Raw genomic sequence first — 53,523 nt, 5'->3', positions numbered from 1 at the left:
CCAGGAGGTTCCCGAACGCCCGCACTCCCTCGTCGAGATCGATCCAGGCGACCGTGTAGGGGGGAGTGAACCCGGGCAGGAAGGCGCGGTGCACCGTGCTGAAGGTGTGGACCCGGCCGCGGCCGGACACCGTCTCGAAGGGGAGATTCGCGCCCCCGCAGAAAGGGCAGGAACTCTCCGGAAAGTGAACGAAACGCCCGCACGACGAGCAGCGCTGCAATGCGAGCTCGCCCCGCCGACAGGCCTCCCAGTAGGGCTCTGTGAGCGGGCTCGGCGCGGGGACGGGGCGTGTCGGGTCCATCGCTGGCCAAACTAGCGCACGCTTGGTTTGTGGACAAGGGGAGGGGCTCCCCGCCCCAGGTCGGCGCCCGGATGCGGACTTCGGCGGCCCGCCCGGCCGCCCGGCCGGTGCGCCGTCCGGGCCGAGCCGTCTACCCAAGCAAGCGCTAGGCTAGATATGGTGGCCGGGTGGCGATCGACCTTGCAGAGCTGGCGCACCCCCGGCACACGGCCGTCCTCGTGATGGAGATGCAGCGTGGCGTGGTGGGCGACCTGGCCAAATTCCCCGAGCTCTCCCGGATCTGCGCCGAGCGGGGCGTCGTGCCCAACACGGCGCGGACCCTGGACGCGGCCCGTTCCGCGGGGGTCCGCGTGCTCCAGTGCACCGCGGCCTTCCGCGCCGACCGGGCGGGCAGCCACACCGGCAACGCGCCCTTCATCAAGGGCCTGCTCCGCGACCCCGCCCACATGCTGGAGGGCACCGGGGCGATCGAGGTGCTGCCCGAGCTGTCCGATCCCGGCGACCTGGAGTCGCGGCGCTTCCACGGTTTCTCCCCGTTCACCGGGACGGCCGTCGACCAGACCCTGCGCTCCCTCGACGTGCGGACCGTCGTCGCGGTCGGGGTCTCGCTCAACCTCGGCATCCCCGGCCTGTGCCTGGAGGCCGTCAATCTCGGCTACCGGGTCGTGGTCGTCACCGACGCCGTGGCCGGCATCCCCGCCGAGTACGGCGACGCCGTCATGAAGAACACCATCAGCCTGCTCGCCGCCCGGGTCACGGCCGACGAGCTCGTCAAAGCCTGGAGCTGAACATGGACGGTCTCTCGCTGGAAGGGCGGACCGCCCTGGTGACGGGCGGCGCGGGCGGCATCGGCAGGGCGATCTGCGAGGACCTCGCCTCGCTCGGCGCGCATGTGATCGTCGCCGATCTCGACCTCGACGGTGCCACCGCCTTCGCCAAGGAGCTGCCCTCGGCCGTCGCGATCGGGGTCGACCTCGGCTCGGAGGAGTCGGTCGGCGCCCTCGCCGAGGCGGCGGGCGACATCGACATCCTCGTGCACAACGCCGGGGTCTCGATCGTCGAGACGTTCGTCGACAGCGACCCCGCCGACTGGGACCTCATGTGGCGGATCAACCTGCGGGCGCCGATGCAGCTCACCAAGGCCCTGCTGCCGGCGATGAGCGAGCGCGGCCACGGCCGCCTGGTGTTCATCTCCTCCGACGGCGCCCGGGCCGGCTCCGGCGGCGAGGGGGCCTACGGGGCCACCAAGTCGGGCCTGTTCGGCCTGGCCAAGTCGCTGGCCAGGGAGGCGGCCAGGAGCGGGGTGACGTCCAACGTGGTCTGCCCGGGCCCGACCGACACCCCGATGGTCCGCCAGGTCGCCGAGAAGCACCCCGGCCTGCTGGAGAAGCTCGCGAAGGGCATCCCGCTGCGCCGCATCGGGCGGCCCGCCGACATCGCCGCGCTCGTCGCCTTCCTGTGCACCGACCGCGCCGAGTACATCACCGGCCAGACCCTCTCGGTCTCCGGCGGCATCACCATGCAGTGACCGGCACCGCAGCGAGGGTCACCGGAGCGAGGGCAACCGGAGCCGTGGGAACGTCAGCCGATCGCCGCGTACGCCGCCTCGACCACCCGGAGTGCGCGCTGGTCGCCGGTGATGGGGTCGCCCATGCGGTTGGGCAGGTAGGCGACGGCCAGGCCGTGCTCGATGTCGCCGACGCCGATCGCGCCGCTGGCCCCGGTGTGCCCGAACGCCGTCTCCCGGGCCCGCCGCGGCAGGAAGAACATCGACGACGGCCGCATGTAGCCGAGGCCGAAGGAGCTCTTGACCAGCATGACCCGGTCGGGGCCCTCGACCCTGCGGCGGATCGCTCCTCGCAGGGTGTCCTCCTTCAGGATCCTTCCGCCGATGAGGGCGTCGTAGAAGGCGGCGAGGGCGCGCGCCGTCGTGACCATCCCGGCGGCGGGCCAGCCGCCGCGCAGCACGACCGGCTTGTTGTAGGAGGTTGCCGGGTTGTTGAGCGCCCGGTTGAACAGCGACTCCGGATCGAGGTAGGCCTCGCCGAGCCGCCTGAGCAGGTCGGCGGCGGCCTCGGTCGACCGGCTTCCGCCGCCGGGCACGCCCTGCCGGGTCGTGAGGCGGGCCGCGGACTCGATCTCGGCGTCGGTCGCGCCGATCCACAGATCGGGGGAGATCTCCGCGCGGACGAACGCGCCGACGGACCGTCCCGCGTGCCTGCGGACGATCTCCCCGGCCGTCCAGCCGAAGGTCAGGGCGTGGTAGCCGTGCGCGGTGCCGGGCTCCCACTCCGGGGACTGGTCCGCCAGCAGTTCCGCCATCGCCCCGGCGTCGGCGGCCTCCGCCGCTTCGACCCTGCGGGCGAACGCGGCGAGGCCGCTCTGGTGCGACAGCAGGTGCTCGCCGGTCGTGTGCCGCTTGCCGTGCCTGCCGTACCCCTCCCACCAGGTGTCCACCGGGGCGGCCAGATCGACGGTCCCGCGCTCGGCCAGCAGCAGGGCGGCCGTCGCGGTCACGGCCTTGGTGCAGGAGAAGGCGAGGCAGGGGGTCTCGCGCTCCCAGGCCCGTCCCGTCCGCACGTCGGCGGTGCCGCCCCACAGATCGACGACGGCCCGGCCCTCATGGAACACCGCGACGGCCGCACCCGTCTCCCGGTCCTCCGCGAAGGCCTTCTCGAAGACGTCCCGGACGCCCTGGAACGCGGGATCGCACTGCCCGTCCACCACCGTCATCGGCTTTCCTCCTGAAAGGGTTCACTTACATCATGGACGAGACCAACAACTGGGGTCGATGGGGGGCCGCCGACGAGCGCGGCGCCCTGAACCTGCTGACCCCCGAGGTGGTGATCGCCGCTGCGGGCTCCGTGCGCGAGGGACGCGTCCTGTCCCTCTCGCTCCCGATCAAGGGTTCCACGTCGAGCCCCGCGCCCACCACCGTCCCCCATCTCAAAGGCCGCCCCCTCCCTCAGCACTTCATGTCGGTGGACGGCGGCGACTACGCGGCGGGCACCCGGGCGATCGGCGCGGGCCTGAAGATGGCCGACGACGCCCTGATCGTCACCCCGCACGGCACGACCACCCACATGGACGCCCTCTGCCACATGTGGTCGGGCGACAGCCTCTACAACGGCCACCCCGCCGACCGGGTCCGCTCCTACGGCGCCACCCGCTGCGGCATCGACAAGGCGGGCCCGGTGGTCGCCAGGGGCGTCTTCTTCGACATCCCGAAGTTCCGCGGCGTCCCCCACCTGGCGGCCGGCGACCGCATCACGGCGGAGGACCTGGAGGACTGCGCCCTGGAGGTCCGCCCCGGCGACGTCGCGGTGGTCCGCACCGGCTGGCCGCTCGCCTGGTACGACTCCCCGGAGAAGTACTGGTCCGGGCAGCCGGGCCTGTCCGCGGACGCGGGCCGCTGGCTCGCCGAGCGCGACGTCTGCATGGTCGCCTCGGACAACGCCGCCATCAGCGGCCTCAACGCCCACCAGGGCGCCGACGAGTCCCTGGAGGACGACCTCCACATGCTCTTCCTGTGGCGCCACGGCGTCTACCTCGCCGAGATGCTCTGGCTGGAGGACCTCTCCGCATCCACCCGCACCGACTTCCTCTTCCTGGCCTCCCCCCTGGCCATCGACGGCGGCACCGGCAGCCCCATCAACCCCGTCGCCGTCCTCTGAGCGTCGTGGTCAGGCCGACCGATCCTGCTGCTGCGAGAGGTCGACCGGCGAGAACAGGGCGAGGGCCGGCTTCAACCGGCCTCTTCTCGCTCCGTTCTCTCCCGGCAGATGGGTCCAGGCCCGGTGCCGCCGGCCGGTGACCAGCACGTGGAAGTCCTGAATGAACCCACCCGGCTGGAGCCCCTCGTAGCCGTGGTGGACGACGTCCCAGTAGATCTGCTCGGAGACGACGAGCGCGAGAGCCGAGGCCGACCGGCTCAGGCTCCGCTTGAGCCGCGGGGAGTCCAGCATCCGGCAGGCGACGTCCAAGGACTCCCCGAAACAGCCCTTCTCGTCCTGGTGCACCTCGCCGGCGTGCACCACGACGCGCAGCCTGATGCTGCGGCGCGCCCGCTCCTCGGGGGACAGGCCCAGGTCATAGAGGTTCAGCTGCCGCACCAGCTCAGGGATGAACCTGGTGAGGAGAAGAGCCTTGGGGACATTCGGATGGATGAGCCCGAGAAGCCCGTCACCCCGGTCCTCGAAGGGCCAGCGGTCGCCATCGCCGATACCGGTGACGGCCAGAGCCTGCTCGGTCATCCGGTAGAGCTCCTGGCGGATCTCCTGCTTGACGGGGTTCGTCCGCAAGGGTCCGGTGGACTTCTCCACGTCGATGCCGATGATGCTGCGATGCACGGGGAGGTTCACCTGAGCCTCCTGAAACCCGATCACGATGCCTCCTGCGGGCTCGTTCGGAAGACCGGTCGGCATGAGAGCACGGAGGTCTCACCTTGAACCGCTGGACAGGCGTCACTTCGAAGCGGCAAAGTCGAGATGCACATACATGCCTCCTTGGGAGGTACTGGGGCCGTCCACCGGTTCCTCGCGAGTTCGAAGCTGTCCAGGCGGGACTCGTGAGAAAACGGGGGGCGGCCTTCGTGTTGCCGGCAGAGGCATTGCGTTCTGTGCTCGGCGTTATGTGGGTCTGCGATATGTCGGGTGCCATCTGTATGGCACTATCTGCAAGGTAGCAGATCGCCGTGATAGATTCGCGACTTGCGCTTTGCTGAATCTGGTCTGCGGAGTAGCGGCTTGCTGGGTACGCTTCCAGCGAGTGAGTCGTATGACGCGCTGGCGTTCGCTCGAGTGGCGGTTGAGGGCAAAGTGTCCGTTGCGTGGTCGGTGGTCTTTGGGGCCGGAGAGCTGGGATGGCAATGACGACGAATCTGGGGCCCATCGTGCAGCGGGCCATGCTTTCCGGAGAACTCCTCCGATTGCGTCGTCTAGCTGGTAAAACGCAAGAGGAGGTCGCCCGCCAGTTCGACTGGTCGACCTCGAAGATCCTTCGTATCGAAGGGGGTGCGGTCAGTGTGTCGACCCCCGATCTCCAGGCGCTGCTCCGCCTCTACGATGTGACGGACGCCACAGAATTGGAACGCCTCACTGGTCTGGCCAAGGGCACCAGGGAACGCGGGTGGTGGCAGAACTACCCCCTCGACAGCCCCGACTTCCGCGAGCTCCTGGGGTATGAGGCGGGTGCCTCCTATATCCGGCAGTTCGAGCCATCGATCATTCCCGGCCTCCTGCAGACCCCGGACTACGCGAGGATCATCGTCAGGGAGTTCGTCGGCGACCTCGGTGATGACCAGGTCGACGCCCTCGTCGATCTCCGGATCCGCCGTCAGGACTACCTGGCCGACCGCGACCCGCGGCCGTATCGCTTCTTCATCCTCGACGAGGCGGCGATCCGGCGGCAGGTGGGGGCCACGCTCCCGCATGGCCGGAGCATCATGCCCAGGCAGTTGCGGCAGATCGCCGAGCAGTCCGAGGACGAGAGCATGACCGTCGAGGTCATTCCGTTCGCCAAGGGCGCGCACTACGGCATGCGAGGCCCCATCGTGCTGATGGAGTTCGACGCCGATCTCGGTGAGGTTCTGTACCTGGAGAACCATCGTGGCCGTAGCCGCATCCTCACCGGCCGGGAGGAGGAGATCATCGAATATCGCGAGAGGTTCGAAGATCTTCGTACCTGGACCGCCAGTCCCGCCGATTCCCGTGATCTGATCTTGAAGGCCGCGGACGAGATGGAGAAGTGACCTTCCAGTAGGCAGATCCTTACATGGCCCTTACACTCATGACGGAAGGCCTGTATAGATCAATAGCGAGCTGCGGCAGGCCTCCAACGAGATTGCTCTGATCGAGGAGGCTCTGCGTGACGACGCCCTCGCGGCTCACTACCCCCTGGCGTAGGTCTTCTCACAGTGGCGCGCAAAACTGTGTGGAAATCGCCGCTGGTGCGGCCATCTACCTCCGTGACGGGAAGAACCCCGATGGAGCCGTTCTCCGCGTCGAACGGCACGTCTGGGTCTTGTTGCGTAGAGGGCTCTCCTAGCCGGGCGGCCGGGGGGACGGGGCCGGGGTCACGGAAACCGATCGCCGTGGTCACTTTTGGCGGGCGAGGCCGTTGGTCACGATGGGTGAATGGCCAGTGACTTTCAGCGGTTGAAGGTGGGGCGGGTTTTCGACGCCATGGATACGGATGGGGACGGGCGGCTGCGGGCGGCCGACTTCGAGGCGCTCGCCGAGCGGTGGTGCGCGCTGCGGAGGGCCGGGGACGGGGCGCGGCTGCGGGCGGTGATGCTCGGCTGGTGGACGGCGCTGGCCGACGACGCCGGATCGCCCGACGGGGTGACGATCGAGGACGTCCTGGCGACCGTCGATCTGCTGCCGGGCACTCCGGGGGCCGTCCTGGCGACGGCGGACGCCATGTTCGAGGCCCTCGACGAGGACTCCGACGGGCGGATCAGCGAGGGCGAGTACAACCGGCTGATCGAGGCGTGGAACGGGCGGCCCACGGACACCACCGAGGCGTTCGGCAGGCTCGACCTGAACGCCGACGGCCATCTGTCGCACGACGAGTTCGCCGTGTACTGGTACGAGTTCTGGGCGGGCGACAGCCCGTCGGCGCCGGGCAGCCATGTCTTCGGGCCGGTCACGGCCGGCCACTGAGGCCGGGGAATACGGGAGCCCCGCGGTGGGGGGCGGGCCGCGGGGCTCCCGGGCGGGGAGGGGAGGAAGCGTCAGGAGCCGGGGTAGGCGCCGCCGCCGAACTCGGCGTCGAGGGCGTCGTAGTCGGGGGTGTAGCCCTTCTTGGGGATCGCCGCCGTGAACGCGACGTGGCGGGGCTTCTTGTAGGAGGCGATCTCGCCGCGGACGTGCTCGATGATGGCGTCCTCGGAGACCTCGGCGTCGGGCTTGAGGACCACGACGGCCTTGACGGTCTGGCCGAAGCGGTCGTCGGGGACGCCGATGACCGCGGCGTCGGCGACCGACGGATGGGTCTTGAGCGCGCGCTCGACCTCGGCCGGGTAGATGTTCTCGTTCGCCGACTTGATCATGCGCAGCTTCGGGCCGATGAAGGTCAGGGTGCCGTCCGGCTCGCGGCGTCCCAGGTCACCGGTGTGGTGGTAGCCGCCGATCGCCTTCTGGGCGTTGAGCTCGGGGCGGTTGTGGTAGCCGCTGAACAGCGACCAGCCGCGCGCGCAGATCTCGCCGACCTCGCCGGGCGCGACCTCGACGCCGTTCGCGTCGAGGATCCGCACGGTGACCAGGGTGCTGGAGCGGCCCGCGTATCCCTGGCCGCCGATGCCGAGGCCCAGGAAGGTGAGCATGCCGCCGACCTCGGTCTGGCCGTAGCCGCCCATCTTCGACGCGCACCAGGGCGAGTCGTCGACGGTGATCATCGCGTCCCACTCGGGGGTGTGGGAGACGAAGCGCAGGGAGCTCAGGTCGTACTGGCCGCCCTCGTTCGCCGCGACGAGGCCGTCGATCATCGGGCCGAACAGGAACGCCTGCGTGCACTTCTCGGCCTCGATGAGCCGGCAGACCTCCTTCGGCTCGTAGGCGGGGGTGAAGACGTTCTTGCCGCCGAGCAGGAAGGTGGCCAGCACGAACATGTTCGTGCCGACGTGGAACATCGGGCCGCAGGCCAGGAAGGTGAAGCCGTTCTCCATCTGCCGCTGGTGCAGCAGGGCCTCGCTGTGCGCGATGAGTGCGCGGTGCGACAGGAGCGCGGCGCCCGGACGGCCGTCGAAGGCCGCGGTGTACAGCGCGAGGACGGGCAGGTCCTCGGTGACGGGCGCCGCGGGGGCCCCGTCGGCGCCGGCCGCCAGGAACTCCTCGTACTCGTCGCCGGACTTCAGCCAGGTGGCGGTGCCGGACCAGCCCTCGCGGGCCTCGGCGACGGCCTCGGACTCCTCCCAGACGACGGCCCTGGGGGTGAGGTCGTCCAGGACGTAGGCGAGCTCGTCGGCGCTCTGCCGCCAGTTCGCCGGGCACAGGATCGCGCCCAGCCGGCCGGACGCCAGCAGCAGTTCGAGGATCCGGAAGGAGTTCTGGCCGAGCCAGAGCACCCGGTCGCCCTTCTCCACGCCCGCCCCGGCCAGGGCGTTCGCGAGCCGGTCGACCCGCGCGTCGAGCTCCGGGTAGGTCAGGCGGACGTCCCCGTCGACGGCCGCGACGTCCAGCGGACGGCCACGGCGATGCTCGCCCAGCACGTCACCTAGCGTGAGCTGGTGTACCGACATCTTCAGCGCCTCCTTGCGCACAGCCGACTAGCGGAACGCGGGCATGACCTCTGCCGCGAAGAACTTCAGGGTCTTGCGCATCTCCTCGATGGGGAGCTGGCGGGTGGAGCCGAAGTCGCACAGCATCTCGGAGTAGCCCATCTCCTGGACCATCTTGATCTGGTTGATGACGCGTTCGGGGTCCCCGATGACCTCGAGCTGCTCCCAGCGGAAGTCGTTGCCGACGGAGCCGCCCTTGAGGTACTTGCCGTCGTAGTACTCGAAGCCCTTGGCGATGGCGCCGGTCTTGGAGTCGATGGGCGCGCTCTGGTCGTTGAAGATGCGCTTGCGGTCGAAGGACTCCTCGAACCGGGCCTGGTCGGCGCGGGCCTGCTCGATCGTGGGGGCGACGTAGACGGCGCGTGCGGCGATGAGCTCCACGGAGTCGGAGTCGACGCCGTGGGCGGCGGCGGTGGCGTGCCAGGTCTCGGCGGCCTTGGCGATCTTCCGGAAGGGGGTCCCGTGGTCGACCATGATCGGAAGTCCGCGGGCGGCGTAGATCTCGACGGTCTCGGGGGAGACGGCGGCGATGTGGATCGGCGGGTGCGGGGTCTGGAGGGGCTTGGGCGCCAGGGTGATGGGGTGGCCCGAGCCGTAGAACTTGCCCTGGAAATGGACGTCGTCGCCGGTCCAGAGCTCAATGATCATGTTCAGTGCTTCGTCGAACCGGTCGCGCGCCTCGCTCAGGGACATGCCGAAGGACTCGAACTCGATGGCCTGATAACCGCGGCCCACGCCCATCTGCACCCGTCCGTTGGACAGGATGTCGACCATCGCGGCCTCTTCGGCGACGCGGATCGGGTTGTGCAGGGGGAGGACCACGATGCCGGTGCCGAGCCTGAGCCGTTCCGTCCGGGCGGCCAGGTTCGCCAGCATCGTGAAGATGTTGTTGATCTGCCCGTAGTCGCGGAAGTGGTGCTCGGCCAGCCACACCCCGTCGAATCCCAGTTCCTCCAGGAGCTCTACGACCTCGATCTGGTAGTCGTACACGTCCTTCGCGCTCTGGCCAGGGAAACGGTGGAAGAGGTGAAATGTCGAGAACTTCATGGTGTCGCGTCGCTCCTATACCGTCGTATGTACCAAGCGCTCGCTTGGTAATGTAGCAGCTCCTTCCTGGGCGGGCGAGACATGCGTCCTGCTAGGGGCCCGAAACGGGCTCTAGGGGTGCTCGAGCCGGGTCTCGGGGGCCGTGACGGCTTCGGCGCGCGGGGGAGCGGTGCGGCCGAACTCGAGGGTGAGGAGCGCCGCGGCGACCCAGGCGAGGTCGGACCAGGAGCGGAAGACGACGCTGCGCGGCTGGTACGACGGGCGGAACTTGCGGTTGAACAGATAGAGGGACTCGACGGCGATGAGCGGGTCGAGCAGGTGCAGGACCCGGTAGCCGACCTGCTCGGCCGCGGTGCGGTCCTTGGTGTCGAGCAGCTCGCGGAAGGCCGCGAAGTTCAGCGAGACCTCGGGGACGCGGGCCTGGGCGACCAGGTCGGCGATGAGACGCTCGTGGACGCCGTTCGGGGCGTCGGGGTGGCGGCGCATCGCGTCCAGGGAGAGGCCCGAGCCGCAGGAGGCGTACCGCTGGAACGCCACCGCCCGGCCGCCGGCGTGGGCGACCGCGACGACGCAGCCCGGATGGCGCCCCGTCAGCAGCTCGTCGAGGTTCATCGAGAACCCGCGCTCGGCCGCTCCGCCCAGGGACAGCCGCGCGATCTCCCGCAGTTCGGCCCTCAGCGAGGGTGACAGTTCCCTCTCCGGCAGTACCTCCGTCGTCACCCCGGCGTTGACCGTCCGCTGGACGGCCTGCCGCACGTTCCGCATCGACCGGCCCGACAGCGTGAACTCCGGCGGCCGCAGCACGACCTCGTCGCCGATCCCGATCTGCTTCATCCCGGGCCAGTCGCAGGCCGCCGCCAGCACCGCGGGACGCCACCCGTTGCGCAGGCACATCGCCAGGAACGCCCCCATCGCCGACGCGTGGGACCGGGGGTCGCCGACCGGGTCGCCGCCCGCGACCGCGACCCCGAACAGCACCCGGTACCCGATGGCCGCCCGCCCTCCCGGAGCGAACACGTAGGTCTTGTCCTGCCGCAGAGCGAACGGCGCGAGCGTTCCCGAGCCCGGCTCGGCGACCAGCTCGGCCACCCGCGAACGCTCGGACTCGTCGCCGGGGACCGGCGCGGGAGAGGGGGCGAGCAGGAGCTGGACGGCCGCGATGAGCCCGATCCAGCCGAGCAGCCCGAGCGCGATCGGCAGCCAGGAGGCGCCCTCGACGTCCAGGCTGCCACCGAGCCCGGCCACCGCGTCGTGCGGCAGGGAGGTGACCGAAACCCGGGCGAACAGCAGGCACGCGGCGGCCGCGACGAGCACGACGGTGGCGACCGTCCGCAGGGCCGCCCGCACCCGGGAGGGATGCGGCCTGACCGGAAGCGACTCCAGGGTCCGCAGCAGCGCGAGGGCCGCGACGAGCAGCAGCGGCAGCCGCCACAGCGGGTCCTCGCCCGCGACCGCCGCCAGCACCCCGAGCCCGACCACCAGCAGCAATCCGTACGCGGCGGCCCGGCGGCCCAGCATCAGCCCGCGCGCCGCGATCAGGACGGCGAGCCCCAGCAGCAGCGCGTGCTCGGGCGCGAGCGGCCGCCCCGTGGCGACGAACGACAGCCGGTGCAGCCAGCCGGGAGCGTCGACGACGGGGACCGCGATGAGGATCGCCACACCGGCGACGGGCGCTGCGAGGGAGTTGCGGGGCCTGTCCATTATCTGATTTTGACCCCTCCGGTCCCGGATCTGCCAGGGCCGCTTCCGGACTTAAGCTGGAGGAATGATCAGACACGTCGTTATGTTCACCTACCGAGCCGACGCGACCGCCGCGCAGATCGAGGCGATCCCGCGGGGACTCTCCCGGCTGCCGGGGCTGATTCCGCAGATCAGGCGGTACGAGTACGGCGCGGGGATCAATCCGGGGAACAAGGACTTCGTGGTCGTCGCGGACTTCGACTCCAACGCCGATTTCGTGACCTACCGGGACCACCCGGACCACCAGGCGTTCATCGCCGAATGCATCACCCCGGCGGTCGCCGAAAGGGTGGCCGTACAGTACCTGATTTCGTGACCTGCTGTAACAAGCGCTTGCTATAGTGAAACGGTGACTACCTCGACGAACAGCGGCCGGGCGAAGCCTCCCGCGAAGGAGGGCACGACCGGTCGTCGGCGTGCCAAGGGAACCCCCGCGCTCGCCTCCGAACGCCGCGACCACCTGGTCAAGCTGGCGGCGGAACTGTTCGCGAGGAAGGGCTTCCAGGCCACCACCGTCCGTGAGATCGCGGACGAGGCGGGCATCCTGTCGGGCAGCCTCTACCACCACTTCGACTCCAAGGAGTCGATCGTGGACGAGATCCTGTCCAACTTCTTCACCGAGCTGATGGCGCAGAACCGGGCGGTGATCGACGAGGGCGGCACCCCGTACGAGATCATCGCCTCGCTGGTGCGGATCGCCTTCAACACGCTCGAACCGCACCGCGCCGCCATCACGGTGATGCAGAACGACTGGAACTACCTCAAGGGCCTGGAGCGCTTCGAGTACCTCACCAAGGCCGAGGACGAGGTCGAGAAGATGTGGATCACCGCGATCAAGGAAGGCCAGGTGACGGGCACGTTCCGCGAGGACATCGACCCGAAGCTGACCTACCGCATGATCCGCGACACCATCTGGGTGGCGGTCCGCTGGTTCCGCCCGGGCGGCCGGCTCAACGCCAAGGGCCTGTCCGACCACTACCTCAAGGTCATGTTCGACGGCATCGTCGTCCACTAGAGCACACGTTGCGAAGGCCCCCGGCGCATGCGCCGGGGGCCTTCGCGTGCTCCGCTATCCCGGGGTGAGGACCGCGGCGGAGCCGTAGCTGCCGCCGAAGCCCGTGACCAGGGCGGGGACGCCGGTGGCGCGGACCCGCCGGACGGCCTCGGCGGTGTTGTTGAGCCCGTGGACGTACCCCTCCGACAGCAGGCCGCCGTGCGGGTTCACGCGGTCCAGGGCGGCGCTCAGGCCGTCCTTGAGGTCCTCGCGGGCCAGCAGCCCGAAGTCCTCCAGCTGGCGTGGGACGAGCCAGCTGTAGGCGTCGTAGAGCAGCGCCGAGCCGATGTCGGCGGGCTTCATCCCGGCGGCCTCCCAGAGGCGGTCCGCGACGTAGTGGGCGAAGATCCGCGTGACGTCCTCGGCCTTGTCCATCGTCGAGCAGCCCGAACCGCCCCCGCGCACGACGGCGTGGATGCGCGGCGCCCCGGGACGCGGCCCGGTGACGACCAGGGCGCAGCCGGCGTCGGTCTCCTGGCAGCAGTCCGAACGCCGCAGAGGTGAGGCGATCATGGGTTCGGCGCGGTAGTCCTCGAGCGTCATCGGCTTGCGGACGAGGGCACGGGGATTGGCCGCGCCGTTGGCCCGCGACCGGATGACGACCTCCGCGAGGTGGTTTTCGGTCAGGCCCCTATCGTGCAGATACCGCTGCGCCGCGAGCGCGAACTGGTGGACCGGGCCGGCCATGCCGTAGGGGTGGGTGAACTGTTCCTCGGTGCCCTCGCCGAGCTTGAGCCCGAGGGTGTTCATGCGCCGGCCCGAGCGGCCGTTGAGGGCCCGGTAGACCAGCACGTTCTCCGCGAGGCCGCTCGCCACGAGCATCGCGGCGTCGGCCAGGATCGACGCGCACTGGGTGCCGCCGCCGTAGATCTCGTTGTGCCAGCCGATCTCGTCCATGCCGAGGGAACGCGCCAGGTAGAGCACCGGAGCGGAGTCGTTCAGGTGGTAGCTGAGGATCGCGTCGGGCCGGTCGATCCCGGCCTCGTCGAGCGCGGCGCGGGAGGCCGTCAGCGCGAGGTCGAGCGGCGTCACCCCCGACGCACGGGTGATTTCGGTCATGCCGATACCGGCGATCGCCGCACGGCCGGAGAAGCTCTGGCGGGTCATCGGCCGCACCGTACCCGGACGGGGGAGCGACGCGTCCCGCCGCCGCGTGCGACGTGCGCCGAACGGCCCGAGACGTGGACGCCGCCTGCGGCGGAAGGGGCGCGATCCTTCCCCCGCAGGCGACGGGCTCGGGCCCGGGAGAGTTCGACGATCACTTGGAAGAACAGTCCCGAGGGCATGTGAGGAAACTAACGCGAAACATCTTCCAACGCAAGCGCTTGCTTGGTCTTCTCCGGGATAACGGTTGGATATCGGCCACTTGACGTGATCTCACTCGGGGCTGTTCCATGCGTGGGAGCGCTCCCACAGGTGCTGGCAAGCACCGTCTTCACCCCACCCCCGTCCTGGGAGGAACATCCCCATGCAGTTCACCCGTCGATCCGCCGTGATCGCCGCGATTCTGGCCGGCGCCCTCGCCGCTACCACTGCCGCCTGCTCCGACGACAAGGAGGGCGACGGCGGCACCAAGGCGTCCGAGATCAAGCTGACCGTCGACAGCTTCGGCACGGTCGGCTTCCTCGACCTGCTCAAGCAGTACGAGACCAGCCACCCGGGCGTCAAGATCGAGCACCGCAACGAGAAGGAGCACGAGAAGGTCTACGTGCCCAAGCTCCTGCAGTACCTGGAGACCGGGTCGGGCGCCGGCGACATCGTGATGATCGAAGAGGGCATCATGCCGCGCATGCGGAGCCTGCCCGACAAGTTCCTCGACCTGAACCAGTACGGCGCCGCCGAGGTCAAGGGCAACTTCATCCCGTGGAAGTGGACCGCGGGCTCCAGCGCCGACGGCTCCAAGCAGATCGCCCTCGGCACCGACGTCGGCGGCATGGGCCTGTGCTACCGCACCGACCTGTTCGCCAAGGCCGGCCTGCCGACCGACCGCGCCGAGGTCTCCAAGCTCCTGCCGGACTGGAACGCCTTCATCGCCAAGGGCAAGGAGTTCCAGAGCAAGGTCAAGGGCACCAAGTGGGTGGACGGCCCCACCAGCCTGTTCAACACCCGCCTGGCGCAGGAGGCCGGAGCCGGCACGAGCTTCACCTACTTCGACGCCTCGCAGGCCTACATCGCCGACAAGAACCCGGCCGTCAAGACCGCGTTCGACTTCGTCGCCCAGCTCCACGCGGACGACCTGACCGCCAAGCTCAAGACCTTCGACAAGCCGTGGGAGGCCGCGTTCAAGCGCGACACCTTCGCCACCATGGCCTGCCCGTCGTGGATGCTCGGCGTCATCAAGGAGAAGGCCGGCGACGCCTACAAGGGCAAGTGGGACGTCGCGGTGCCCCCGGGCGGCGGCGGCAACTGGGGCGGCTCGTTCCTCGCCGTCCCGGCGCAGTCCAAGCACCCGAAGGAGGCCGTGGAGCTGCTGAAGTTCCTCACGACCCCCGAGGCGCTCGTCGCGCAGTTCAAGACGGCCGGCGGTCTGCCGTCGTCGCAGCAGGCGCTGGAGAACCCCGACGTCAAGGGGTTCGTCAACGACTACTTCAACAACGCCCCCGTCGGTGAGATCTTCGGCGCTACCGCGCTGAACCTCAAGCCCGTCTCGTTCGGCGCGAAGAACAACGAGGTCCGGACGGCCTTCGAGGACGTCCTGGTCGCCCTGGACCAGGGCAAGCTCTCGGCCGGTGACGCCTGGACCAAGGCGCTCGAGGACGGCCGCAAGAAGGCCGAATAGCCCCGACCGTCTGTGGTGCCGCCGGGATCGCGACCCGGTCCCGGCGGCACCGCCGCCTCCTCGAAAGGCCCTTCATGAACTCCGTGCGCACCCGGTCGGCGCCGCCGCCGAAGGCGCCCCCGGCCGCCGGCCTCTCCGCCCGGCCGGTCCGCAGCTCCCTGGCGACCTGGCTGGACATCAAGGCCGCACCGTACGCCCTGGTATCTCCGTACTTCCTGCTTTTCGCCGTCTTCGGCTTCTTCCCCCTGCTGTTCACCTTCTGGGTGTCGCTGCACGACTGGGAGCTCGCCGGTTCCGACCGGGAGTTCATCGGGTTCGAGAACTACAGCGAGCTGGTCAAGGACGCCGACTTCTGGAACTCCGTCTACAACACGCTCGGCATGTTCGTCCTCTCGACGATCCCGCAGATCCTGGGCGCGCTGTTCCTGGCCAACCTGCTGAACAAGAAGCTGCGCTTCCGGCTGGTCATGCGGATGGGCATCCTGCTCCCGCTGGTCACCTCGATCGTCGCGGTGTCGGTCGTGTTCAGCCAGCTCTACGCCCGTGACTACGGGTTCGTGAACTGGATCCTCGGCAAGGAGGGCACCCTCGACTGGACGGCCGACAAGTGGTCGTCCTGGACCGCGGTCGCCACCATGGTCGACTGGCGGTGGACCGGCTACAACGCCCTGATCTTCCTGGCGGCGATGCAGTCCATCCCCGGTGACCTCTACGAGGCCGCCTCGATCGACGGCGCGACCACCCGGCGCATGTTCTGGTCGATCACGATCCCGATGCTCAAGCCGGCGATCGTGTTCGTCACGATCATCTCGACCATCGGCGGGCTGTCCCTGTTCACCGAGCCGACCCTGTTCAACAACGGCGACGTGGGCGGCGGCTCCCTCAGCCAGTCCCAGACGATCGCGATGTACATGTACGAGCGCGGCTTCCGCGACTTCGACTTCGGTTACGCCTCGGCCGTCGCCTGGATGCTCTTCCTGCTCATCCTGATCGTCTCCGTGATCAGCTTCCTGCTCACCCGCCGGATCGGAGGCGCGAAATGATCAACCGGGCCACATGGATGACCAAGGTGACGCTCGTCGTCGCCGTGCTTCTCTCGGCTTTCCCGATCTACTGGATGTTCATCGTCGCCACCCGCGGCAACGACGTGGTGAGCTCCGTGCCGCCGCCGATCCTGCCCGGCGGGATGTTCGGCGACAACCTCCAGCGGCTGTCCGACACCGAGGACGCCCACTTCTGGCTGGGCCTCGGCAACTCCGCGATCGTCGCCACCACCGTGACGCTCTCGGTCGTGGTGTTCTCCAGCCTCGCCGGTTTCGCCTTCGCCAAGCTGAGGTTCAAGGGCCGCAACGCCCTCCTGCTGGTCGTGCTGCTGACGATGATGGTGCCGATCCAGCAGATGGGGATCATCCCCCTCTACATGCTGATGGTGAAGCTCGGCTGGGCCGGCGACCTGAAGTCCGTCATCGTGCCGTTCCTGGTGAACGGGTTCGGGGTCTTCCTGATCCGCCAGTACGCCGCCCAGGCGGTGCCCGACGAGCTGATCGAGGCCGCCCGCGTCGACGGCTGCTCCACGCTGCGGATCTACTGGAGCGTCGTGCTGCCGGCGCTGCGCCCCGCGATCGCGGTGCTCGCGCTGTTCACCTTCATGCAGACCTGGAACGAGTTCATCTGGCCGCTGGCCGTGCTCACCCCGGACAACCCGACGGTCCAGCTCTCCATCTCGCGCCTGAACAGCACCTATTTCAACGACTACACGCTGATGTTCACCGGGACCGCGCTCGCGACCGTCCCTCTGATCGTCATCTTCGTTCTCTTCGGCCGCCAGATCATCGGCGGCATCATGGAAGGAGCCGTGAAGGCATGATCGCTCGGGGGTTCCCGGAGGGTTTCGTCTGGGGCACGGCCACGGCCGCCTACCAGATCGAGGGGTCGGTCAACGCCGACGGACGGGGTGTGTCGATCTGGGACACCTTCGCCCACACACCCGGACGCACGCTTCTCGGCGACACCGGCGACGTGGCCAACGACCACTATGTCCGCTTCCGTGAGGACGTCGCGCTGATGGCGGACCTCGGGGTCACCGGGTACAGGTTCTCCCTGTCCTGGCCGCGGATCCGGCCGAACGGCCGCACCAACGAGCAGGGCCTCGACTTCTACCGGCGGCTCGCCGACGAGCTGCTCGCGGTCGGCATCACGCCCTTCGCGACGCTCTACCACTGGGACCTGCCGCAGGAGCTGGAGGACGCCGGCGGCTGGCCCGCCCGCGACACCGCCTACCGGTTCGCCGACTACGCCTCGGTGGCCCACGACGCCCTCGGCGACCGGGTCCACGACTGGATCACGGTCAACGAGCCGTGGTGCGCGGCCTTCCTGGGCTACGGCTCGGGCGACCACGCGCCGGGCGTCCGGGACTCCAGGGCCGCGGTCCGCGCCGCCCACCACCTGCTGCTGGCCCACGGCCTCGCCGCCCCGATCCTCCGCTCGGGGGAGGGCCGTGTCGGCGCCGCGCCGAACCTCTACGCCGTCTCGCCCGCCTCGGACGCGCCGGAGGACCTCGACGCCGCCCGCCGCGTCGACGGCCTGCAGAACCGGTTCTTCCTGGACGCCCTGCTCAAGGGCTCCTACCCGGTCGACGTGCTGGAGGACCTGGAGCCGTTCGGCTTCGACGAGGCCATCCAGCCGGGCGACATGGGAGTGATCGGCGGACCGATCGACTTCCTGGGGATCAACTACTACAGCCGTCACACGGTCTCCGGCCTGCCGGACGCCGACGGGCACGTGGCCACCTCCCCGTTCGCGGGGGCGTCGCCGTGGCCGGGGGCCGAGCACGTGGCCTTCGTCCACGGCGGCCGTCCCGTGACGGACATGGGCTGGGAGATCGACCCCGAGGGCCTCCACGAGATCCTCACCAGGGTCGCCAAGGAGTACCCGGCCGTCCCGCTCTACATCACGGAGAACGGGGCCGCCTACCCCGACGAGCTCGTGGACGGCGAGTGCGCCGATCCCGAGCGGGTCGCCTACCTGGAGGGCCATCTGCGGGCCTGCCATGACGCGATCTCCGACGGGGTGCCCCTGAAGGGCTATTTCGCCTGGTCCTTCATGGACAACTTCGAGTGGGGCTGGGGTTACGGCAAGCGCTTCGGCCTCGTCCACGTGGACTACGACACCCAGGTGCGCACTCCGAAGTCCAGCGCGCGCTGGTTCGGCGACGTCGCCAGGCACAATGGTCTTTCGTGAGTGCTGAACAGAAACCGACCCTGGAGTCGGTCGCCGCACGTGCAGGGGTAGGCCGCGGCACCGTCTCCAGGGTCATCAACGGCTCGCCCAAGGTCAGCCCGCAGGCCCGTGAGGCCGTGCTCCTGGCCATCGACGAGCTGGGGTACGTCCCCAACCGGGCGGCCAGGATGCTGGTCACCCGCCGCACGGACACCGTCGCGCTGGTCGTGTCGGAGTCGGAGGAGCGGGTCTGGGGGGAGCCGTTCTTCGCCGGGATCATCCGCGGGATCAGCGCGGGCCTGTCCGAGACGGGCCTCCAGCTCCTGCTGGCGATGGCGCAGTCGCCCGCCGACCACGACCGGCTGGAGCGGTACCTGACCGGGCAGCACGTCGACGGCGCGCTCCTGGTCTCGCTGCACGGGGACGACCCGCTGCCCGGCCACCTCGAGGACCGGGGCCTGCCGATCGTCATGGTCGGCTCGGCGCCCGGCTACACGCCGGTCGCCTACGTCGACGCCGACAACAGGGGCGGGGCGCGCCTGGCCGTCCAGCACCTGGCCGACCGGGGCAGGAGACGGATCGCGACGATCACCGGCCCGCAGGACATGCAGGTGGGCGTGGACCGTCTCGAGGGCTACCGCGACGTCAATCCGGGGCCCGAGCTGATCGCCCACGGGGACTTCTCCGAGGACAGCGGCGAGCACGCCATGCGCGACCTGCTCGCCAAGGACCCGGGCCTCGACGCCGTCTACGCGGCCTCGGACCCGATGGCCATAGGGGCGATGCGGGTGCTGCGCGAGGCCGGCCGCCGGATCCCCGAGGACGTCGCCGTCGTCGGCTTCGACGACTCGCCGACCGCCCGGCACACCGATCCGCCGCTGACCTCGGTCCACCAGCCGGTCGAGGCGATGGGCCGGGCCATGTCGGAGCTGCTGATCGCCCGGATCCAGGAGATCGAGTTCTTCTCGCCCCGGATCCTCGACACCCATCTGGTCGTCCGCGGCTCGTCCTGACGCACAGGCGATCGTGGGGCATGCTGGAGGCATGTACCGGGAGCGGGAGGTCCCCGGCGGGACGCTCTGGACCAGGCGCGCGGACACCGCGGAGGTGGCCCGCGTCATTCCCGACGGCTGCCTCGACCTGCTCTGGATCAGGGACGAGCTGGTCGTCGCGGGCCCGGACACCGGCCCCCATCTGGCCGCCACGGGCGCCGGTGAGGTGATCACCGGGCTGCGTTTCGCCTCCGGCCGGGGCCCCGCGGTCCTCGGCGTGCCCGCCCGCGAGCTCCGCGACGCCCGGGTCCCGCTGGCGGACCTGTGGGCGCCCGGGGCCGTCCGCGAGCTGACGGAGCGGCTGGCCGCCGCGCGGGTGCCGGGACGGGTGCTGGCGGAGGCCGTCGCGGGCCTGCGGGCCGAGCCGGACCCGATCGTGCCCGGGGTGCTGGCCTCCCTCGCCGAGGGGGTGCCCGTCGCGGACTGCGCGCGGCGGACCGGGCTCAGCGAACGCCAGCTCCACCGCCGCTCCCTGGACGCCTTCGGCTACGGCCTGCGGACCCTGTCCCGGGTCCACCGCCTGGGCCGGGCCCTGGAGCTGGTCCGTTCCGGCCGTCCCCTGGCCGAGACCGCGGCCGTCGCGGGTTACGCCGACCAGCCCCATCTCACCCGCGAGGTGAGGGCGCTGACCGGCGTCGCGCCGACGGCCTTCGCGCCCGTCAGCCCAGCGGGCTGAACAGGTCGACCGCGGTGCCGTCCGGGTCGTGGACGATCGCGTACCGCTGACCCCAGAAGGCGTCCCACGGCTCCTTGCGGCCCGGATGCCCGGCCTTGACCAGCCGCTCGTAGGCGGCGTCGACCTCGGCGGGGCCGGGGCACCTGAACGCCAGGGCCACCCGGTGCCCGCCCGACGGCGGGTTCCAGTCCGGGTCGAAGCTCCGGACCACGTCGACGCGGTCCCAGGCGAGCCGCAGCCCGCCGGGCAGCTCCACCTCGACGTGCGGTTCGGAGTCGGCCTCCGCCGGGATGTCGAACCCCAGCAGCCGGTAGAACGCCAGTGAGGCGGCCATGTCGGCCACCACCAGCCCGATCAGATCAAGTCTCGCTTCCATCCTCCCAACCTAGGCAGCCGGGGCCCGGGAGGTCTTGAAGGAATCGGACGTGTCAGGTGAGCGGGAACCCGTACAGGGAGCCGCCCCGGCGGACCAGGGCGTAGCCGTCGGAGCTGCGGGCGGCGGGAGCCGCGGTCAGCTCGCGGACGTGGGCGCCCTTGGGGACGGTCACCGAGACGTAGGGAGGCCTTCCGCCGGCCCGGTGGGGGAGGAACGGCTCCCAGGCGGCGGTGGCGAGGTAGTAGACGTCCGGGAGGGCCAGGCCGAAGAGGGCGGGCCCGCTGTGCTTCCAGACGGTGCGGCCGGTCTCCATGTCGAGGGCGAGATGGAGGCGGGCCGCCCGGTCGGTGACGATCAGCCGGTGCTCGGTGGGCTCGTAGGCGACCTCGCGGGCGGTCAGGGCGGTGAACCCGGCGAGCTCGCGGGTCCAGGCCGTCCGGCCCGTCCTGGCGTCGTTGAGGGTCAGCAGGGATCTTCCGCGGTCGCCGATACGCCAGGAGACGAGCAGCTTCCCCGCGTACAGGCCGTGGACGGAGGCGGCGGAGGCGCCCTCGCGGGAGCGGATCGTGGTCAGGCGGCGGCCGTCGCGCTTCAGGTCCAGGACGCGGACGCGGTCGATGACGGCCAGGTCGCCGAAGACGTCGAAGGTGCCGGGGCCGGAGGAGGGCCTGTCGATCTCGGTGACGGTGTCGCCGGACTCGTCGGCGACCGTCGTGGTGTCCGCGAGCCGCCGCCGGGCGGGATCGAGCTTCGCGCCGCTGAACAGGTAGCCGCCCGCGTAGGCGGTGGGAGGGGACAGGGGGGTGGCCGTGTGCCGGACCTCACCCTCCTCGTCGAGGATCCAGCGGTCGAGGGTGACGGTGTCGCGGGGGCTCTCGGCGACCAGGACCGGGCGGCGTCCCGCCCGGTCGGCCCGGACCTCGGTGCCGCGCGGGACGGGCAGCCGCCGCAGGACCTTCCCGGTCGCCGCCCGCAGGAGCACGATCTCGTTGAAGTCCCTGGTCGCGGTGTAGGCCAGGGCGAAGGCGGTGCCCACGGTGAACAGGCCGTCGGCTGCCACGTTCCCGCCGCCGCCGGGGTCGCCGAACTGGGCGGCCTCGATCGTCCAGGCGGGGGTGCGGCTCAGGCCGGGGAGACGGGGGTGGCCGGCGGCGGGACGCTCCTCCCGGGGAGGGAACGAGCATCCCGCCGGCAGCGGCATGACCAGGGCGATCGTGGTCAGCGCCGCGACAGCGCGAGGGGGCATTCGCAGAAGATAGCGGGCATTTCAGACACGCGGAAGGGCCCGGAGAGCCGCCTCCGCCTCGGCCATGATCCGGGTGATCAGTTCCTCGCAGGACGGCAGGTCGTCGATGAGCCCCACGACCTGTCCCGAGGCCATGACGCCCAGGTCGGCGCGGCCGTCGACCATCGCGGCCTTCAGCAGCATCGGGGTGTTGGCGGCCATCAGGACCTGGGCCCAGGTGAGCTCGCGCCCGTGTTTCATGCGCTGACCCTCGCGGATCATCGACGCCCACGACATCCCGGACATCTTCTTGAACCGGGCGCCGTTGCGGACGGCCCGGAACAGGCCCGACGCCCGTCCCGCGGACTCGAGCTGGGCGACCAGCTCCGAGGTGAGGACCCGGTGCGGCATCCCGTCGACCCGGGTGGTGACGACGGTGTCCCGGACGGACTTGCCCAGGTAGACCTTCTTCACCTCCTCGCCGACGGGGGAGTCGGAGGTCAGCAGGAAGCGGGTGCCCATGGCCACCCCGGCCGCGCCGTAGGACAGGGCCGCGACCAGGCCGCGGCCGTCGAAGAAGCCGCCCGCGGCTATCACCGGGATGTCGACGGCGTCCACGACGTCGGGGAGCAGGACCGTGGTCGGGACGGGACCGGTGTGGCCGCCGCCCTCCCCGCCCTGGACGATCACGGCGTCGGCGCCCCACGCGGCGACCTTCTCCGCGTGCCGCCGCGCCCCGATCGAGGGGATCACCACGACCCCCGCGTCCTTGAGCCGGCCGATCAGCTCCCTGGACGGCGCCAGCGCGAAGGACGCGACCCGCACGCCCTCCTTGATCATGATCTCGACCCGGTCGGCGGCGTCGTCGGCGTCGGAGCGGATGTTGACCCCGAAGGGCGCGTCCGTGCGGTCCTTGATCTTGTGGATCGCGGCCGTCATCTCCTCGACCGAGAGCGTCGAGGCGGCGACGATGCCGAGGCCGCCGGCGGCGGAGGTGGCCGCGGCCAGCCCCGCCCCCGCGACGTACCCCATGCCGGTCTGGACGACCGGGTAGCGGATTCCGGTCAGCTCGGTGAGGGCGGTCTTCACGACGGGACCTCGCGCTCGCGGATGCCCTTGGGGTCGAGGACCTCGCGCATGATCCGCAGCTCCTCGGCGGTGGGAAGCCTGGTGCCGGGCACCTCGTCGGGGATGACGAGCTCGAAGCCCGTCGCGGCGACGACGTCCTCGACGCTCACGCCGGGGTGGACCGAGCGCAGCCGCAGCCGCCCGTCGGGCGTGGCGAAGTCCAGGACCGCCAGGTTGGTGACGACCCCGCGCAGCTCGAACGCCCCCCGGTCGGTGCCCACGCCGGACACGAAGTCGACCTTCTCCACGAACACCCGCGGCGAGTGCCGCGGCACCCAGAAGCTGGTGGTGTTGATCCGGGTGTTGCCGGGGGCGCCGCGCGAGCCGAGCAGCTGCGACTTCGGCCGGTCGGCCGGGCCGATGTGGCTGATGTTGCAGTTGCCGAACCTGTCCATCTGCGACGGCCCGAGCCAGACGTGCCGGCGGCCGTTCAGGACCAGCCACAGATGGTCGCGGAAGGGCAGCCAGCCCTCGACGTCCCCGGCGGGGGCGCCCAGCGGAACCGGCTCGGCCGTCAGGTAGGGCCCGCCGTCGGTGGTCAGCAGGCCGGGCTCGAAGGTCGATCGGGCCAGCCGCGCGCCGAGCGCGGGGGTCATCCCGGCCACGGCCGCGGCCACGATCTCTCCGTCGCCGCGGAACAGTTCCGCGCAGGCGACCGCGCAGACCTCGGCGCGGGTGGCGGTCAGCGTGCTCACTTGCTCTCCTCCCGCCAGGCGCGGACGGCGTCCTGGTAGGCGGCCTCGTCCCCGTCGAGGAAGCGGGAGCGGAACGCCGCCCACTTCTCGGGGTCGGCCGCCGACTCGACATAGAACTTCTGGAACCTCTCGTCACGCCGGTCGTCGTCGCCGGTCGTGAAGTGGGAGCCGCCGGGCGTCTCGACCACGCCCGCGACCTGGGCGCGGCTGACGAGCAGCGCCTGGACCGGGCCCTCCTTGAGCAGGTCGGCGGTGTCGACGAGCTTCTCGCACGACAGGTAGGTGCGGTCGGCGGCCTTGGCGTACAGGTCGTCGAAGTAGGGGTCGCCGCCCAGGTAGAGGCCGTTGCCGCGGGCGTCGGCGCGCTGGAGGTGCACCAGGGCGGCGTCCATCTTCAGCGCGGGGACGGCGAGAAGCTCCTCCTCGCCGTAGGGGTTCCTGACCGTCTTCAGCGAAGGATTGGTGGCGAGGACGTCGGAGCCGAGCCCCGCGTAGGTCGGCAGGAACGGCAGGTGGTGGGCCGCCGCGTACAGGCCGAACATGAACATGCCCTCGTCGTACTCCTCGAACTCGATGGCCCCGCTCTGCCGGGCCAGCCGGAAGTGCGGTTCGAGCGCGATCGAGTCCAGGGTCACGAACGGGGCCACCAGCTTGCGGATCTTCCCGGCCGCGCAGAGCAGCCCGACGTCCGCCCCGCCGTAGGAGATCACCGTGAGGTCGGTGACGGGGGAGTTGCAGATCGCCCGGACGAGCGCCATCGGCTTGCGCCGCGACCCCCATCCGCCGATCCCGATCGTCATCCCGCTCTCCAGCGAGCCGACGACCTCCTCGATCGTCATCTGAACGCCCATCAGCCCTCCGCCTCGTCCTGCTTGTCCTGGGATCCGCTCCGCCGCACGAAGGAGTCGCGGTGCTTGTCGCCCGCGCCCTGGAGATTGAGCTCGAAGGTGAAGCCCTGCTCGAACCGGTAGGACCGGTTGACGTCGACCGGGTCGATGCCGTTCAGGCACTCCTTGGCCCGGCGGATCACGAACGGGTCCATGTCGGCGATCCGCGCGGCGACCTCGAAGGCCGTGTCGCGCAGGGCCTCGCGCGGGACGACCGCGTGCACCGAGCCGAACGCGTGGAGCTGGGCGGCGGTCGCGGTCTGCGTCGTGTAGACCATCGCGCGCATCAGATGCTGCGGGACCAGCCGGGCCAGATGGGTGGCCGCGCCGAGCGCCCCCTGTTTCACCTCGGGCAGCCCGAAGGTGGCGTCGTCGGAGGCGACGATGACGTCGGCGTTGCCGACCAGCCCGATCCCGCCGCCGAGGCAGAAGCCGTGGACGGCCGCGATCACCGGGACCTCGCACTCGTAGACGGCCTTGAACGCCGCGTGGCAGCCGCGGTTGGCGCCCAGCAGCGCGTCGAACCCCTCGGTCCGCTGCATCTCCTTGATGTCGACGCCCGCGTTGAAGCCCCGGCCCTCAGACCGCAGCACGACCGCGCGGATCTCCGGGTCGCGCCCGGCGGCGGTGATCGTGTCGGCGAGGTCGAACCAGCCCTGGACGGTCAGCGCGTTGACCGGCGGCGCGTCGACGACCACCTCGGCCACGCCGGGAGCGGCAACAGTACGCGTGATCCCCATACCCCACCCTCATTGATGTTCACCTAACGCTTGCTTGGTACCGTAGCATGCGGCACCGAGGAGGATCCGATGACGGTCAGCTATGACTACCGAGGCAAGACGGTGCTGGTCACCGGCGGGACGAAGGGGATCGGCGCGGGCATCGCCCGGGCCTTCCTGAGCGCCGGAGCGGACGTCGTCGTCTGCGCCAGGAAGGACCCGGGGGAGGCTCCCCACGTCGAGCACGACTACGGGAAGCGGAGCGCGTCGTTCCTCCCCTGCGACGTGCGCGACCCCGAGGACGTCGCCCGGACGGTCGAGGCGGTCATCGCCCGGCACGGCCGTCTCGACGTCGTGGTCAACAACGCGGGCGGCTCACCCTACGCGCTGGCCTCCGACGCCTCGCCGCGCCTGCACCAGCGGGTGATCGAGCTCAACCTGCTGGGCCCGCTGCACGTCGCGCAGGCCGCCCGCACCGTCATGGACGAGGGCGCGATCATCATGATCGGCTCGGTCAGCGGCACCCGCCCGTCGCCCGGCACCGCCGCCTACGGGGCCGCCAAGGCCGGGCTGCACCACCTCGGCGCCTGCCTGGCCGCCGAGTGGGCGCCCCGTGTGCGGGTGAACAGCCTGGTGGTCGGGCTGATCGAGAGCGGCGACGACCAGGCCGAGCACTACGGCGGCGAGGAGGCGATGAAGGCGATCCGGCAGACGATCCCGGCCCGGCGGATGGCCGTCCCCGACGACGTCGCGCGGGCCTGCCTCTACCTGGGGGCCGAGCCGTTCGTCACCGGCACGACCCTGACCATCGACGGCGGCGGCGAGCAGCCCGCCTGGAACTACATCGCCCAGCAGCACCTCTAGTTCATCGGCACCTTTCAAGGGAGACGGCAAAATGGGAATCGTGGACGGCCGTGTGGTCATCGTGACCGGGGCGGGGCGCGGCATCGGGCGCGAGCACGCGCTGGAGTTCGCCCGCCAGGGAGCCCGGGTCGTCGTCAACGACCTGGGCGTCGAGCTCGACGGCGCGGGGAACCGCACCAGCGAGGTCGCCCGGTCGGTCGTGGAGGAGATCAGGGCCTTCGGCGGCGAGGCGGTCGCCAACGGCGACGACATCGCCTCCTGGGACGGGGCCGCCGGGCTGATCCGCTCGGCGCTCGACGCCTTCGGCGGGCTGCACGTCCTGGTCAACAACGCCGGGTTCGTCCGCGACCGGATGCTGGTCTCGATGGGCGAGCAGGAGTGGGACGACGTCGTCCGGGTCCACCTCAAGGGCCACTTCGCGCCGCTGCGGCACGCGGGCGCCTACTGGCGCGAGCAGTCCAAGGCCGGCCACACGGTCGACGCCCGGATCATCAACACCTCCTCGGGCGCGGGCCTGCTCGGCTCGGTCGGCCAGGGCAACTACGGCGCGGCCAAGGGCGGCATAGCCACGATGACGCTCATCGCCGCCGAGGAGATGGCCCGGTACGGCGTGACCGTCAACGCGATCGCCCCCGCCGCCCGCACCCGCATGACCGAGGGCCCCTTCGCCGCGATGATGGCCAAGCCCGAGTCCGGTTTCGACGCCATGCACCCCGGCAACGTCTCCCCGCTGGTGGTCTGGCTGGGCAGCGCCGAGGCCCGGCACGTCACCGGCCGGATCTTCGAGGTCGAGGGCGGCGTCATCGGCGTCGCGAACGGCTGGACGCACGGCCCCCGCGTCGACCGCGGCGCCCGCTGGGACCCCGCCGAGGTCGGCCCCGCCGTCGACAAGCTCCTCGCGGAGGCCCCGGACGCCGACCCGGTGTACGGGGCGAGCTGAGCTACTCGACCGGACGCCCCGGGGGCAGCAGCTCGGCTGCCTCCGTGGCGTCGTCGAGGCGGTCCTGGAGGGTTCGCAGGAGCTCGTCGGACTGCTCGGTGAGGCGCTCGATCGCCGGGACGGCCAGGTCGTCGCGGACGGAGTCGGCGAGCAGCTCGTCGTACTCGTGGGCGTGTGAGGCGAGATCCTCGAGCTGGCGGCAGGCCCGGTAGGCGATGTCGGCCTCCCGGGTGCGGGCGGCGTACTTCTCCAGCGCCTCGACCCGGCGGGTCACCGCGGCGACGGAGATCGCCAGCTTGTCCTGCTGCGGCTTGAGCGCCTCGGTGATCTGCGGCGACAGGGTCAGGGCGGCGGCGTCGCGGCGGAGCTTGGACTGGCGGGCCAGGATCTGGGCGATCTCCCACTCCTGGCGCGGCAGCTCGACGGCCGGATCGATGCCCTCCAGGAGGCCGTCCGCGACGACCTTCGCCGACCGGACGGTGTCCAGGGAGTGCTGGACCCGGCCCAGCAGCTCGCTCGCCTCGGTGTCGAAGGCGTCGACGGTCAGGAACCGGTCGGTGCGCGCGGTGAGCGCGCGGGCGCGCCGCATGTCGTCGAGGAGGCGGCGGGAGGCGGCCGCCAGGATCGCCGCCCCCATCACCAGCCACCGCAGGTCGCCGTCGAGCAGGAAGAACGCCAGGACCGCCCCCGCCAGCGCGGCGAAGGGGAAGGACCGCAGCAGCGGGCCGCGCCGCGCCACCACGGTGTCGAGGTCGGCGCGGAGCGTCGGGTCGGTGACGGGCCGCAGGGCGGCGCGCTCCGGAGTCGCGGGGGCGACCAGGGTCCACATCGACGGCACGTGCGTCTCGAACGCGAAGTCGCCCTCGGCGATGTCGACCTCCGCGGGGCCCGGATCCAGCGGCCAGGCGCCGACCGGACGGGAGCCGCCCTCGCCGGAGAACAGCACCCACCAGCCGTTCTTGCCGTTCTCGCAGCGGTAGCGGCCGGGGGGCATGTCGATGCCCACGAAGTACGTGCCGGTCCCGGGAATCACGCCGGTCTCCGTCACCTGAACCTCCCCGCTGCCTCGCCCCCCGGCAAGTCAGAAGTCGCCCTACCCAGAAGTGCGCAGGTATAAGACGTCCGGATCGGGCCGTCTGTTCACGATGTGGCGAGAAGGAACATGGTGTAGGCCGCGAGGGTGGTGTTGTCGAAGAGGATCCCGTCCCTGATCATGGCCTCGAACTCGGCCCGGGAGAACCAGCGCTGCTCCATCCCCTGCTCGGTCTCCTCCCGGTCGGGCGCCCCGGCGGTGAGGCCCGTGGCCAGGAAGACGTCGCACTCCTGGGTGGTCAGGCCCGGCGCGATCGCCAGCCGTCCGAGCAGGGTCAGCCCGGACGCCCGCAGCCCGGTCTCCTCGGCCAGCTCGGCCCGGGCGAGCTCCTCGCCGGGCGGTCCGTCGGCGGGCCAGGTGCCCTGGACGAACTCCCACGACCTGCGGCCCAGCGGATAGCGGTACTGCTCGACCAGGTGGAAGCCGTCGTCCTCGAACGGGATGACGCAGGCGGCGGTCGGCTTCTCGACGACCGTGTAGAGGCCGGGGGAGCCGTCGGGGAGACGGGTGACGTCCTCGCGGAGCGTCAGCCATCTGTTCCGGTAGACCTCCCGGCTGGACACCTGCAACATCGTCGAGCCCCCGTGATCCTAGGAACGGTCCTGCCTTAACCTCAGAGCATGATCTCATCTCCGTTAGTGCTGAACGATGATCCCGAAGGCGGGGCGCCCAGGGCGCTGCCGCTGGTTCTGCGCGTCGAGAAGCGGGACCCGCCCTCGCACGAGGCCCTCTGCGAGGCCGCGGCCACCGCCGTCGTGCTGCTGCTGGCCTCCGGCGAGTTCGAAGAGGCCGTCCGGCTGTGGGAGGACGGACGCATCCGCAAGGTGACCCGCCGGGCCCGCGGGGCGCGCTGGCGGGACGCCGAGCGGCCGCCCGGCGTCACCGTCGCGCACGCGGGCGCCGAGGTCAGGGCCTACCCGCCGTGCCCGATCGAGGACCTTCCGCCCGAACTGGCCAAGATGCAGGTCGCGGGGACCGACCTGGAGCCCGGCCCGACCAAGGAGCCCGGCGCCCCCTACTGCGCGCTGGTCCTCAACGCCGACGCGAAGATGACCACGGGCAAGGCCGCCGCCCAGGCGGGGCACGCCGCCCACCTGCTCTACCGCGGGCTGCCCGCCGAGAGCCGGGACGCCTGGCTGGCCGCGGGCGCCCCCGCCCACATCGTCGACGTCCCCTGGGCCGAGGCCGTCGCCCGCGCCGCCGTCACGATCCGCGACGCGGGTTTCACCGAGGTCGCCCCCGGCACGCTGACGGCCGTCGCCTGGCTCATCGACTGACCATCCCCGCGCTCAGGCCGCGGGATCAACGATGATCTTGGCCTGGGCGCCGGGGCTGGCGAGCTCGGTGAAGGCGCCGGCCAGGCCGTCGAGCCCGACGGTGGAGCTGATGATGGAGCCCGCGTCGATCCGGCCCTCCGCGATGTCGTCCAGCGCCGCCTTGTACTGGGCGGGGTTGGTGCCGAAGGTGCCCTTCAGCGTCAGCTCCTTGACCGCCGAGACGCCCGGCATGATGACGTCGTCGCTCATGCAGACGCCCACGATCATGACCGTCGAGCCGCTGGGCGCGCCGTCGATGACCTGCTGGAGCAGGCCGGGGACGCCCACGCACTCGAAGATGACGGCCTTGCGGGTGGGGATGCCGAGGATCTCGTGGGTGAGCGACTCGACCGTGCTGACCGGGATGCCCAGCTCGGCCCATCGGTCGTAGGGGCTCGCCACGGCGGGGTCGAGGACCTCGTCGGCGCCGAGCCGCTCGGCGAGGGAGCGGCGCGCGGGGGAGAAGTCCACGGCGATGACGGGGCCGTGGCCGCGCGCCTTGAGCGTCGCCACGACGCCGAGGCCGATCGGGCCGAGCCCGAGCACCACCGCGACGGCGTCGTCGGGGATCCGCGACCGCTCGACCGCCCGGTGCGCGACCGCGAACGGCTCGGTGATCGCGGCCGCCCGCGGGTCGAGGCCGTTCGGGATCTCCATGACGAACGCCTCGGTCAGCACCATGAGCTCGCCGTACCCGCCGGGGAACATCGGCGCGTACCCCACGATCCCCGCCCCTGAGGGCCCCAGCCCGATCGGCGGCCCGCAGACCTTCGTGCCGACCGGCAGGGTGCCCTGGGTGTTCGGCCCGTACTCCAGGATCTCGGCGCTGAACTCGTGGCCGAACACCAGGCCGTCCCGCGGGTCGTGCGGGATGCCGCCCGAGCGCCGCGAGGTCTCCATGAAGGCGTCGGGGTCGGCCAGCGCGTGCAGGTCCGACCCGCAGATCCCGCAGGCGAGCGTGCGGACGAGCACCTGCCCGTCCAGCGGCACCGGGTCCGGGACCTCGGTGACGACCAGGGTCTTGTCGCGGGTGAGGGCAGCGCGCATCGGACGAACCTCCATATCGGGTGGTGTCTGGCACCGAACCACGTTCTGGAGTCGAAGGGAAGGGGCTCTACTGCTGACGTTGCCACCGGGTCAGCGCGTTCAGCGCGATCTCCTGGGTCCGGGACAGGCCGGGGACCGACGGATCCTGCTGCGCCGCCACCGGCGCGGGAGCCGTCCTGCGGACCTTCGCGCTCAGCCCGTGCGAGACGACCAGCAGCACGAAGAACAGGGCCGCGTAGACCCCGTGCTCCAGCAGCGGCCCGTACTTGCCCTTGACGACGTCGAACACGGCGAACGCCGCGAACCCCGCGACCCAGCCGAGCAGGCTCGGCAGGAACCAGACGTCCTTCCTGCGGGCCAGGCCGGCGATCGTCAGCACGAGGATCAGGCCCTCGACGGCCTTCAGCCCGAGCAGGGCGCCGCCCGCCATGCCTTCGCCGATGTACCCGGCGAGCTCGCGCCTGTGATTGCTGAAACCGAGCAGGCCCGTCGCCAGGTTGGTCAGCCCGTAGACGACCAGGAACACCCCGATCGCGTAGTGCTGGCGGTGCCACGACGGCCGCGCGGGGACGTTCTGCGGCGCCGGGGCCTGGTAGGGGCCCTGCGGCGGGATCGGCGTCTGGAACTGCTGCGGCACCGGCGTCTGGTAGGGCTGCACGGGATGCGCCTGCGGCACCGGGGTGTGCTGCTGCTGCGGGTGCTGCGGCTCCTGGTAAGGCTCCTGGTAGGGCTGCGGAGGGGCCTGCGGCGGCGCGGGGGGCACGGCGAACTGCTGGGTGGCCTGGTCGTCGGCCGCCGCCGGGGCCGCCCCCGCGACCGGCTGCTGGACCGGTACCTGCTGGACCGGCACCTGCTGGACCGGCACCTGCTGGGCGTTGCGCTGCGGCGTCTGGAGCGGGATGTCCTGGACGGTCAGCGCGTTCTGGGCGGGCGCCGGTGCCGGTGCCTTGGGGGCGTCGCGGACCGTCGCGGAGCTGACGGGCCGCACCGGCTCGGGCTGGGCCGGGAGCGGCTCGGTGGCGTCGGCGGGGACCTGGCCGAACTCGATCGCGGGCGCGGGTCTGTCCGGGTACGGCGATCCGAGCAGCGGCGTCGCGGCGGGGTCGTCCTCCCGGCCGTCCGGCGCGTACGGCGGCGGAGGCCCGTCCTGAGCATCCTGCGACATGTGCTGGTCCCCTTCTTCCCCTGTACGTCCTAGACCCGTCAACCTATCCCGAATGTTCGAACTGATCCCCTTCGATCTAGTCCATTGGGGGGGTCGATGAACTAGATGCGGCGATGCCGCTTGCGGTTGGGGGAGGCGCACGGAAATGTGAAGTCCGTCGGGCCACACGATCTTCTGCGAAAGAGAGCAAAGGCATGCCTGACGACACGGGGACAGTCGCGTCGGCACAGACGCGCATCGATTATCTGGAACGCCTCGGCGACGAACTCGTCGGACGCGGTCTGCGGGTGAGGCTCACCGTGCCCCTAGGCACGGCTCCCAGCCTGCACGTGATGAACCCGGAAGCATCGGCTCTGACGGAGAACATCCTGGCGGAGCGGGGCGCGGACGGCTGGTGGTACTGGTGGTCATGGGCGGAGCGCATCTCCGCCGCGGACGATCTGAACATGGCGGCCGAACGGGTCGCCCAGGTCCTGGCCGCGACGTCCACCAAGTGAGTCGAGCACGTGCGCACGAAGCGGTGTTTCACAGGGGATCCACCGATGTGGAACACCGCCGCACCCGTCAGCGGGGCAGCCCGAGCGTCCGCTCCGCGATGATGTTGCGCTGGATCTCGCTAGACCCGGCGTAGATGGTGTCGGAGCGGCTGAACAGCCCGATCCGCTGGAGGTCCGACAGGTCGTAGGGCGCGTCGTCGGCGAGGAGCCCGGCGGGTCCCGCCGCGTCCAGGGCGAGCTCGCCCAGCCGCTGGTGCCACTCCGACCAGTACAGTTTCGCGACGGCCACCTCGGGGCCCGGTTCGCCCGCGCCCAGCGACTTCATGGTCCGGAGCGCGTTGAGCCGCATGATCTCCAGCTCCACCCAGGACCGGGTGAGCCGGTCGCGCAGCTCGGCCGCGGTGCCGTTGCTCCGCGCCGTCTCCAGGACGGCCGCGAACTCGCGCCGGAACCCGATCTGCTGGCCGAGGGTGGAGGCGCCGCGCTCGTAGCCGAGGGTCGCCATCGCGACCCGCCAGCCCTCGCCGGGGGCGCCGATGATGTTGTCCTTGGCGGTGCGGGCGCCGTCGAAGAAGACCTCGTTGAACTCCGAGGTCCCGGTCGGCTGCACGATGGGCCGCACCTCGATGCCGTCCTGGTTCATCGGCACCAGCAGGTAGGACAGGCCCTTGTGCCGCTCGGAGCCGGGTTCGGTGCGGGCGACGACGAAGCACCAGTCGGCGACGTGCGCGAGCGAGGTCCACACCTTCTGGCCCTGGAGGACCCACTCGTCCCCGTCGAGGACGGCCCTGGTCTGCACGTTCGCGAGGTCGGATCCGGCGTCGGGCTCGGAGTAGCCCTGGCACCACAGTTCCTCGCCGCGCTGGATCGGCGGCAGGAAGCGGTTCTTCTGGGCCTCGGTGCCGAAGTCGATGATCGTGGGGCCGATGAGGCCCTCGCCGATGTGGCCGAGCCGGTGCGGGGCGTGCGCCTTGGCGTACTCCTCGAAGAAGACGACCTGCTCGTCGAGGGAGGCGCCCCTGCCGCCGTGCTCGGCAGGCCAGCCGAGGCAGGTCCAGCCGGCCTTGCCGAGATGCCTCTCCCAGGCCAGGCGGACCTCGAAGCCCTCGTGCTCGCGTCCGGGGCCGCCCAGTCCGCGCGCCGCGGCGAACTCCCCGTCCAGCGCCTCCTCGAGCCAGGCGCGGACCTCTTCGCGGAAGGAGCCGATGCCGCCGTCAGCCATCGAAGCGACCGTACCGTCCCTGGTAGAACACGAGCGGCTCGCCGTCGTGGTGGATGTCAAGGCTGTGCACACGGGCCACGATGATCTTGTGGTCCCCGGCGGGGTACTCCGCCTCGATGGAGACCTCGAGCCAGGCGAGCGCCCCGTCGAGGACGGGCGTCCCCTCGGGGGAGGTCGTCCAGGCGACACCGGCGAACTTGTCGCCGCCCTTCACGGCGAGCTGCTTGCAGACCGCGGTCTGCGGCTCGCTCAGCACGTTGATGCACAGGTGGTCGGCCTGGCTCAGGGTCGGCCAGGTCGTGCTGGTGTGCGCCACGCAGAAGGCGACCAGCGCGGGCTCCAATGACACCGAGGTGAAGGAGTTCGCCGCCAGGCCCGTCGGCAGGCCCGTGGTCGGGTCGATGGCCGTGATGGCCACGACTCCGGTGGCGAAGTGCCCGAGCACGTCGCGTAGCCGACGTCCGTCCATCTCACTCACCGATGCTGTGGTCATGTCCGTATCCTCAAGTTAGCCAAGCGCTTGCTTGTTAGATTAGAAGGGTGTTCGGCGCACTGTCAACCGACTATGCACCCAAGCGCTTGCTCGGGTAGCGTGCCAGTCGTGACTTTTCGCGACAAAACGGCGATCGTGGGCGTGGGTTACACGCCCTTCTCCAAGAACTCGGGCGTCTCGACCCTGACCCTGGCGGCCGACGCGATCCTGGCGGCCCTGGCCGACGCCGGCCTCACCGTGGCGGACGTCGACGGCATCGCGACGCACCGGGTGGGCGACTCGACCCCGCCCTGGGTGGTGGCTCCGGCGCTGGGGATCCCCGAGGTCACGTGGTACCTCGACCAGTTCGGCGGCGGGAGCGTCTCGCACAGCGTCGTGGGCCAGGCGGCGATGGCCGTCGCGGCGGGGGTGGCCGAGACCGTCGTCGTCTACCGCGCGATCAACGCCCGCTCGGAGTTCCGGATGGGCGGGACCGGCCGCGGTGCCGCCCCGATCTTCGACAGCCAGTACCAGGCGCCCTACGGCTACTTCGCGCCGCCGCAGCAGTTCGCGATGTACGCCCGCGCCCACATGAACGCCTACGGCACGACCCACGAGCAGCTCGGCTCGGTGGCCGTCGCCCAGCGCGCCCACGCGGTGAAGAACCCGCGCGCCCTCAAACGCGACCCGATCACCCTGGACGACTACCTGGCCTCCCGCTGGATCGCCGAGCCGTTCCGCCTCCTGGACTGCTGCCTGGAGACCGACGGCGCCTGCGCGATCGTCATCACCTCGGCGGAGCGGGCCCGTGACCTGCCGCACCGCCCGGTCCTGGTCTCGGGTGCCGCCTGGGCCGGCGGCGACAGCTTTTTCTCCGGTGTTCCCACCGACTTCACCGTGACGGAAGCCGCCCGCCTCGCGCCGCGTCTGTATTCGATGGCAGGTGTCGGGCCGTCCGACATCGACGTCGCCGAGATCTACGACTGCTTCACCTACTCCGTGATCGTCCAGCTCGAGGACTACGGCTTCTGCGCCAAGGGAGAGGGCGGCGCGCTGGCCGCTTCGGGGGAGGCGCTGCCGTTCAACACCCACGGCGGCTTCCTCTCGGAGGGCTACGTGCACGGTGTCAACCACGTCGCCGAGGCCGTCGCCCAGCTGCGCGGAACGGCGGGGGACCGGCAGGTGGACGGGGCCGACGTCGCGCTGTCCACGGCCCAGCCCGGTTATGTCCTGGCCGGAACCTCGGCCCTCATCCTGCGGGGAGAGTAATCATGCGCATGGAAGCCGACCGTGACTCGGCCCCCTGGTGGGACGGGGTCGACCGGGGTGAGGTCCTGCTCCAGCAGTGCGCGGACTGCGGCGTGAAGCGCTTTCCCGCGCGGGCGGTGTGCAACCGCTGCCAGGGCCGGAAGTCGGTGTGGGTCCCGGCGGAGGGCACCGGACGGATTTATTCGTGGATCGTGAACCACCAGAAGTTCATGCCGGACGTCCCCGTGCCGTACGCGGTCCTGTGCGTCAGGCTGGACGAAGGTGAGCACATCCTGATGTACGGCAACCTCGTCGAGGGCGATCCCACTCAGATAACCCAAGGAATGCGGGTGGAGGCCGTCATCGTGGAGGGCCTCGTGCAGTGGCGGCCGCTGTCCCGCTGACCGGCGGAGGGTGTGAAGAACCCTCTTGACACTTTGTCTTGTTCCATCACAAGGTAACTCGTGGGTAACAACACGAGGGGCCGGTAGATGGAAGCAGCTTTGACCGCGGTCGTCGCGACTGCCCTGTACTACCTAGGCGTTGCGTTCTTCAAGGTGTCGGCGGCGCAGATGGATCGGCTGCGCGGCACGAAGCCCGTCCACCTGCTCGTCGCGATGCTGACGAGCAGGCTGTGGTGGACGGGCTTCCTGCTCGGCCTGTCGGGTTTCGTCCTGCAGTTCGTGGCGCTGTCGATGCTGCCGCTGTCGGTGGCCCAGCCGATCTTCGTCTCGACGCTGGTGGTCTGCCTGGCCATCGCGTTCGGCTACTTCGGCGAGCGGCTGACGCCCCGGGAGTGGTCGGCGCTCGGCCTGTTCGCGTTCGCGACGCTGCTGGTGGCGCTCTCGGTCGTCCCGGTCGAGCGGTCCGACACCGCGACCCCGCCGCTCTGGCTGCTGCTGGCCGTGACGCTGCCGTCCATCCTGATCGCCGTCATGATGTTCTCCGCCGGCGACTGGAAGCCCGCGGGACGCCACGCGCGCAAGCTGACGGGCGTCGCCTACGGGCTGTCGTCCGGAGTTCTCATCGGCACGATGGAGCTGTCGGTCAAGGGCATGTCGAACGTGTGGAACGCCCACCACTCGCTGCCGCCGTTCCTGACCAACCCCTACCTGTACACCTTCTGCGTCGCCGCGGTCGTCGGCCTGGGCCAGCTCCAGATCGCCCTGCAGCGCTGCCGCATGGCCATCGTCCTGACGGTCTGCACCGTCGTCGCCAAGACCCAGCTCCTCGTCACCGCGACCCTCCTGTACGGAGAGGCCTGGCCCGACTCCACCGTCTACGGCGCCCTCCGCCTGACGGGTTTCCTCCTGGGCCTCACCGCCCTGGCCTTCTTCCCCCGCTACGAGACCCCCGACCACCAGATCGACCCCCTCTCCCAGCCCCACCACTACGCCACCCGCCATCCGTTCTGACCGAGGTCAGTCCTCGACGGTGATCCCGAGGGCCGAGGTGAGGGTGTACAGGAGGCTCTGGGCGTCGGAGGCGTTGACGATCGCGCCGCGCAGGTTCTCGACCCCGGCCAGGCCGTAGAGGTCGCAGCCGGTGAAGCGGGTGTTCTTGAGGGTGGCGCCGCTGAACTGGGTGGCGGTCATGCGGCAGTTCTCGAAGCGGACGCCGGTGAGGTCGGCGGACTGGAAGCTCGCCTCGGTCAGCAGGCAGTCGCGGAACACCACGTTCTTGAGCTGGGCGAGGCGGAAGTGTGCCAGGTCGATCCGGCAGTCGGTGAAGGTCACCTCGCGCAGGGCGCAGTCCGTCCAGCGGGCTCCGGTGAGCCTGCTGCGGCCGATCGACACCGCGGTGACGACCGAGCCGGTCAAATTCAGGTTGGCGAGGTCGCAGTCGGCGAACACCACGTCCGACAGGCGCGCCCCCGGCAGGGCGGCCCCGGCCAGGCTGGTGCCGTCGAACCGGCAGCGGTCGAACTCCACCTGCTCGGCGCTCTGCCCGGCCAGGCTCCGCCCGCCGAAGGCCATCGACAGATAGGCGTCGTCGTCGCGCAGCGCCCCGCCGGGGAGCTCCGCGGGGCCGAGCGTCGCGGGCAGCTTCGGCGCCGTGGGTTCCTTCGGCCGGACGGTGCGGGGAGTGACCATCCGGCGAGCCTACCGAGGTCATGGACCGGTCGGGCGCGATCGCTTGCCGGGCGGTGCGGGCCCCTGCGATGCTGCCGCCCATGAACGACCTGCTGGGATTCCGGCACCCCGGACGGCCGTCGCGGACCGTCCTCATGCTCGCCGCCGCCGCCTTCACCGTCGTCCTCGTGGGGACGATCGTGACGGTGATCGTCTCGACGGGCGGCCTGTCCGCCCCCGACGAACGCGTCGTCTACCCGGGCATCACCAGCCTGGAGATCGACACCGACCACGGCGACGTCGAGGTCATCGGCTCCGACACCACCGAGGTCAGGGTCTCCCGGATCCGCACCGGCAAGGGCCCCACGCTGGAGACGTGGAGCGGCAGTTCCCTGCAGCTCGGCTACGCCTGCGTCGACGTCTCGACCTGCCAGGTCATCAGCGACTCCGAGACCGACCACACCGACTACTCCGTCGTGGTGCCCCGCGCCCTCACCGTCACCATCTCCAGCAAGAACGGCGACATCACCGTCAGGGACGTCACCGGCGAGGTCAAGGCCCACACCGACCGGGGCGCCCTCACCCGCACCCCGCCGTCCACGCTCAGAACCCCAGCGTGAACCAGACCCGCAGCCGCCCGTCGCCGAGCCGGTCGTGCCCCCACTCCTTGGCCGTGAGATCGAGGAGCGCCAGCCCCCGCCCGCCCTCCGCCTCGGCGGAAGGCGCCTGAAGCACCGGCTCGGACGCACCGCCCGGATCGATGACCTGGACGTGCAGCAGCGAGCCCGACAGCCGCGCCCGCACCTCGATCGCGGCACCCCGCGCCGCGTACAGCGTGCTGTTCGTGAACGCCTCGCTCAGCAGCAGCTCGGCGGCGTCGGCCACCGGATGCGACGGATTCAGCCACGACGTGAGGCAGCGCCGCGCCTGCCGCACCTGATCGGCCCGCCCGTCGAAGGTGGCCGCCAATATGCGCTCGGGGAAACTCATGGATCCACTCCGTTGTCCGATTTCCTCAGACAATCGTGACGCTCCAGCGATACCTTGACTACGTTCCGGAATCGCCCGCAACAAGGGAGCTCCGATGACGACCGTTCGCGAGACCCTCGACCCGAGCAGCAAGCTTTGGCACCTCATCGCGGTTGAGCTGCGAAGGCAGCGAGAGCTGAGCGGCATTTCGGGTTCAAAACTGGCCGAGCTGCTGGACTGCGATCGTTCCACCGTTTCCAGGTACGAGTCCGGCCTTCTCAAGCTCACTGAGAAGCACGCGAGGATGCTCGACCAGGCCTGGGGGCTCAATGGCCTTTTCGCCAATCTCATACGATTCGCAAGGAAGCGGGATGATGAGGACTGGTTTGTCGGTTTGACCGACTATGAGGCTCGCGCGTCCCGTATCAAGATGTGGGAGCTCACCCTCGTTCCCGGGCTTCTGCAGACGCCCGGCTACATGCGGGCCGCGCTGACCGCGGGCGCGGGACTGATCGACGACCTCGACGAGTCGGTCGCACGCCGTGCCGCTCGGCAGGAGGTGGTGTTCGGCCGTCCGAGGCCTCCGATGATCTCCGTGATCCTCAACTGGGTGGTCCTCCAGCAGCCGATCGGCGGTGACGAGGTCATGCGCGACCAGCTCGCTCATCTCCTGGAGCTGGCGTCCCGGCCCTATGTCAGCGTGCGGGTCCTTGAGCGACCGGTCGGTGCGCACGTCGGGCTCGACGGCTCGTGCAAGCTGCTGACCGTCGACGATCGGGACATCGCGTTCTTCGACGCGCCCACCGGCGGCCGCCTGATGCGGGACCCGGGTGAGGTCCTGAACATCGCCATGAGGTTCGATCAAATCGGCGACCTGGCAACGGCCTCAGGCCCATCATTTACCTTGATCGAAAGAGCGATGGAGGCCTACCGATGACCACATGGCGCAAGTCGAGCCACAGCAACACGACCGGAGGCGACTGCGTGGAGGTTGCGAAGGTCGGGGGAAACGTCCGGGTGCGGGACAGCAAGTTCCCGGGGGGCGGGGACCTGGTGTTGCGGGTGGAGGGGTTCGCTCGGGTGGTCGCCGGGCTCAGGGGGGAGTGATCCCGAGCCCGGCGGTTCCGCCGGTCAGGTGAGGGACGCGCGGAGGGCGAGCTTGTCGACCTTCCCGTTCACGTTGAGGGGGAGCGCGTCCAGCTTGCGGACCTCGCGCGGCACCTTGTAGTTGGACATGTTGGCCTTGGCCCAGGCCCTGATCTCGTCGGGGGCGGCGGGGCCGACCACGAAGGCCAGTGCCGCCTCGCCGGTCCGCTCGTCGGGGACGCCGATGACGGCGACCTGCTGGACCCCGTCGCAGTGCAGCAGCAGCGACTCGATCTCGGCCGGGTAGCCGTTGAAGCCGTTGGAGATGAACATCTCCTTCTTGCGGTCCACGATCGTGAGGTTCCCGGCCTCGTCGAGGGTGCCGATGTCCCCGGAGTGCAGCCACCCCTCGGAGTCGACGGCCTCGGCGGTCTTGTCCGGGTCCTCCCAGTAGCCGGGCATGACCCCGTAGCCGCCGATGAGGATCTCGCCGCGCTCACCGGGCGGCAGGTCCTCGCCCCGGTCGTCCACGATCCGCAGGGAGACGCCGGGGACGGCCCGCCCGGTGGTCCCGGCGATGACGTCGACCGGGTCGCCCGGCAGCGTCATCGACACGACCGTGCCCTCCATCAGCCCGTAAGCGTTGATCATCCGCTCGACGCCCGTCTCGTCCAGCATCCGCCGGATCAGCTCCGACGGCACCGCGGCGGCCCCGCAGATCGCCACCCGCAGGGAGGAGACGTCGCGCCCCTCCAGCTCGTCGAGGATCTTGAAGAACATCGTCGGCGCGCCCGCCAGGACGTTGATGCGCAACTGCTCGATGAGGTCGAGCAGTCGGTCGGGGAAGAACACGTCGATCGGGATCATCGTCGCGACGCGCATGACCGAGGCGAGCAGGCCCGCGTTCAGGCCGAACCCGTGGTTGAAGGGCGCGATGATCGGATAGCGGTCGCCCTGCCGGAGCGTGACGAGCCCGGACCAGTCCCAGTAGCCGCGCAGGAGCTGCCAGTGCTGGAGCATGACGCCCTTGGGCGCCCCGGTCGTCCCGGACGTCGCCATGATCTCGGCGAGGTCGCCCGGCTCGACCGACAGCGCCCGCTCCTCGGCGGCCTCCTCGCTGACCTGCTCACCGAGTTCGAGGAACGCCTCCCAGGTGAGGGCGCCCTCGGCCGCGGCCCCGTCGGGGAAGGCCACGATGTGCTCGACGGAGGGGATGTCCTCGTCCTTCAGCAGATCCATGTACGAGGTGCCCATGAAGCCCTCGGCGATGAACAGGACCTTCGTGCGGACCTTGCGCAGCAGGTCGGCGGCCTCGATGCCCTTGAACCGGGTCGACAGCGGAGCGACCACGGCGCCCGCGTCCCACAGCCCGTAGCAGGTCACGACCCATCCGGCCGAGTTCGGCGCCCAGATCGACACCCGGTCGCCCGGCTCGACGCCCAGCGCCATCAGCGACCGCGCCACCCGGGACGAGCCGATCCGCAGCCACTCCAGCGGCAGCTCCGCCCCGCGGGTGGCGATGACCTTCTCGTTCCCGAAAGACGAAGCACGATCCCGCAGCATGCGCGGGATCGTGCCCCAGTCCGGAACCGCTTCCAGTTCCACGTTCAACTCCCATGTGCGAAAGGGACCGCCGCCGGCCGGGGACGCGAGCCTTGGGAACATCCCCGGCTGGCGGCGGAGTCTGTCGGGTGGTGCCGTCTGTCGGGTGGCGCGGTCAGGCCTCGGCGCGGACGCGGCCGAGGTGGTGGCCGCGGGCGTCGGCGACGGTGGGCGCGGAGGAGGCCTCGACGACCTCCGGGTGGACCGCGACCTCGATCGAGACGGGGGTGAGGGCGACGAGGGCCTGGCCGACGCGGCCCGACCACATCGGGTTCTTGACCAGGGTGTCGCGGTTGAAGGAGACGGTGAGGACGGCCCGGTCGAGCGTGCCCTCGCGGGAGATGTCCAGCCGCCAGGTGCTGATGCCGTCGATGCGGCTCAGCGCGTCCTGGATGCGGGGGATCGACACCCACCGGCCCCGGATCACCACGTGCTCGCCGACGGTGTGCGACGGCTGGCCGAGGGCGTCCTTGACGACCCAGCCGGTGCGCAGGACCGCGTCGCCGAGCGTCGAGTGCCAGGTGGGGGTGACGACCAGCTCGCCGTGGCCCTCGACCGTGTCCACGGTCACGTCCTTGTCCAGCGGGGCGACGGCCAGCAGGCCCTCGCGGACCGGCGTCAGGGCGGGCCCGTGGGCGACCGGGACCCCGAAGAACGGGTCGGCGAACAGCTGGACGACCTTCGTCTCGAACTCGGACTCGAGCTGCCGGACCCAGTTCTGCGACGGGATCTCCCCGATCAGGAAGATCCGCTTCAGCTCCAGGTCGCCCGGGTCGAGCAGGAACTCCATGTGCAGCCGCGCCAGGAGGTCCATCGCACCGGACGGGGTGGTGATCAGCACGTCCGCGCGGGTCTGCTCCAGCGCCCGGTGCAGCCGCAGCCGCCCGCGCGGCCCGACCGACGCGACGGCCGACGCGACGCCCAGCGCCGCCTCGGCGATCGAGGAGCCGGACAGTTCGCCGTCGTTGTTCAGCGCCACCACGACGCGGTGCGACGCGGCGAGGCCCGCGGCCTTCAGGGTCTCCGCCGTCAGCTCCAGCGCCGCCGCCCGGTCCGCCGGCGCCAGCGGCGCGACGACCTCGGCGTCGGGGGAGACCAGTAGCAGGCCCTTGGCCGCGCGCCCGGCCGGAAAGGTCTCACGGGAATGCCACGTCATGCCATGACCTCGCTCATGAATCGCTTCATCGACGCGGTGACGTGCTCGTGATCGAGCCCGCCGACCTGGGCCTGGAGGATGAGATCGGTCGCGCCGGCCGCCTGGAGGCGCTCGACGGCCTTGCGCGAGCCCTCGACGTCGTCGATGACGACCATGAGGTTGTCGCGCAGGATGTCCATGGCCTCCTCCGGCGGCATCGCGACGGCCTGCTGGCCGAGCACCTTGTGGGTGGCGTGCCGGGCGTCGGTGTAGGACGGCGGGGCGACCAGGTTGACCTGGCGGCGCAGGTACCACAGGACGGCGTCGGAGGCGGTCTCGACGGCCTCGGTGCGGCTCGTGCCCACGTACCAGGGGATCATGACGGCGATCCGGCGGGACTCGGGGTCGAAGCCGTTGTCGGCCAGGCACTGCTTGTAGGCCGCGATGTCGTCGGCCACGTCGTCGATGCCCTTCAGCATCGTCATGCTCAGCAGGTTGTAGCCCTGCTTCGCCGCGGCGAGGAATCCGTCCAGGGAGGTGGAGGCCACCCAGACCGGCGGGTGCGGCTCCTGCACCGGCCGCGGGTAGACCGAAACGTTCGGGATCTCGAAGAACTCGGACTTGCGGGTGATCGGCTCGCCGTCGGCGTTCCAGATCGCCAGCACCGCCTCGAGCGAGTCCTCCCACAACTGGCGCGACTGCTCGAACGGCCGCTGGAAGGCCTGGTACTCCAGCGGCGAGGCGCCGCGGCCGGTGCCGAACTCGACCCGTCCGCCCGACAGGACGTCCAGGGTGGCGACGCGTTCGGCGGTCCGGATGGGCGACTGGAACGGCAGCAGCACGACGCCCAGGCCCAGATGGATGTTCCTGGTCCGCTGCGAAAGGGCCGCCAGCACCAGGTCCGGCGCGGAGGAGTGGGAGAAACCGCGGGTGAAGTGGTGCTCCACGAACCACGCGGTGTCCATGCCGATCTCGTCGGCGAGCACCACCTGGTCCATCACGTTCCGGAAGGCCTGGCCCTCGACCTCACGGCTCCGTCCCCGCACCTCGAGCTCATAACCGACGCTGATCCGTAGGGACGTCATCCCCGCCTCCCGCTCTCCTGTGTGGTCCGTCCGAGCTCACTCTTTTAACCAAGCGCTCGCTTGGGAGATTAGCAGCGCGCCCCGGCCGCGAACAAGTCGGCCCGCAGGTGACACCCGTGTCTTCGCCCGGAACAGGGGGACACAAGGCGCAGATGTGACATTTACGCAGGTGTTAGCGCTTTCCGGGGTATGGCACGAACCGACGAGGCGACCCGCGTGGGCACCGACGAGCCCTTCTGGCAGAAGATCCCCAAGGACGGGAAGCGGGCCGCGCCCAAGGCGTCCCGGGGGCGCACCTACCCGTGGGTGCTGCTGATCCTGGCCGTCCAGGCGGGCCTGACGCTGCGGTTCAGGGACGGGGCCACGCCCGCCGAGCGTCCCTACCTCGAGTCGGGCCGCGCCCTGGTCGCCGAGCTCCCCGGCGGAGTGGCCGTCGGGTTCGGCCGGCTCTACGCCGAGCAGGGGCTGTGGGCGGCGCGCGGGCTGAGCCTGGCCTGCCTGCTGCTGGCGGCGCTCTGCGTCTACGGGATGGGCCGCCGGCTGGCCGGGCCCGCGACCGGAGCCTGGGCCGCGGCGGCGTTCGCCACGGCGGGTGCGGTGGCCGTCCTCGGCGGGCTCGCGACCGGGGACGCCCCCGCGCTGTTCCTGCTCGCCCTGACCGGGCTGCTGGTGGTCTGGTCGCGCACGGCGACCTGGCTGGTGCCGTTCGCCGCGATCACGGGGGCGGCGATGGTCGTCACCGATCATCTCTCCGTGGTCTACGTGCCGTCGCTGTGCCTGCTGGCGATGCTCGTCGCCGACGTCCCGTGGCTGTGGGCGCTGGTGCGCGGGCTCGGGCTGCTGGCCGCGACCGGCGGCGTGGCCGCGGTGACCGTCGAGCTCCTGGACGGCTGGGAGGGCGTGGGGGACACCGTCGAGTCCCTGCGGCCGATCGTCATCGACCCGATGATCGACCCGGCGGTCCGCTGGCTCGGGCCCGTCCTGATCGCGGCCGTGCTCGGCGCGTTCCTCTACACCCTGCCCGCGGGCCGCCGGATGGCCGTCGCTCCGCCGGCCTGGCCGATCCGGTTCCCGCTCGGGCTCCTCCTGGCCGGGACCGTCCTGCTCGGCCCGCTGACCGGCGCCGCCCACCCGGCCGCCGACCAGGGACTCGCCCTGGCGGCCGTCCCGGCGGGGCTGTTCCTCGCCTGGCTGGCCCGCCTGCCCGGGGTCGGGACGGTCCTGGCCTGCCTCGGCCTGGGCGCGATGGCCGCGGCGGGCTACCTGGTCGTCTGACCCCCCTGACCGACCGTCCGGTCAACGGCAGAGTCTCCCCTTGAGCGGCAGGTCGCGCGAGGAGGCGCCGACGCCGATCGCGACGCAGCCGCGGGCGGCCTTCCACTTCCCGGCCCAGGTCGAGACCGAGCGGGCGTCGAGGGTGAAGACCACCCGCCGGGAGCGTCCGGGCTTCAGGGAGAACTTCGTGAAGCCCTTGAGCTGCACCGGCTGGCCGGAGCCCGGCAGCCGCACGTACAGCTGGGGCACGGCGTACCCGGTGCGGCGTCCGGTGTTCTTCACCGTGAACGACACCCGCGATCCGCTGGTCTTCAGCCCGCTCATCCGGAAGGACGTGTAGGACAGGCCGTGCCCGAACGGGTAGCGGACCGGCAGCTTCCCGGCGTCGTAGCGGCGGTACCCGACCTGAACGCCCTCGGCGTAGCTGATCCGGCCCTTGCCCGCGGGCATGATCGCGTCGCCCGCGCGGACGGGGAAGGTCACCGGGAGCCTGCCGCCCGGATCGACGTCGCCGTACAGGACGCGCGCCAGCGCCGGGCCGCCCTGGGCGCCGGGGTACCAGGCCTCGACGACGCCCTTCACCGACGTCGCCCACGGGGTGAGGACCGGTCCACCGGTCTCCATGACCACGATCGTGTTCTCGTTCGCGGCGGCGACCGCCCGCACCAGGGCGTCCTGGTCGCCGAGCTCCTCGTCGCCGCAGCGCAGCGACAGGCACGCCAGGTCCTCGCCCTCCTCGCGGTGGTCGGCCACGAAGACGATCGCGACCTTCGCCGCACGGGCGGTCGCGGCGGCCTCGCCGAGGTCGGTGCCGTCGGCGTAGGTGACCCCGCCCCTGGCCCGCAGCGCGGTCAGCGGGGTGACGTGGGAGCGCGGCCGCACGTAGGCGGAGCCCGTCGCGGACCGGAACTCCGCCGCGGGCTTGCCGATCACCGCGACCCTCGTGCCGCGCTCGAGCGGCAGGACGCCGTCCTTGTTCTTGAGCAGCGTGATCCCCTGCTCGGCCAGCCTGCGGTTCTTCACCGCGTGCGCCGCATAGTCGATCTTCCCGTCATTGGCGCGGGGCGCCCGCTCGAACAGCCCGAACCGGAACATCATCCGCAGCGTCGCGCCGAGCCTGCGGTCGATGTCGGCCCAGGTCGCCTGGCCGTTGTCGACGGCTTGCAGCAGGTTGCCCGCGGTGTAGTGGATGCCGATCGGCATCTCCAGGTCGGCGCCGTCCCTGACCGTGGTGCCGGTGTCCTTCATCCCGGCGATCCAGTCGGTGACGACCGGCCCCCGGAACCTCCACTCCTTGCGCAGGACGGTGTCCAGCAGCACCCGGCTGGCGCAGCTCGCCTTCCCGTTGACCAGGTTGTAGCCGCACATGACGCTGCCCGCCCCGGCCTCCCTGACGGCCGCCTCGAACGGCGGCAGGTAGATCTCGCGCAGCGCCCGCTGGGAGATGACGGCGTTGGTGGAGTAGCGGTCGGTCTCCTGGTTGTTGGCCGGGAAGTGCTTGACCTGCGCGATCATCCCGCCGCGCTGCACCTCCTCGATCCAGGAGACGGCCAGCCGGGACGTCAGGTAGGGGTCCTCGCCGAAGGACTCGAAGGCACGGCCCGCCGCCGGGGTCCGCATGATGTCGACGGCCGGGCCGAGCAGGATGTCGTTGCCCCGGTGCCGGGCCTCGACGGCGTTGATCGCGGCGTTCCCGGTGGCCGCCGCGGTGCTGAAGGACGCCCCGAGCGCCAGCCCGGACGGCAGCGCGGTCATCGGCCCCTGATGGACCCCCATCGCCCCGCCCCCGACGATCCGCAGCCCGGGGACGCCCAGCCTGGGCACGCCGTTGAGGGTCCCCTCCCGGTGGACGGCGCTGGTCTCCGACAGGGCGGCGCCGAAGAGGTCGTCGCCCGCGAGCATGTCCAGCTTCTCGGGCCGCGACATGGCCTTCAGCAGAAGAGCCGTCCGTTTCGCCGGGCTCAGGCTCCGGTCGCACCAGGGCCGGACGGCGACGCTCCCGCAGCGTCCCGCGGCGGCCTCGGCCGGGGGAAATGGAACGATCGACACGGCCACCAGGGCCGAAAACAGGACATAGACCCTCGTGCGCACGAGCAGGAACTATGACGTACATCACGTACATACCGCAAGAGTTCAGGATCTCCGGGGTTCCGATGCCGGTGCCACCGTGTATCCGGTGTATCCCGCGGCCATCGCGTAGTTCGTCCCTGCGGCCTCCAGCCAGGTGCGCGCCCGGGCCCAGAAGGTGCCGTCGAGGCGGAGGACCGTCCAGGCCAGCCAGCCCAGCGCGACCACCCCCCAGAACGCGACGAGGCGGTAGAGCGCGACGGCGGCCCCCGCGGGCGCGGCGGCCGCGCCGAACCCCACCATCGCCGCGGCCATGCTGGCCTCCATCGCGCCGAGCCCGCCCGGCAGGATCGGCAGGACGCTCCCCGCCGCCTGGGCGGTGAAGTAGGCCAGCGCCGCCTGGAGCGGGGTGAGATGGAGCCCGACGGCGTGGGTGGCGGCGACCACGCCGATGATGTCGCAGAGCCAGACCGTGCAGGCCAGCAGCGAGACGGCCGTCCATCCGCGCCACGACAGGCTGATCACGTGGAGCCCCTCGCGCAGCTCGGCGACCCACGGCCCGATCCTCGGATGGGACGTCACCCGGGCGACGGGCCCGGCGAGACGGCCGCCGCGCACCAGCAGCAGGACCGTCAGGCCGGCCGCCGCCAGCGCGAGCAGGGTGACCAGGGAGGGCAGCCGCGACCCGGGCTCGGCCAGCAGCGCGGCTGAGGTGACGACCGTGTACGACAGCGTGGTCGCGGCGCCGCCGACCAGGACCACCGCGGTGGCCAGATGCCTGGACGCGCCCCGCCCGCGCCACTGCCGGAAGGCGTAGGCCAGGCTCATCGCGGGCCCGGCGGGAAGGGTCGCGGAGATCGCGTTGCCGGCGTAGGTGACCGCGAAGACGCGGCGCAGGGAGATGCGGAGCCCGCCGCCGGTCAGCAGCCTGCGCTGGAGCCGGGCGAAGGAGCTCATCGACAGCAGCTCGGTCGCCACGACCAGGGCGAGCCAGCGGGTGTCGGCCTCGGCGACCTCGTGCCAGACGGAGCCGGGGGAGGGCAGCTCGTCGGCGAAGACGACCAGGGAGACGGCGACGGCCGCGAGCATGGCGGCACGCCCCAGCACGACCCTGCGCGGCCTGCGCAACGGCGTTCACCTCCCCTGCCGAGGGCAACCGTCGACCCTGGGCAATGAATTCCCCGGGAAGGGGTGAAGAACGCTGTGGCGGGTGTCACATGGTGGCCAGGGCCCGCTGGTAGAGGCGCTCGGCGCGGGCGTCGAGGACGGTCGCGTAGGAGACCCTGAGCGAGTTCCCGCCCTCCAGGTAGCCGCCGAGGACGGCCACGATCACGCCGCCGGAGAAGAACGGGCTGCCGCTGGAGCCGCTGGGCAGGGCCGGGCCCGAGACCCTGAGGTCCTGGTCGCCGTGCACTCCCTGGGCCCGGCTGGAACTTCTCAGCAGCACCTCGGAGGCGTTCGGGTAGCTGAGGATCGTCACGGTGGTTCCGGCGGGCTTCGCGGTGAAGACCGGGGCGGAGATCCCGGTGACCTCGCCGAGGTGCTTCCCCGCCAGGGGCGCGACGGACAGGAACGCCAGGTCGGCGTCGTCGTCGCGGGACTTCACCCAGGAGGGATCGGCGAACCCGGCGGTCACCTTCCAGGTTCCGGCGGGCCGCTCGCCCCTGGCGTACCGGGGCACGAACGCCATCTTCCGCCCGGCGCAGTGCGCGGCGGTCATGACCAGGTCGCGGGCGACGACGGTGGCGGTGCAGGTGCGCTTCCCGGTCCGCAGGTTCACCAGGGTGCCGACCGTCGCGGCCGGATCCGGCCTCGCGGCGGGAACGGCCGGTGCCGACGTCGGTGGATCGGTGGGAGGGGGAGCGGCGGAGGCGTCCTGGGCGGCGCGCCCGCAGCCGGTCAGGAGGAGTCCGGCGCCCAGGGCGCCCACGATCAGCTTCCGCATGACTACAGCAACACAGCGTGAGATCGGGAAAATTCCGAAACACTTCCGTGGTCTGTACCGATCGTCTAGGTATGCCGTTGCGACGCTCCCTCCTCGCCGCCTCCGGAGTCGCCCTCCTCGCCGCGGCCTCGGCCTCCGCCGCCCAGGCGGGCCTCGTTCCCGACGGGCCGGGGAAGGACAGGGTCCCGGCGTTCATCGGCGGCCCCGCCGCCCCGCACCCCATCAAGGGCCGCGCCGTCCCGCGCAACCCCTCCATGGCCGCCCCCGGCTACGCCGCCATGCACGCCGACAGCTACGCCTCCGACACCTATCCCTTCCTCGGTCCCCTCGGGCGCCACCCGAAGGTGACGACCGAGGCCAAGGCGAACGGCCTGCCCGGCCTCTGCTCGACGGTCAACTACGCCCGGAGCACCGGCCTGATCGTGGCCCAGTGCGTCCAGGCGGCCAACTTCACCCTGCGCCTCATCGACCCCGCGACGCTCAAGGACCTGGCGACCTTCACCCTGCCGCCCCGCCCGTCCACGGTCGAGGCGGTGACCAGCGGCGACCTCGACAAGGTCCTCACCGACACCTCCGGCGGCGCCTACTACTACCTCGACTCCGCCGACCGCGCGGTGCTGGCCGACTCGGCCTTCCACGTCCGGCGCTTCGCCCACGAGCGGACGGCCTCCGGCTGGCGGTTCAGGGTCACCGACGACTGGGACCTGTCGAAGGTCGTCCCGCACTCCTGCCCGACCTGGACGAACCCCAGGCCCAAGGGGGAGTGCGACCCCGTGACGTCCGTCCAGCCCGACTGGAAGGGCAACATCTGGTGGGTCACCAAGCACGCCCGCATCGGCGTGATCGACCCCCGGACCGGGAAGGTGAGGAGCGTCCGGCTCAAGGGCGAGGCCGTCCAGAACTCCTTCGCCGCGAGCGAGGACGGCGTGTCGATCGTCTCCGACCACGCCCTCTACCTGTTCGAGGCCAGGGCCGGGCGGCCGGTCGTGCTGTGGCGCAGGACCTACGACCGGGGCACCCGCCGCAAGTCCGGCCAGCTCGACCAGGGCTCGGGCACCACCCCGACCTTCCTGGAGCGCCGCTACGTCGGCATCACCGACAACGCCGACCCCCGGATGAACGTGCTGGTCTACCGGGTCTCCGACGGCAAGCGGATCTGCCGGGTCCCGGTCTTCGACCGCGGGCACTCGGCCTCGGACAACTCGCTGATCGGCTTCGGCCGCAGCCTCGTCGTCGAGAACAACTCCGGCTACCGCAACTTCGTCGACCTCAAGCCCGGCGCCAGCTCGTACGGCGGGCTCAGCCGGATCGACGTGACCGCCCGCGGCTGCCGGACCGCCTGGACGAGCAGGGAGCGGAGCCCGTCGACGGTGGCCAAGGCCAGTGTCCCGGCCGGGCTCGTCTACGCCTACACCAAGCAGCCGCGCGAGGACGGGATCGACGCCTGGTACCTGACCGCGATCGACTTCCACACCGGGCGGACCGTTTTCAAGGTCCTGACCGGAACCGGCAAGTACTTCGACAACAACTGGGCCCCGGTGACGCTCGGCCCCGACGGGACGGCCTACGTGGGCGTCGTCGGCGGCCTGGTGAGCGTCCGCGACACCAGGTGACCGGAGAGGGCCGAAAAGGCCGGGTCAGGGGCTGGAGGAGGGCGTCACGTCGGACGGGTTGAGGCCGGGGAAGGCCTCCTCCGTCCCGGCGCGGGCCCAGCGGACCCTGCGGTTCATGGCCTCCTGCATCGCCTGGGCCGCCAGCCTGCGCAGCGTCCCGGTCGAGGCGCCGGACAGGGCCACGTAGCCGTCCAGGACGGCGTCCTCCAGCAGGGCCGCGAGCGCGGCGGGGGACTTGGCCGCGGGCATCGGATAGGACGGCTCGGAGGCGGCGGGCCTGCCGCCCTCGGCCGTGACCAGCCCGGCGAGCTGGTCGCGGCGGGCGCGGTGGGCCTCCCACAGCGCGGTGGTCTGGGCCCGGACCGGGCCGGTCTGCCGCGCGCCGACCACGCCGTAGCCGTAGATCGCGTAGTGCTCGGCCTTCAGCGCGAGGTTGAGCTTGGGGATGTCGGCCTTGCTCACGCGAACCCCAGCCGTGCCGCGTGCCCGGCCTCGCAGGCGCCGATGCTGGCCATGAGCTGGGCGACCCCGGGGGCGACCCGGCCCGAGTCGGCGACCCGGGCGGCGGCGGCGCTCTTCTCCGCCTGCCGCAGCGCCGTCCTGGCCGCGCCGAGGTCGGCGGGCGGCTCGGGCGGGGCCGTCGTGGGAACCGGGGTGGGCGTCACGCCGGTGCCGGGGACATAGTGCCTGCGCAGCGCCGCGAGGTGCTCACGGTGGTGGTTCAGCGCGGCGGGGAAGTGGGCCGGGAGGTCCTGGTGGGCCGCGGCGACCTTCTCGTAGAGGGCGATCAGCCGCTCCTCGTCGGCGATCGCGGCCAGCAGGACCCCGACATCCGCCTTCGGACGCGGTTGCGCGGACTCGTCCCCGGCGCATCCTGAGACACCCGCGACGAGGGGCGTCGCCAGTGCCGCCCCGCCGCCCAGCAGGGCGCGGCGCGAGACTCGCACGGGCAAACGGGGCTCCTCGGAAGATCGTCTGGAGGGCAACAGCATCCCATAAGGGGGTCCTTCGCTGAGCGAATACACACTCGCGCGTCGCGCCGCCGATAGTCTTGGGTGGTCAGAGCATATGCATATCGCCCAAAGAGGAGGGTCCCGTGAGCGCAGATCCGCGCGACGGCCGCGTTCGGGGGGACCGCCAGAAGATCGCGCTGCTCGAGCTGCTGGAACCCCTGGTGGTGGCGGAGGGTTTCGACCTCGAGGACGTCAGCGTCTCGCAGGCCGGCAAGCGCCGGGTGGTGAAGATCATCGTTGACCGGGACGGCGGCGTGAACCTTGACGACGTCGCGGTGGTCAGCCGGGGCATCGCCGAGGCCCTCGACGAGACCGATCTTCTGGGCGGGGCGCCCTATGTGCTCGAAGTCACCTCACCCGGGGTGGACCGCCCGCTGACGCAGCCGCGCCACTGGCGCAGGGCCGCGGGACGGCTGGTCCGCTTCAGTACCGCGGAAGGTGCCGCGGTCGAGGGACGTGTGATCGACGCAGACGAGGAGAAGATCCGGTTGGAGGCCGGCGGCGCGGAGGTCACGTACCTTCTCGGCGACGTCGGGCCCGGCCGGGTTCAGGTGGAGTTCCGCCGTATCGAGGCAGACGACCTGCTCCAGGACGACGAGGAAGGTTAAGGGGCGGGAGACCTGCCATGGACATCGACATCAATGTGCTCCGAAGTCTGGAGCGAGAGAAGGACATCTCCTTCGAGCTGGTCGTCAAGGCCATCGAGGATGCCCTGCTGATCGCCTACACCCGCACCGAGGGCGCTGCCTCGCGGGCGCGGGTCGAGCTCAACCGCACCAACGGCCATGTGACCGTCTGGGCGACCGAGGTCGACGAGGAGGGTTCGCCGGGCCGCGAGTTCGACGACACCCCGACCGACTTCGGCCGGATCGCCGCGACCACGGCCAAGCAGGTCATCCTGCAGCGGCTGCGCGACGCGGAGGACGAGCTGACCTTCGGCGAGTACGCGGGCCGTGAGGGCGACATCGTCGCGGGCGTCATCCAGCAGGGCAACGATCCGCGCAACGTGCTGGTCGACCTCGGCAAGCTCGAGGCCGTCCTGCCGCCGCAGGAGCAGGTGCCGGGCGAGGTGTACGAGCACGGCGAGCGCCTCAAGGCCTACGTCGTGCAGGTGCGCAAGGGTCACCGGGGTCCCTCGGTGATGCTGTCGCGCACGCACCCGAACCTGGTGCGGAAGCTGTTCGCACTGGAGGTCCCGGAGATCGCCGACGGCACCGTCGAGATCTCGGCGATCGCCCGCGAGGCCGGCCACCGCACCAAGATCGCGGTCCGTTCGCGGAAGTCCGGCGTCAACGCCAAGGGCGCCTGCATCGGCCCGCTGGGCAGCCGGGTCCGCAACGTCATGACCGAGCTGCACGGCGAGAAGATCGACATCGTGGACTGGTCGGACGACCCGGCCACGTTCGTCGGGAACGCGCTGTCGCCCGCCCGGGTCAACTCGGTCGAGGTGATCGACGCCGACGCCCGCGTGGCCCGGGTGATCGTCCCCGACTACCAGCTCTCCCTCGCGATCGGTAAGGAAGGCCAGAATGCCCGGCTCGCCGCCCGGCTCACCGGGTGGCGGATCGACATCCGGTCCGACACCGAACAGCGCCCGGAAGAGCCCGCCGACGCCGGGAGTGGCGACACCCCCGACGCCGCCGAGGCTCCGGCGGGGTAGACTGACAGACGGTGGCTTCACGCGCCCCGGTCCGGCATGTGCTGTACGCACTTGTGTGGGCTGTCGGGCACGCGAGGCCAGAGCCGACTTGTTGCGCGTCGTCGCGGTGGAGGGCGTTCTCGTCCCCGACCCCCGCAAACGACTCCCGGGCAGGGGTGCCTCGGTGCACCCCGATCTCGGATGTCTGGAGCAGGCGATCAAACGTCGGGCGTTCATAAAGGCCTTGCGCCTGAGCGGAATGCCCGATAGTTCTGATCTGCTGCGATACCTTCAAGAAGGCAGTGAGCGGTCCTCATAAGAGGGCTGCTGGATCGAAATTAGTCGGAAGCAGGTCGAGATTGCTATGAGCACTCGATGAGCAGTTGGCGATGACTGGTTAGCGACGGCCCGGAGACACGCCCCGGGCCAGATTGGAATGCAGTGGCCAAGGTCCGGGTATACGAACTCGCCAAAGAGTTCGGTGTGGAGAGCAAGGTCGTCATGGCCAAGCTCCAAGAGATGGGCGAATTCGTCAGGTCGGCGTCCTCGACGATAGAGGCGCCCGTTGTCCGCCGGCTCACCGATGCCTTCGGTAAGTCTCCCTCCAAGAGCGGTGGTGGAGGCGCGCCCAAGCCGGGCCCCCGTCCCCCCGCGCCCAAGCCTTCGACCCCTCAGGTCGCCCCGTCCGCGGGTGCGCCTGTCGCGCCGTCGAAGCCGGCCGCCCCGGCCGGTCCGGCGTCGTCCGGGCCCCGGCCCGGTCCGCGTCCGCCGGCCCCGAAGCCGGGTCCGCGTCCGGTCACCCCGGTGACCGAGCCCACACCCTCGACGACCGCGGTCGCCCCGGCCGCGCCCGCCGCTCCCGCGGCCCCCGCGGCTCCGCGTCCGCCGGTCCCGCCCGCGCCCCAGCAGGCCGCCCCGCAGTCCGAGGGCGCCACGCGTCCCGCCTCTGCACCGGCGGGGCGCGCGGGCCGCGCCCGGGTGG

The 53,523-nt window shown here is 71.0% G+C and carries 58 protein-coding genes and 3 pseudogenes (1 of these 61 only partly in view); 30 read left to right on the top strand and 31 right to left on the bottom strand.

Annotated elements, in window-relative coordinates:
• Both ABD785_RS03210 and ABD785_RS03205 read right to left on the bottom strand, forming a co-directional pair.
• A protein-coding gene (locus ABD785_RS03210; RefSeq protein ID WP_344822872.1) for a Zn-ribbon domain-containing OB-fold protein crosses the window boundary here: on the bottom strand, positions 1-130 show its 5' portion. 89 nt of this gene lie to the left of the window's left edge; 130 of the gene's 219 nt are visible here — the first part of the coding sequence; its start codon is at positions 128-130; the stop codon falls past the left edge of the window.
• A gap of 24 nt (positions 131-154) precedes the next feature.
• Positions 155-301 (bottom strand): annotated as a pseudogene (locus tag ABD785_RS03205) (zinc ribbon domain-containing protein); the annotation flags it as partial.
• A 167-nt stretch (positions 302-468) separates the two neighbouring features.
• Here ABD785_RS03205 and ABD785_RS03200 point away from each other — a divergent pair.
• On the top strand, positions 469-1,089 hold the full coding sequence (locus ABD785_RS03200; protein WP_344821912.1) for a cysteine hydrolase family protein: 621 nt from the start codon (positions 469-471) through the stop codon (positions 1,087-1,089).
• A gap of 2 nt (positions 1,090-1,091) precedes the next feature.
• A complete protein-coding gene (locus ABD785_RS03195; RefSeq protein WP_344821910.1) occupies positions 1,092-1,829 on the top strand; it encodes an SDR family NAD(P)-dependent oxidoreductase in 738 nt (245 codons plus the stop codon).
• A 53-nt stretch (positions 1,830-1,882) separates the two neighbouring features.
• Here the strand turns inward: ABD785_RS03195 and ABD785_RS03190 are convergent, their stop codons facing one another.
• On the bottom strand, positions 1,883-3,034 hold the full coding sequence (locus ABD785_RS03190) for a serine hydrolase domain-containing protein (RefSeq protein ID WP_344821908.1): 1,152 nt from the start codon (positions 3,032-3,034) through the stop codon (positions 1,883-1,885).
• A gap of 29 nt (positions 3,035-3,063) precedes the next feature.
• Between ABD785_RS03190 and ABD785_RS03185 the strand changes: the two genes are divergently transcribed.
• Positions 3,064-3,975 (top strand): cyclase family protein, encoded by a 912-nt coding sequence (locus tag ABD785_RS03185; RefSeq protein ID WP_344822870.1) that lies wholly within the window; start codon positions 3,064-3,066, stop codon positions 3,973-3,975.
• A gap of 9 nt (positions 3,976-3,984) precedes the next feature.
• Here the strand turns inward: ABD785_RS03185 and ABD785_RS03180 are convergent, their stop codons facing one another.
• Positions 3,985-4,662 (bottom strand): hypothetical protein, encoded by a 678-nt coding sequence (locus ABD785_RS03180; protein WP_344821906.1) that lies wholly within the window; start codon positions 4,660-4,662, stop codon positions 3,985-3,987.
• A gap of 506 nt (positions 4,663-5,168) precedes the next feature.
• Here ABD785_RS03180 and ABD785_RS03175 point away from each other — a divergent pair.
• The 3 genes from ABD785_RS03175 (at position 5,169) to ABD785_RS03165 (ending at position 6,963) form a co-directional block, all read left to right on the top strand.
• Positions 5,169-6,050, top strand: a complete 882-nt coding sequence (locus tag ABD785_RS03175; RefSeq protein WP_344821904.1) for a helix-turn-helix domain-containing protein — start codon at positions 5,169-5,171, stop codon at positions 6,048-6,050.
• A gap of 116 nt (positions 6,051-6,166) precedes the next feature.
• Complete coding sequence (locus ABD785_RS03170; protein ID WP_344821902.1) at positions 6,167-6,346, top strand: DUF397 domain-containing protein; 180 nt, start codon at positions 6,167-6,169, stop codon at positions 6,344-6,346.
• 89 nt (positions 6,347-6,435) lie between these two features.
• The gene (locus ABD785_RS03165; RefSeq protein WP_344821900.1) at positions 6,436-6,963 is read left to right on the top strand and encodes an EF-hand domain-containing protein; all 528 of its coding nucleotides are present in this window, start codon (positions 6,436-6,438) and stop codon (positions 6,961-6,963) included.
• Between the two features lie 71 nt (positions 6,964-7,034).
• Here the strand turns inward: ABD785_RS03165 and ABD785_RS03160 are convergent, their stop codons facing one another.
• The 3 genes from ABD785_RS03160 to ABD785_RS03150 all read right to left on the bottom strand — a co-directional run bounded on the left by ABD785_RS03160 (position 7,035) and on the right by ABD785_RS03150 (position 11,327).
• Positions 7,035-8,540: an AMP-binding protein gene (locus tag ABD785_RS03160; protein WP_344821898.1), complete on the bottom strand. Its 1,506-nt coding sequence runs from the start codon at positions 8,538-8,540 to the stop codon at positions 7,035-7,037.
• A 27-nt stretch (positions 8,541-8,567) separates the two neighbouring features.
• The gene (locus ABD785_RS03155; RefSeq protein ID WP_344821896.1) at positions 8,568-9,626 is read right to left on the bottom strand and encodes an LLM class flavin-dependent oxidoreductase; all 1,059 of its coding nucleotides are present in this window, start codon (positions 9,624-9,626) and stop codon (positions 8,568-8,570) included.
• A 111-nt stretch (positions 9,627-9,737) separates the two neighbouring features.
• Positions 9,738-11,327 (bottom strand): bifunctional lysylphosphatidylglycerol flippase/synthetase MprF, encoded by a 1,590-nt coding sequence (locus ABD785_RS03150; RefSeq protein WP_344821894.1) that lies wholly within the window; start codon positions 11,325-11,327, stop codon positions 9,738-9,740.
• Positions 11,328-11,391: 64 nt separating this feature from the next.
• On the opposite strand from ABD785_RS03150, the gene ABD785_RS03145 reads away from it, so the two are divergent.
• Together ABD785_RS03145 and ABD785_RS03140 are read left to right on the top strand one after the other, a co-directional pair.
• Entirely contained in the window at positions 11,392-11,682 is a 291-nt protein-coding gene (locus tag ABD785_RS03145) for a Dabb family protein (protein ID WP_344821892.1), read from the top strand.
• 33 nt (positions 11,683-11,715) lie between these two features.
• Entirely contained in the window at positions 11,716-12,381 is a 666-nt protein-coding gene (locus ABD785_RS03140; RefSeq protein WP_344821890.1) for a TetR/AcrR family transcriptional regulator, read from the top strand.
• A 54-nt stretch (positions 12,382-12,435) separates the two neighbouring features.
• On the opposite strand, the gene ABD785_RS03135 is transcribed toward ABD785_RS03140, so the two are convergent.
• Positions 12,436-13,527 (bottom strand): thiolase C-terminal domain-containing protein, encoded by a 1,092-nt coding sequence (locus ABD785_RS03135; RefSeq protein WP_344821888.1) that lies wholly within the window; start codon positions 13,525-13,527, stop codon positions 12,436-12,438.
• 361 nt (positions 13,528-13,888) lie between these two features.
• Between ABD785_RS03135 and ABD785_RS03130 the strand changes: the two genes are divergently transcribed.
• From ABD785_RS03130 to ABD785_RS03105, 6 genes are all read left to right on the top strand, one after another.
• Entirely contained in the window at positions 13,889-15,199 is a 1,311-nt protein-coding gene (locus ABD785_RS03130; protein WP_344821886.1) for an extracellular solute-binding protein, read from the top strand.
• Between the two features lie 74 nt (positions 15,200-15,273).
• Positions 15,274-16,242 (top strand): carbohydrate ABC transporter permease, encoded by a 969-nt coding sequence (locus ABD785_RS03125; protein WP_344821884.1) that lies wholly within the window; start codon positions 15,274-15,276, stop codon positions 16,240-16,242.
• Complete coding sequence (locus ABD785_RS03120) at positions 16,239-17,066, top strand: carbohydrate ABC transporter permease (RefSeq protein WP_344821882.1); 828 nt, start codon at positions 16,239-16,241, stop codon at positions 17,064-17,066. The genes ABD785_RS03125 and ABD785_RS03120 overlap by 4 nt, the downstream gene beginning before the upstream one ends.
• The gene (locus ABD785_RS03115) at positions 17,063-18,439 is read left to right on the top strand and encodes a GH1 family beta-glucosidase (RefSeq protein WP_344821880.1); all 1,377 of its coding nucleotides are present in this window, start codon (positions 17,063-17,065) and stop codon (positions 18,437-18,439) included. Before ABD785_RS03120 ends, ABD785_RS03115 begins: the two co-directional genes overlap by 4 nt.
• Positions 18,436-19,431, top strand: coding sequence for a LacI family DNA-binding transcriptional regulator (locus ABD785_RS03110; protein ID WP_344821878.1), 996 nt, complete (start codon positions 18,436-18,438; stop codon positions 19,429-19,431). The genes ABD785_RS03115 and ABD785_RS03110 overlap by 4 nt, the downstream gene beginning before the upstream one ends.
• A 31-nt stretch (positions 19,432-19,462) precedes the next feature.
• Positions 19,463-20,146 (top strand): helix-turn-helix transcriptional regulator, encoded by a 684-nt coding sequence (locus ABD785_RS03105; RefSeq protein WP_344821876.1) that lies wholly within the window; start codon positions 19,463-19,465, stop codon positions 20,144-20,146.
• On the opposite strand, the gene ABD785_RS03100 is transcribed toward ABD785_RS03105, so the two are convergent.
• Genes ABD785_RS03100 through ABD785_RS03075 form a run of 6 tightly spaced genes read right to left on the bottom strand, consistent with a single transcriptional unit; the run spans position 20,130 to position 25,197 of the window.
• Positions 20,130-20,522, bottom strand: coding sequence for a VOC family protein (locus ABD785_RS03100; protein WP_344821874.1), 393 nt, complete (start codon positions 20,520-20,522; stop codon positions 20,130-20,132). The two genes, ABD785_RS03105 and ABD785_RS03100, sit on opposite strands and share 17 nt — an antisense overlap.
• 52 nt (positions 20,523-20,574) lie before the next feature.
• Complete coding sequence (locus ABD785_RS03095) at positions 20,575-21,768, bottom strand: PQQ-binding-like beta-propeller repeat protein (protein WP_344821872.1); 1,194 nt, start codon at positions 21,766-21,768, stop codon at positions 20,575-20,577.
• Between the two features lie 21 nt (positions 21,769-21,789).
• Positions 21,790-22,836, bottom strand: a complete 1,047-nt coding sequence (locus ABD785_RS03090) for an NAD(P)H-dependent flavin oxidoreductase (RefSeq protein WP_344821870.1) — start codon at positions 22,834-22,836, stop codon at positions 21,790-21,792.
• On the bottom strand, positions 22,833-23,561 hold the full coding sequence (locus ABD785_RS03085) for a CoA-transferase subunit beta (protein WP_344822868.1): 729 nt from the start codon (positions 23,559-23,561) through the stop codon (positions 22,833-22,835). Before ABD785_RS03085 ends, ABD785_RS03090 begins: the two co-directional genes overlap by 4 nt.
• A gap of 5 nt (positions 23,562-23,566) precedes the next feature.
• Positions 23,567-24,421, bottom strand: a complete 855-nt coding sequence (locus tag ABD785_RS03080) for a CoA transferase subunit A (RefSeq protein WP_344821868.1) — start codon at positions 24,419-24,421, stop codon at positions 23,567-23,569.
• Entirely contained in the window at positions 24,421-25,197 is a 777-nt protein-coding gene (locus tag ABD785_RS03075) for an enoyl-CoA hydratase family protein (protein WP_344821866.1), read from the bottom strand. Before ABD785_RS03075 ends, ABD785_RS03080 begins: the two co-directional genes overlap by 1 nt.
• 69 nt (positions 25,198-25,266) lie before the next feature.
• Between ABD785_RS03075 and ABD785_RS03070 the strand changes: the two genes are divergently transcribed.
• The gene (locus ABD785_RS03070) at positions 25,267-26,040 is read left to right on the top strand and encodes an SDR family oxidoreductase (RefSeq protein ID WP_344821865.1); all 774 of its coding nucleotides are present in this window, start codon (positions 25,267-25,269) and stop codon (positions 26,038-26,040) included.
• A gap of 31 nt (positions 26,041-26,071) precedes the next feature.
• Positions 26,072-26,980 carry an SDR family oxidoreductase gene (locus tag ABD785_RS03065; protein WP_344821863.1) on the top strand — a complete coding sequence of 303 codons (909 nt, stop codon included), beginning with the start codon at positions 26,072-26,074 and terminating at the stop codon, positions 26,978-26,980.
• 1 nt (position 26,981) lies between these two features.
• Here the strand turns inward: ABD785_RS03065 and ABD785_RS03060 are convergent, their stop codons facing one another.
• Together ABD785_RS03060 and ABD785_RS03055 are read right to left on the bottom strand one after the other, a co-directional pair.
• Positions 26,982-28,028, bottom strand: coding sequence for an Rv1352/Rv1906c domain-containing protein (locus ABD785_RS03060; RefSeq protein WP_344821861.1), 1,047 nt, complete (start codon positions 28,026-28,028; stop codon positions 26,982-26,984).
• A 92-nt stretch (positions 28,029-28,120) separates the two neighbouring features.
• The gene (locus tag ABD785_RS03055) at positions 28,121-28,645 is read right to left on the bottom strand and encodes an NUDIX domain-containing protein (protein WP_344821859.1); all 525 of its coding nucleotides are present in this window, start codon (positions 28,643-28,645) and stop codon (positions 28,121-28,123) included.
• A 66-nt stretch (positions 28,646-28,711) separates the two neighbouring features.
• On the opposite strand from ABD785_RS03055, the gene ABD785_RS03050 reads away from it, so the two are divergent.
• Positions 28,712-29,350 carry a peptidyl-tRNA hydrolase gene (locus ABD785_RS03050; protein WP_344821857.1) on the top strand — a complete coding sequence of 213 codons (639 nt, stop codon included), beginning with the start codon at positions 28,712-28,714 and terminating at the stop codon, positions 29,348-29,350.
• 12 nt (positions 29,351-29,362) lie between these two features.
• On the opposite strand, the gene ABD785_RS03045 is transcribed toward ABD785_RS03050, so the two are convergent.
• The gene (locus tag ABD785_RS03045) at positions 29,363-30,436 is read right to left on the bottom strand and encodes a zinc-binding dehydrogenase (protein WP_344821855.1); all 1,074 of its coding nucleotides are present in this window, start codon (positions 30,434-30,436) and stop codon (positions 29,363-29,365) included.
• Positions 30,437-30,503: 67 nt separating this feature from the next.
• The gene (locus tag ABD785_RS03040; RefSeq protein ID WP_344821853.1) at positions 30,504-31,601 is read right to left on the bottom strand and encodes a hypothetical protein; all 1,098 of its coding nucleotides are present in this window, start codon (positions 31,599-31,601) and stop codon (positions 30,504-30,506) included.
• Positions 31,602-31,933: 332 nt separating this feature from the next.
• Between ABD785_RS03040 and ABD785_RS03035 the strand changes: the two genes are divergently transcribed.
• Positions 31,934-32,098, top strand: coding sequence for a hypothetical protein (locus tag ABD785_RS03035; protein WP_344821851.1), 165 nt, complete (start codon positions 31,934-31,936; stop codon positions 32,096-32,098).
• A 67-nt stretch (positions 32,099-32,165) separates the two neighbouring features.
• On the opposite strand, the gene ABD785_RS03030 is transcribed toward ABD785_RS03035, so the two are convergent.
• Both ABD785_RS03030 and ABD785_RS03025 read right to left on the bottom strand, forming a co-directional pair.
• Positions 32,166-33,320: an acyl-CoA dehydrogenase family protein gene (locus tag ABD785_RS03030; RefSeq protein WP_344821849.1), complete on the bottom strand. Its 1,155-nt coding sequence runs from the start codon at positions 33,318-33,320 to the stop codon at positions 32,166-32,168.
• Positions 33,313-33,813, bottom strand: coding sequence for a flavin reductase family protein (locus ABD785_RS03025; protein WP_344821847.1), 501 nt, complete (start codon positions 33,811-33,813; stop codon positions 33,313-33,315). Before ABD785_RS03025 ends, ABD785_RS03030 begins: the two co-directional genes overlap by 8 nt.
• Before the next feature lie 108 nt (positions 33,814-33,921).
• Between ABD785_RS03025 and ABD785_RS03020 the strand changes: the two genes are divergently transcribed.
• The 3 genes from ABD785_RS03020 (at position 33,922) to ABD785_RS03010 (ending at position 36,455) form a co-directional block, all read left to right on the top strand.
• Positions 33,922-35,061, top strand: a complete 1,140-nt coding sequence (locus ABD785_RS03020) for a thiolase C-terminal domain-containing protein (RefSeq protein ID WP_425547721.1) — start codon at positions 33,922-33,924, stop codon at positions 35,059-35,061.
• A 2-nt stretch (positions 35,062-35,063) separates the two neighbouring features.
• Positions 35,064-35,444 carry a Zn-ribbon domain-containing OB-fold protein gene (locus ABD785_RS03015; protein WP_344821843.1) on the top strand — a complete coding sequence of 127 codons (381 nt, stop codon included), beginning with the start codon at positions 35,064-35,066 and terminating at the stop codon, positions 35,442-35,444.
• Positions 35,445-35,531: 87 nt separating this feature from the next.
• On the top strand, positions 35,532-36,455 hold the full coding sequence (locus ABD785_RS03010; protein ID WP_344821841.1) for a DMT family protein: 924 nt from the start codon (positions 35,532-35,534) through the stop codon (positions 36,453-36,455).
• A 6-nt stretch (positions 36,456-36,461) separates the two neighbouring features.
• On the opposite strand, the gene ABD785_RS03005 is transcribed toward ABD785_RS03010, so the two are convergent.
• Positions 36,462-37,133 carry a pentapeptide repeat-containing protein gene (locus ABD785_RS03005; RefSeq protein WP_344821839.1) on the bottom strand — a complete coding sequence of 224 codons (672 nt, stop codon included), beginning with the start codon at positions 37,131-37,133 and terminating at the stop codon, positions 36,462-36,464.
• 80 nt (positions 37,134-37,213) lie between these two features.
• On the opposite strand from ABD785_RS03005, the gene ABD785_RS03000 reads away from it, so the two are divergent.
• Complete coding sequence (locus tag ABD785_RS03000) at positions 37,214-37,732, top strand: hypothetical protein (protein WP_344821837.1); 519 nt, start codon at positions 37,214-37,216, stop codon at positions 37,730-37,732.
• Here the strand turns inward: ABD785_RS03000 and ABD785_RS02995 are convergent.
• A complete protein-coding gene (locus tag ABD785_RS02995; RefSeq protein ID WP_344821835.1) occupies positions 37,716-38,102 on the bottom strand; it encodes an ATP-binding protein in 387 nt (128 codons plus the stop codon). The genes ABD785_RS03000 and ABD785_RS02995 overlap by 17 nt on opposite strands.
• A 94-nt stretch (positions 38,103-38,196) precedes the next feature.
• Between ABD785_RS02995 and ABD785_RS02990 the strand changes: the two genes are divergently transcribed.
• The gene (locus ABD785_RS02990) at positions 38,197-39,018 is read left to right on the top strand and encodes a helix-turn-helix domain-containing protein (RefSeq protein WP_344821834.1); all 822 of its coding nucleotides are present in this window, start codon (positions 38,197-38,199) and stop codon (positions 39,016-39,018) included.
• Positions 39,015-39,188 carry a DUF397 domain-containing protein gene (locus ABD785_RS02985; protein WP_344821832.1) on the top strand — a complete coding sequence of 58 codons (174 nt, stop codon included), beginning with the start codon at positions 39,015-39,017 and terminating at the stop codon, positions 39,186-39,188. The genes ABD785_RS02990 and ABD785_RS02985 overlap by 4 nt, the downstream gene beginning before the upstream one ends.
• 24 nt (positions 39,189-39,212) lie before the next feature.
• Here the strand turns inward: ABD785_RS02985 and ABD785_RS02980 are convergent, their stop codons facing one another.
• From ABD785_RS02980 to ABD785_RS02970, 3 genes are all read right to left on the bottom strand, one after another.
• Positions 39,213-40,772, bottom strand: a complete 1,560-nt coding sequence (locus ABD785_RS02980; RefSeq protein WP_344821830.1) for an AMP-binding protein — start codon at positions 40,770-40,772, stop codon at positions 39,213-39,215.
• A 112-nt stretch (positions 40,773-40,884) separates the two neighbouring features.
• Positions 40,885-41,925 (bottom strand): phenylacetate--CoA ligase family protein, encoded by a 1,041-nt coding sequence (locus ABD785_RS02975; RefSeq protein ID WP_344821828.1) that lies wholly within the window; start codon positions 41,923-41,925, stop codon positions 40,885-40,887.
• Entirely contained in the window at positions 41,922-42,989 is a 1,068-nt protein-coding gene (locus tag ABD785_RS02970; protein ID WP_344821826.1) for an LLM class flavin-dependent oxidoreductase, read from the bottom strand. Before ABD785_RS02970 ends, ABD785_RS02975 begins: the two co-directional genes overlap by 4 nt.
• Positions 42,990-43,178: 189 nt before the next feature.
• On the opposite strand from ABD785_RS02970, the gene ABD785_RS02965 reads away from it, so the two are divergent.
• The gene (locus ABD785_RS02965; RefSeq protein WP_344821825.1) at positions 43,179-44,264 is read left to right on the top strand and encodes a hypothetical protein; all 1,086 of its coding nucleotides are present in this window, start codon (positions 43,179-43,181) and stop codon (positions 44,262-44,264) included.
• A gap of 21 nt (positions 44,265-44,285) precedes the next feature.
• Here ABD785_RS02965 and ABD785_RS02960 read toward each other — a convergent pair whose 3' ends face one another.
• The 3 genes from ABD785_RS02960 to ABD785_RS02950 all read right to left on the bottom strand — a co-directional run bounded on the left by ABD785_RS02960 (position 44,286) and on the right by ABD785_RS02950 (position 48,276).
• Positions 44,286-46,355, bottom strand: a complete 2,070-nt coding sequence (locus ABD785_RS02960; RefSeq protein ID WP_344821823.1) for a beta-glucosidase family protein — start codon at positions 46,353-46,355, stop codon at positions 44,286-44,288.
• A 42-nt stretch (positions 46,356-46,397) separates the two neighbouring features.
• Entirely contained in the window at positions 46,398-47,459 is a 1,062-nt protein-coding gene (locus ABD785_RS02955; RefSeq protein WP_344821821.1) for a lysylphosphatidylglycerol synthase transmembrane domain-containing protein, read from the bottom strand.
• 85 nt (positions 47,460-47,544) lie between these two features.
• Entirely contained in the window at positions 47,545-48,276 is a 732-nt protein-coding gene (locus tag ABD785_RS02950; RefSeq protein ID WP_344821819.1) for a trypsin-like serine peptidase, read from the bottom strand.
• Positions 48,277-48,347: 71 nt separating this feature from the next.
• On the opposite strand from ABD785_RS02950, the gene ABD785_RS02945 reads away from it, so the two are divergent.
• Positions 48,348-49,889 carry a hypothetical protein gene (locus ABD785_RS02945; RefSeq protein ID WP_344821817.1) on the top strand — a complete coding sequence of 514 codons (1,542 nt, stop codon included), beginning with the start codon at positions 48,348-48,350 and terminating at the stop codon, positions 49,887-49,889.
• Positions 49,890-49,913: 24 nt separating this feature from the next.
• Here the strand turns inward: ABD785_RS02945 and ABD785_RS02940 are convergent, their stop codons facing one another.
• Positions 49,914-50,351 carry a ferritin-like domain-containing protein gene (locus ABD785_RS02940; RefSeq protein ID WP_344821815.1) on the bottom strand — a complete coding sequence of 146 codons (438 nt, stop codon included), beginning with the start codon at positions 50,349-50,351 and terminating at the stop codon, positions 49,914-49,916.
• Positions 50,348-50,836 carry a hypothetical protein gene (locus tag ABD785_RS02935; RefSeq protein WP_344821813.1) on the bottom strand — a complete coding sequence of 163 codons (489 nt, stop codon included), beginning with the start codon at positions 50,834-50,836 and terminating at the stop codon, positions 50,348-50,350. Before ABD785_RS02935 ends, ABD785_RS02940 begins: the two co-directional genes overlap by 4 nt.
• Positions 50,837-50,985: 149 nt before the next feature.
• Here ABD785_RS02935 and rimP point away from each other — a divergent pair, with 149 nt between their 5' ends.
• The 4 genes and pseudogenes from rimP to ABD785_RS02915 form a co-directional block, all read left to right on the top strand.
• Entirely contained in the window at positions 50,986-51,510 is a 525-nt protein-coding gene (gene rimP, locus ABD785_RS02930) for a ribosome maturation factor RimP (RefSeq protein WP_344821811.1), read from the top strand.
• Positions 51,511-51,527: 17 nt separating this feature from the next.
• Positions 51,528-52,562, top strand: a complete 1,035-nt coding sequence (nusA, locus tag ABD785_RS02925) for a transcription termination factor NusA (RefSeq protein ID WP_344821809.1) — start codon at positions 51,528-51,530, stop codon at positions 52,560-52,562.
• Positions 52,522-52,860, top strand: a complete 339-nt coding sequence (locus tag ABD785_RS02920; protein WP_344821807.1) for a YlxR family protein — start codon at positions 52,522-52,524, stop codon at positions 52,858-52,860. Before nusA ends, ABD785_RS02920 begins: the two co-directional genes overlap by 41 nt.
• Positions 52,861-52,982: 122 nt before the next feature.
• Positions 52,983-53,126 (top strand): annotated as a pseudogene (locus ABD785_RS02915) (translation initiation factor IF-2 N-terminal domain-containing protein); the annotation flags it as partial.
• A gap of 86 nt (positions 53,127-53,212) precedes the next feature.
• On the opposite strand, the pseudogene ABD785_RS02910 reads toward ABD785_RS02915, so the two are convergent.
• Positions 53,213-53,523 (bottom strand): annotated as a pseudogene (locus ABD785_RS02910) (exosporium protein); the annotation flags it as partial.

The organism is Actinocorallia longicatena, assembly GCF_039534125.1.
GTDB lineage: Bacteria > Actinomycetota > Actinomycetes > Streptosporangiales > Streptosporangiaceae > Actinocorallia > Actinocorallia longicatena.
Note: the sequence above shows the minus strand (reverse complement) of the source record. Positions and strands in the feature narration are given on the sequence as shown.

What these genes read in the sequence shown, in the direction of transcription:
- ABD785_RS03195 (WP_344821910.1), top strand. Translation starts at nt 1,092, where the DNA reads ATGGACGGTCTCTCGCTGGAAGGGCGGACCGCCCTGGTGACGGGCGGC.
- ABD785_RS03190 (WP_344821908.1), bottom strand. Translation starts at nt 3,034, where the DNA reads ATGACGGTGGTGGACGGGCAGTGCGATCCCGCGTTCCAGGGCGTCCGG.
- ABD785_RS03175 (WP_344821904.1), top strand. Translation starts at nt 5,169, where the DNA reads ATGACGACGAATCTGGGGCCCATCGTGCAGCGGGCCATGCTTTCCGGA.
- ABD785_RS03165 (WP_344821900.1), top strand. Translation starts at nt 6,436, where the DNA reads ATGGCCAGTGACTTTCAGCGGTTGAAGGTGGGGCGGGTTTTCGACGCC.
- ABD785_RS03160 (WP_344821898.1), bottom strand. Translation starts at nt 8,540, where the DNA reads ATGTCGGTACACCAGCTCACGCTAGGTGACGTGCTGGGCGAGCATCGC.
- ABD785_RS03155 (WP_344821896.1), bottom strand. Translation starts at nt 9,626, where the DNA reads ATGAAGTTCTCGACATTTCACCTCTTCCACCGTTTCCCTGGCCAGAGC.
- ABD785_RS03150 (WP_344821894.1), bottom strand. Translation starts at nt 11,327, where the DNA reads ATGGACAGGCCCCGCAACTCCCTCGCAGCGCCCGTCGCCGGTGTGGCG.
- ABD785_RS03145 (WP_344821892.1), top strand. Translation starts at nt 11,392, where the DNA reads ATGATCAGACACGTCGTTATGTTCACCTACCGAGCCGACGCGACCGCC.
- ABD785_RS03135 (WP_344821888.1), bottom strand. Translation starts at nt 13,527, where the DNA reads ATGACCCGCCAGAGCTTCTCCGGCCGTGCGGCGATCGCCGGTATCGGC.
- ABD785_RS03130 (WP_344821886.1), top strand. Translation starts at nt 13,889, where the DNA reads ATGCAGTTCACCCGTCGATCCGCCGTGATCGCCGCGATTCTGGCCGGC.
- ABD785_RS03125 (WP_344821884.1), top strand. Translation starts at nt 15,274, where the DNA reads ATGAACTCCGTGCGCACCCGGTCGGCGCCGCCGCCGAAGGCGCCCCCG.
- ABD785_RS03120 (WP_344821882.1), top strand. Translation starts at nt 16,239, where the DNA reads ATGATCAACCGGGCCACATGGATGACCAAGGTGACGCTCGTCGTCGCC.
- ABD785_RS03115 (WP_344821880.1), top strand. Translation starts at nt 17,063, where the DNA reads ATGATCGCTCGGGGGTTCCCGGAGGGTTTCGTCTGGGGCACGGCCACG.
- ABD785_RS03105 (WP_344821876.1), top strand. Translation starts at nt 19,463, where the DNA reads ATGTACCGGGAGCGGGAGGTCCCCGGCGGGACGCTCTGGACCAGGCGC.
- ABD785_RS03100 (WP_344821874.1), bottom strand. Translation starts at nt 20,522, where the DNA reads ATGGAAGCGAGACTTGATCTGATCGGGCTGGTGGTGGCCGACATGGCC.
- ABD785_RS03095 (WP_344821872.1), bottom strand. Translation starts at nt 21,768, where the DNA reads ATGCCCCCTCGCGCTGTCGCGGCGCTGACCACGATCGCCCTGGTCATG.
- ABD785_RS03080 (WP_344821868.1), bottom strand. Translation starts at nt 24,421, where the DNA reads ATGGGCGTTCAGATGACGATCGAGGAGGTCGTCGGCTCGCTGGAGAGC.
- ABD785_RS03075 (WP_344821866.1), bottom strand. Translation starts at nt 25,197, where the DNA reads ATGGGGATCACGCGTACTGTTGCCGCTCCCGGCGTGGCCGAGGTGGTC.
- ABD785_RS03070 (WP_344821865.1), top strand. Translation starts at nt 25,267, where the DNA reads ATGACGGTCAGCTATGACTACCGAGGCAAGACGGTGCTGGTCACCGGC.
- ABD785_RS03065 (WP_344821863.1), top strand. Translation starts at nt 26,072, where the DNA reads ATGGGAATCGTGGACGGCCGTGTGGTCATCGTGACCGGGGCGGGGCGC.
- ABD785_RS03055 (WP_344821859.1), bottom strand. Translation starts at nt 28,645, where the DNA reads ATGTTGCAGGTGTCCAGCCGGGAGGTCTACCGGAACAGATGGCTGACG.
- ABD785_RS03045 (WP_344821855.1), bottom strand. Translation starts at nt 30,436, where the DNA reads ATGCGCGCTGCCCTCACCCGCGACAAGACCCTGGTCGTCACCGAGGTC.
- ABD785_RS03040 (WP_344821853.1), bottom strand. Translation starts at nt 31,601, where the DNA reads ATGTCGCAGGATGCTCAGGACGGGCCTCCGCCGCCGTACGCGCCGGAC.
- ABD785_RS03035 (WP_344821851.1), top strand. Translation starts at nt 31,934, where the DNA reads ATGAACCCGGAAGCATCGGCTCTGACGGAGAACATCCTGGCGGAGCGG.
- ABD785_RS03030 (WP_344821849.1), bottom strand. Translation starts at nt 33,320, where the DNA reads ATGGCTGACGGCGGCATCGGCTCCTTCCGCGAAGAGGTCCGCGCCTGG.
- ABD785_RS03025 (WP_344821847.1), bottom strand. Translation starts at nt 33,813, where the DNA reads ATGACCACAGCATCGGTGAGTGAGATGGACGGACGTCGGCTACGCGAC.
- ABD785_RS03015 (WP_344821843.1), top strand. Translation starts at nt 35,064, where the DNA reads ATGCGCATGGAAGCCGACCGTGACTCGGCCCCCTGGTGGGACGGGGTC.
- ABD785_RS03010 (WP_344821841.1), top strand. Translation starts at nt 35,532, where the DNA reads ATGGAAGCAGCTTTGACCGCGGTCGTCGCGACTGCCCTGTACTACCTA.
- ABD785_RS03005 (WP_344821839.1), bottom strand. Translation starts at nt 37,133, where the DNA reads ATGGTCACTCCCCGCACCGTCCGGCCGAAGGAACCCACGGCGCCGAAG.
- ABD785_RS03000 (WP_344821837.1), top strand. Translation starts at nt 37,214, where the DNA reads ATGAACGACCTGCTGGGATTCCGGCACCCCGGACGGCCGTCGCGGACC.
- ABD785_RS02995 (WP_344821835.1), bottom strand. Translation starts at nt 38,102, where the DNA reads ATGAGTTTCCCCGAGCGCATATTGGCGGCCACCTTCGACGGGCGGGCC.
- ABD785_RS02990 (WP_344821834.1), top strand. Translation starts at nt 38,197, where the DNA reads ATGACGACCGTTCGCGAGACCCTCGACCCGAGCAGCAAGCTTTGGCAC.
- ABD785_RS02985 (WP_344821832.1), top strand. Translation starts at nt 39,015, where the DNA reads ATGACCACATGGCGCAAGTCGAGCCACAGCAACACGACCGGAGGCGAC.
- ABD785_RS02975 (WP_344821828.1), bottom strand. Translation starts at nt 41,925, where the DNA reads ATGACGTGGCATTCCCGTGAGACCTTTCCGGCCGGGCGCGCGGCCAAG.
- ABD785_RS02970 (WP_344821826.1), bottom strand. Translation starts at nt 42,989, where the DNA reads ATGACGTCCCTACGGATCAGCGTCGGTTATGAGCTCGAGGTGCGGGGA.
- ABD785_RS02965 (WP_344821825.1), top strand. Translation starts at nt 43,179, where the DNA reads ATGGCACGAACCGACGAGGCGACCCGCGTGGGCACCGACGAGCCCTTC.
- ABD785_RS02950 (WP_344821819.1), bottom strand. Translation starts at nt 48,276, where the DNA reads ATGCGGAAGCTGATCGTGGGCGCCCTGGGCGCCGGACTCCTCCTGACC.
- ABD785_RS02945 (WP_344821817.1), top strand. Translation starts at nt 48,348, where the DNA reads ATGCCGTTGCGACGCTCCCTCCTCGCCGCCTCCGGAGTCGCCCTCCTC.
- nusA (WP_344821809.1), top strand. Translation starts at nt 51,528, where the DNA reads ATGGACATCGACATCAATGTGCTCCGAAGTCTGGAGCGAGAGAAGGAC.